Origin of the sequence: Halomonas sp. IOP_31 (assembly GCF_021151495.1) — a bacterium.
GTDB lineage: Bacteria > Pseudomonadota > Gammaproteobacteria > Pseudomonadales > Halomonadaceae > Modicisalibacter > Modicisalibacter zincidurans.
In genome coordinates, this window is sequence record NZ_JAIRBP010000005.1 from 57,672 (window position 1) to 112,920 (window position 55,249).

General features: G+C 64.7%; 52 protein-coding genes, 2 tRNA genes and 1 pseudogene (1 of these 55 running past the window's edge). 22 read left to right on the top strand and 33 right to left on the bottom strand.

Going from position 1 to position 55,249, the window contains the following annotated elements; all coding sequences use genetic code 11:
- From lpxK to murB, 5 genes and pseudogenes are all read left to right on the top strand, one after another.
- Positions 1-812, top strand: partial view of a tetraacyldisaccharide 4'-kinase gene (gene lpxK, locus K7I12_RS04490; protein WP_031383912.1) — the 3' portion only. It extends 205 nt beyond the left edge of the window; 812 of the gene's 1,017 nt are visible here — the last part of the coding sequence; its start codon lies off the left edge, out of view; its stop codon occupies positions 810-812.
- The gene (locus K7I12_RS04495) at positions 805-1,029 is read left to right on the top strand and encodes a Trm112 family protein (RefSeq protein WP_031383911.1); all 225 of its coding nucleotides are present in this window, start codon (positions 805-807) and stop codon (positions 1,027-1,029) included. The genes lpxK and K7I12_RS04495 overlap by 8 nt, the downstream gene beginning before the upstream one ends.
- A 5-nt stretch (positions 1,030-1,034) precedes the next feature.
- On the top strand, positions 1,035-1,835 hold the full coding sequence (gene kdsB / locus K7I12_RS04500; RefSeq protein WP_051907613.1) for a 3-deoxy-manno-octulosonate cytidylyltransferase: 801 nt from the start codon (positions 1,035-1,037) through the stop codon (positions 1,833-1,835).
- A gap of 52 nt (positions 1,836-1,887) precedes the next feature.
- Positions 1,888-2,061: pseudogene (locus K7I12_RS04505) on the top strand (arsenate reductase/protein-tyrosine-phosphatase family protein); the annotation flags it as partial.
- A 5-nt stretch (positions 2,062-2,066) separates the two neighbouring features.
- Positions 2,067-3,083 (top strand): UDP-N-acetylmuramate dehydrogenase, encoded by a 1,017-nt coding sequence (gene murB, locus K7I12_RS04510; protein ID WP_231663180.1) that lies wholly within the window; start codon positions 2,067-2,069, stop codon positions 3,081-3,083.
- A gap of 69 nt (positions 3,084-3,152) precedes the next feature.
- Here the strand turns inward: murB and K7I12_RS04515 are convergent.
- From K7I12_RS04515 to K7I12_RS04555, 9 genes are all read right to left on the bottom strand, one after another.
- Positions 3,153-3,229 (bottom strand) — tRNA-Met (locus K7I12_RS04515).
- Positions 3,230-3,299: 70 nt separating this feature from the next.
- Positions 3,300-4,391 carry a redox-regulated ATPase YchF gene (gene ychF, locus K7I12_RS04520; RefSeq protein ID WP_031383907.1) on the bottom strand — a complete coding sequence of 364 codons (1,092 nt, stop codon included), beginning with the start codon at positions 4,389-4,391 and terminating at the stop codon, positions 3,300-3,302.
- A 185-nt stretch (positions 4,392-4,576) separates the two neighbouring features.
- A complete protein-coding gene (gene pth / locus K7I12_RS04525) occupies positions 4,577-5,161 on the bottom strand; it encodes an aminoacyl-tRNA hydrolase (RefSeq protein ID WP_031383906.1) in 585 nt (194 codons plus the stop codon).
- A gap of 38 nt (positions 5,162-5,199) precedes the next feature.
- Positions 5,200-5,859 (bottom strand): 50S ribosomal protein L25/general stress protein Ctc, encoded by a 660-nt coding sequence (locus K7I12_RS04530; RefSeq protein ID WP_031383905.1) that lies wholly within the window; start codon positions 5,857-5,859, stop codon positions 5,200-5,202.
- Positions 5,860-5,987: 128 nt separating this feature from the next.
- Positions 5,988-6,929, bottom strand: a complete 942-nt coding sequence (locus K7I12_RS04535) for a ribose-phosphate pyrophosphokinase (protein WP_201448188.1) — start codon at positions 6,927-6,929, stop codon at positions 5,988-5,990.
- A 62-nt stretch (positions 6,930-6,991) separates the two neighbouring features.
- Positions 6,992-7,066: transfer RNA gene (locus K7I12_RS04540), tRNA-Gln, on the bottom strand.
- 70 nt (positions 7,067-7,136) lie between these two features.
- Positions 7,137-8,000, bottom strand: coding sequence for a 4-(cytidine 5'-diphospho)-2-C-methyl-D-erythritol kinase (ispE, locus tag K7I12_RS04545; protein ID WP_031383903.1), 864 nt, complete (start codon positions 7,998-8,000; stop codon positions 7,137-7,139).
- Positions 7,993-8,607 carry a lipoprotein insertase outer membrane protein LolB gene (gene lolB, locus K7I12_RS04550; protein ID WP_031383902.1) on the bottom strand — a complete coding sequence of 205 codons (615 nt, stop codon included), beginning with the start codon at positions 8,605-8,607 and terminating at the stop codon, positions 7,993-7,995. Before lolB ends, ispE begins: the two co-directional genes overlap by 8 nt.
- Before the next feature lie 4 nt (positions 8,608-8,611).
- Complete coding sequence (locus K7I12_RS04555; RefSeq protein WP_031383901.1) at positions 8,612-10,342, bottom strand: tetratricopeptide repeat protein; 1,731 nt, start codon at positions 10,340-10,342, stop codon at positions 8,612-8,614.
- A 207-nt stretch (positions 10,343-10,549) separates the two neighbouring features.
- Here K7I12_RS04555 and K7I12_RS04560 point away from each other — a divergent pair, with 207 nt between their 5' ends.
- The 3 genes from K7I12_RS04560 (at position 10,550) to K7I12_RS04570 (ending at position 12,391) form a co-directional block, all read left to right on the top strand.
- A complete protein-coding gene (locus K7I12_RS04560) occupies positions 10,550-10,879 on the top strand; it encodes a DUF1820 family protein (protein WP_031383900.1) in 330 nt (109 codons plus the stop codon).
- Positions 10,880-11,087: 208 nt separating this feature from the next.
- Entirely contained in the window at positions 11,088-11,720 is a 633-nt protein-coding gene (locus K7I12_RS04565) for a TIGR04211 family SH3 domain-containing protein (protein ID WP_031383899.1), read from the top strand.
- 35 nt (positions 11,721-11,755) lie between these two features.
- The gene (locus K7I12_RS04570; protein WP_231663181.1) at positions 11,756-12,391 is read left to right on the top strand and encodes a thiopurine S-methyltransferase; all 636 of its coding nucleotides are present in this window, start codon (positions 11,756-11,758) and stop codon (positions 12,389-12,391) included.
- Between the two features lie 66 nt (positions 12,392-12,457).
- Here K7I12_RS04570 and K7I12_RS04575 read toward each other — a convergent pair whose 3' ends face one another.
- The 7 genes from K7I12_RS04575 to ggt all read right to left on the bottom strand — a co-directional run bounded on the left by K7I12_RS04575 (position 12,458) and on the right by ggt (position 20,195).
- A complete protein-coding gene (locus K7I12_RS04575; protein WP_231663183.1) occupies positions 12,458-13,060 on the bottom strand; it encodes a YajG family lipoprotein in 603 nt (200 codons plus the stop codon).
- A gap of 139 nt (positions 13,061-13,199) precedes the next feature.
- On the bottom strand, positions 13,200-14,297 hold the full coding sequence (locus K7I12_RS04580) for a sulfate/molybdate ABC transporter ATP-binding protein (RefSeq protein WP_231663185.1): 1,098 nt from the start codon (positions 14,295-14,297) through the stop codon (positions 13,200-13,202).
- Complete coding sequence (cysW, locus tag K7I12_RS04585; protein ID WP_231663187.1) at positions 14,294-15,121, bottom strand: sulfate ABC transporter permease subunit CysW; 828 nt, start codon at positions 15,119-15,121, stop codon at positions 14,294-14,296. The genes K7I12_RS04580 and cysW overlap by 4 nt, the downstream gene beginning before the upstream one ends.
- Positions 15,121-15,978, bottom strand: a complete 858-nt coding sequence (gene cysT / locus K7I12_RS04590) for a sulfate ABC transporter permease subunit CysT (RefSeq protein WP_231663189.1) — start codon at positions 15,976-15,978, stop codon at positions 15,121-15,123. Before cysT ends, cysW begins: the two co-directional genes overlap by 1 nt.
- Positions 15,975-16,997 carry a thiosulfate ABC transporter substrate-binding protein CysP gene (cysP, locus tag K7I12_RS04595; protein ID WP_231663191.1) on the bottom strand — a complete coding sequence of 341 codons (1,023 nt, stop codon included), beginning with the start codon at positions 16,995-16,997 and terminating at the stop codon, positions 15,975-15,977. The genes cysT and cysP overlap by 4 nt, the downstream gene beginning before the upstream one ends.
- A gap of 119 nt (positions 16,998-17,116) precedes the next feature.
- The gene (locus K7I12_RS04600; RefSeq protein WP_231663193.1) at positions 17,117-18,295 is read right to left on the bottom strand and encodes an MFS transporter; all 1,179 of its coding nucleotides are present in this window, start codon (positions 18,293-18,295) and stop codon (positions 17,117-17,119) included.
- Between the two features lie 139 nt (positions 18,296-18,434).
- Positions 18,435-20,195: a gamma-glutamyltransferase gene (ggt, locus tag K7I12_RS04605; protein ID WP_231663195.1), complete on the bottom strand. Its 1,761-nt coding sequence runs from the start codon at positions 20,193-20,195 to the stop codon at positions 18,435-18,437.
- Positions 20,196-20,398: 203 nt separating this feature from the next.
- Here ggt and rpe point away from each other — a divergent pair, with 203 nt between their 5' ends.
- From rpe to trpC, 6 genes are all read left to right on the top strand, one after another.
- Entirely contained in the window at positions 20,399-21,097 is a 699-nt protein-coding gene (gene rpe, locus K7I12_RS04610; RefSeq protein WP_231663197.1) for a ribulose-phosphate 3-epimerase, read from the top strand.
- Positions 21,094-22,089 (top strand): phosphoglycolate phosphatase, encoded by a 996-nt coding sequence (locus K7I12_RS17585; RefSeq protein WP_331460574.1) that lies wholly within the window; start codon positions 21,094-21,096, stop codon positions 22,087-22,089. Before rpe ends, K7I12_RS17585 begins: the two co-directional genes overlap by 4 nt.
- Before the next feature lie 222 nt (positions 22,090-22,311).
- The gene (trpE, locus tag K7I12_RS04625; protein ID WP_231663263.1) at positions 22,312-23,808 is read left to right on the top strand and encodes an anthranilate synthase component I; all 1,497 of its coding nucleotides are present in this window, start codon (positions 22,312-22,314) and stop codon (positions 23,806-23,808) included.
- Between the two features lie 452 nt (positions 23,809-24,260).
- Positions 24,261-24,848 carry an anthranilate synthase component II gene (locus K7I12_RS04630; RefSeq protein ID WP_031383888.1) on the top strand — a complete coding sequence of 196 codons (588 nt, stop codon included), beginning with the start codon at positions 24,261-24,263 and terminating at the stop codon, positions 24,846-24,848.
- A 10-nt stretch (positions 24,849-24,858) separates the two neighbouring features.
- Entirely contained in the window at positions 24,859-25,896 is a 1,038-nt protein-coding gene (trpD, locus tag K7I12_RS04635; RefSeq protein WP_231663199.1) for an anthranilate phosphoribosyltransferase, read from the top strand.
- Positions 25,893-26,699 carry an indole-3-glycerol phosphate synthase TrpC gene (gene trpC / locus K7I12_RS04640; RefSeq protein ID WP_231663201.1) on the top strand — a complete coding sequence of 269 codons (807 nt, stop codon included), beginning with the start codon at positions 25,893-25,895 and terminating at the stop codon, positions 26,697-26,699. Before trpD ends, trpC begins: the two co-directional genes overlap by 4 nt.
- Before the next feature lie 225 nt (positions 26,700-26,924).
- Here the strand turns inward: trpC and ydiJ are convergent, their stop codons facing one another.
- A complete protein-coding gene (gene ydiJ, locus K7I12_RS04645; protein WP_031383885.1) occupies positions 26,925-30,098 on the bottom strand; it encodes a D-2-hydroxyglutarate dehydrogenase YdiJ in 3,174 nt (1,057 codons plus the stop codon).
- A gap of 198 nt (positions 30,099-30,296) precedes the next feature.
- Between ydiJ and serS the strand changes: the two genes are divergently transcribed.
- Positions 30,297-31,574 (top strand): serine--tRNA ligase, encoded by a 1,278-nt coding sequence (gene serS / locus K7I12_RS04650; RefSeq protein ID WP_031383884.1) that lies wholly within the window; start codon positions 30,297-30,299, stop codon positions 31,572-31,574.
- 104 nt (positions 31,575-31,678) lie between these two features.
- On the opposite strand, the gene K7I12_RS04655 is transcribed toward serS, so the two are convergent.
- On the bottom strand, positions 31,679-32,482 hold the full coding sequence (locus K7I12_RS04655; protein WP_231663206.1) for an SIMPL domain-containing protein: 804 nt from the start codon (positions 32,480-32,482) through the stop codon (positions 31,679-31,681).
- Between the two features lie 60 nt (positions 32,483-32,542).
- Between K7I12_RS04655 and K7I12_RS04660 the strand changes: the two genes are divergently transcribed.
- Complete coding sequence (locus K7I12_RS04660) at positions 32,543-33,430, top strand: cobalamin-binding protein (protein WP_231663212.1); 888 nt, start codon at positions 32,543-32,545, stop codon at positions 33,428-33,430.
- A 9-nt stretch (positions 33,431-33,439) separates the two neighbouring features.
- Here the strand turns inward: K7I12_RS04660 and cobO are convergent, their stop codons facing one another.
- The 5 genes from cobO to K7I12_RS04685 all read right to left on the bottom strand — a co-directional run bounded on the left by cobO (position 33,440) and on the right by K7I12_RS04685 (position 40,531).
- Entirely contained in the window at positions 33,440-34,039 is a 600-nt protein-coding gene (gene cobO, locus K7I12_RS04665) for a cob(I)yrinic acid a,c-diamide adenosyltransferase (RefSeq protein ID WP_031383881.1), read from the bottom strand.
- A gap of 86 nt (positions 34,040-34,125) precedes the next feature.
- Positions 34,126-35,199 (bottom strand): PA0069 family radical SAM protein, encoded by a 1,074-nt coding sequence (locus K7I12_RS04670; RefSeq protein WP_231663214.1) that lies wholly within the window; start codon positions 35,197-35,199, stop codon positions 34,126-34,128.
- A 66-nt stretch (positions 35,200-35,265) separates the two neighbouring features.
- Entirely contained in the window at positions 35,266-36,891 is a 1,626-nt protein-coding gene (locus K7I12_RS04675) for a glucan biosynthesis protein (RefSeq protein ID WP_031383879.1), read from the bottom strand.
- Between the two features lie 198 nt (positions 36,892-37,089).
- Positions 37,090-38,943 (bottom strand): TonB-dependent receptor domain-containing protein, encoded by a 1,854-nt coding sequence (locus tag K7I12_RS04680; protein ID WP_231663215.1) that lies wholly within the window; start codon positions 38,941-38,943, stop codon positions 37,090-37,092.
- Positions 38,944-39,745: 802 nt separating this feature from the next.
- Positions 39,746-40,531: a glycerophosphodiester phosphodiesterase family protein gene (locus K7I12_RS04685; protein ID WP_051907611.1), complete on the bottom strand. Its 786-nt coding sequence runs from the start codon at positions 40,529-40,531 to the stop codon at positions 39,746-39,748.
- A gap of 242 nt (positions 40,532-40,773) precedes the next feature.
- On the opposite strand from K7I12_RS04685, the gene K7I12_RS04690 reads away from it, so the two are divergent.
- Together K7I12_RS04690 and K7I12_RS04695 are read left to right on the top strand one after the other, a co-directional pair.
- Positions 40,774-41,346, top strand: a complete 573-nt coding sequence (locus K7I12_RS04690; RefSeq protein WP_231663218.1) for a hypothetical protein — start codon at positions 40,774-40,776, stop codon at positions 41,344-41,346.
- A gap of 88 nt (positions 41,347-41,434) precedes the next feature.
- Complete coding sequence (locus K7I12_RS04695; RefSeq protein ID WP_231663220.1) at positions 41,435-42,412, top strand: NADPH:quinone reductase; 978 nt, start codon at positions 41,435-41,437, stop codon at positions 42,410-42,412.
- A 71-nt stretch (positions 42,413-42,483) separates the two neighbouring features.
- Here K7I12_RS04695 and K7I12_RS04700 read toward each other — a convergent pair whose 3' ends face one another.
- The 4 genes from K7I12_RS04700 to K7I12_RS04715 form a co-directional block, all read right to left on the bottom strand.
- A complete protein-coding gene (locus K7I12_RS04700; protein ID WP_231663223.1) occupies positions 42,484-44,934 on the bottom strand; it encodes an acyl-CoA dehydrogenase in 2,451 nt (816 codons plus the stop codon).
- 395 nt (positions 44,935-45,329) lie between these two features.
- On the bottom strand, positions 45,330-46,970 hold the full coding sequence (groL, locus tag K7I12_RS04705) for a chaperonin GroEL (RefSeq protein WP_031383873.1): 1,641 nt from the start codon (positions 46,968-46,970) through the stop codon (positions 45,330-45,332).
- A 78-nt stretch (positions 46,971-47,048) separates the two neighbouring features.
- Positions 47,049-47,342, bottom strand: a complete 294-nt coding sequence (locus tag K7I12_RS04710; RefSeq protein ID WP_231663225.1) for a co-chaperone GroES — start codon at positions 47,340-47,342, stop codon at positions 47,049-47,051.
- Positions 47,343-47,522: 180 nt separating this feature from the next.
- Positions 47,523-48,035: an FxsA family protein gene (locus K7I12_RS04715; protein WP_231663230.1), complete on the bottom strand. Its 513-nt coding sequence runs from the start codon at positions 48,033-48,035 to the stop codon at positions 47,523-47,525.
- 158 nt (positions 48,036-48,193) lie between these two features.
- On the opposite strand from K7I12_RS04715, the gene K7I12_RS04720 reads away from it, so the two are divergent.
- Positions 48,194-48,955 (top strand): SDR family oxidoreductase, encoded by a 762-nt coding sequence (locus K7I12_RS04720; RefSeq protein ID WP_231663233.1) that lies wholly within the window; start codon positions 48,194-48,196, stop codon positions 48,953-48,955.
- Positions 48,956-49,031: 76 nt separating this feature from the next.
- On the opposite strand, the gene K7I12_RS04725 is transcribed toward K7I12_RS04720, so the two are convergent.
- A complete protein-coding gene (locus K7I12_RS04725) occupies positions 49,032-49,301 on the bottom strand; it encodes a ComEA family DNA-binding protein (RefSeq protein ID WP_031383869.1) in 270 nt (89 codons plus the stop codon).
- A gap of 228 nt (positions 49,302-49,529) precedes the next feature.
- On the opposite strand from K7I12_RS04725, the gene pyrF reads away from it, so the two are divergent.
- The gene (pyrF, locus tag K7I12_RS04730) at positions 49,530-50,225 is read left to right on the top strand and encodes an orotidine-5'-phosphate decarboxylase (protein ID WP_231663235.1); all 696 of its coding nucleotides are present in this window, start codon (positions 49,530-49,532) and stop codon (positions 50,223-50,225) included.
- 7 nt (positions 50,226-50,232) lie between these two features.
- Here pyrF and lapB read toward each other — a convergent pair whose 3' ends face one another.
- Genes lapB through K7I12_RS04745 form a run of 3 tightly spaced genes read right to left on the bottom strand, consistent with a single transcriptional unit; the run spans position 50,233 to position 52,057 of the window.
- Entirely contained in the window at positions 50,233-51,414 is a 1,182-nt protein-coding gene (lapB, locus tag K7I12_RS04735) for a lipopolysaccharide assembly protein LapB (protein WP_031383867.1), read from the bottom strand.
- Positions 51,415-51,720 (bottom strand): lipopolysaccharide assembly protein LapA domain-containing protein, encoded by a 306-nt coding sequence (locus tag K7I12_RS04740; protein ID WP_031383866.1) that lies wholly within the window; start codon positions 51,718-51,720, stop codon positions 51,415-51,417.
- A gap of 40 nt (positions 51,721-51,760) precedes the next feature.
- Positions 51,761-52,057 carry an integration host factor subunit beta gene (locus K7I12_RS04745; protein ID WP_031383865.1) on the bottom strand — a complete coding sequence of 99 codons (297 nt, stop codon included), beginning with the start codon at positions 52,055-52,057 and terminating at the stop codon, positions 51,761-51,763.
- Positions 52,058-52,243: 186 nt separating this feature from the next.
- Between K7I12_RS04745 and K7I12_RS04750 the strand changes: the two genes are divergently transcribed.
- Positions 52,244-52,525, top strand: coding sequence for an FAD assembly factor SdhE (locus tag K7I12_RS04750; RefSeq protein ID WP_035575265.1), 282 nt, complete (start codon positions 52,244-52,246; stop codon positions 52,523-52,525).
- Complete coding sequence (locus K7I12_RS04755) at positions 52,485-52,871, top strand: hypothetical protein (protein ID WP_150113102.1); 387 nt, start codon at positions 52,485-52,487, stop codon at positions 52,869-52,871. The genes K7I12_RS04750 and K7I12_RS04755 overlap by 41 nt, the downstream gene beginning before the upstream one ends.
- A gap of 32 nt (positions 52,872-52,903) precedes the next feature.
- Here the strand turns inward: K7I12_RS04755 and nadB are convergent, their stop codons facing one another.
- Together nadB and K7I12_RS04765 are read right to left on the bottom strand one after the other, a co-directional pair.
- A complete protein-coding gene (nadB, locus tag K7I12_RS04760) occupies positions 52,904-54,454 on the bottom strand; it encodes an L-aspartate oxidase (RefSeq protein WP_035575263.1) in 1,551 nt (516 codons plus the stop codon).
- A 352-nt stretch (positions 54,455-54,806) separates the two neighbouring features.
- The gene (locus K7I12_RS04765; protein WP_031383861.1) at positions 54,807-55,067 is read right to left on the bottom strand and encodes a hypothetical protein; all 261 of its coding nucleotides are present in this window, start codon (positions 55,065-55,067) and stop codon (positions 54,807-54,809) included.
- Positions 55,068-55,249: the final 182 nt, after the last annotated feature.

The window sequence follows — 55,249 nt, forward strand, 5'->3', positions numbered from 1 at the left end:
GGCTGGCGCGCTGGCTGGCGGAGCAGGGCTGGCAGCCGGGCATCGTCTCGCGCGGTTACGGCGGCGATGCGCCGCGTTATCCGCTGTACGTCAACGTCGACAGCGATGCCGCGCAGAGCGGCGACGAGCCGTTGATGCTCGCCCAGCAGACCGGGCTGGCGGTGGTGGTCGATCCCGATCGCCCGCGCGGCGCGCGCAAGCTGATCGCCGCCGGTTGCGATATCGTGATCGCCGACGACGGCCTGCAGCATCTGGCGCTGGGCCGCGATATCGAACTGGTGGTGGTCGACGGCGCGCGCGGCTTCGGCAACGGCCATTGCCTGCCGGCGGGGCCGTTGCGCGAGCCGCTGGAGCGTCTGCGCACGGTCGACGCGGTAATAATCAACGGCGCGCCGACGGTGGCGGGCTTGCCGACCGGCGGGTATGCCATGACGCTGGCGCCGGCGCGCTGGCGGCATCTCACCGACGGCGTCTGCTATCCGGTCGAGCAGCTGCCGTTCGCCGGGCGTGTGCACGCGCTGGCGGGGATCGGCCATCCGCCGCGTTTCTTCGCCACGCTCGCGGCGCTGGGCGTCGAGCACGACGCCCATCCGTTGCCCGACCATCATCGCTATAGCGCCGGCGATCTGTGCTTCGCCGACAATCGTCCGGTGGTGATGACCGCCAAGGACGCCGTCAAGTGCCGACGGTTCGCCAATCAGCGCTGCTGGGCGCTGGATGTCGAGGCCCGGCCGGAGCCGGCATTCGTCGCCTGGCTGCGCGACCGGCTCGAAACCCTACAACCCGCGACCTGCGAGGTAACTCATGGATAAGGAACTGCTGGCCATGCTGGTCTGCCCGCTTTGCCAGGGCAAGCTCAAGTACGACCGCCAGCGCGGCGAACTCAAGTGCCACTTCGATGGCCTGGCGTACCCGATCCGCGACGACATCCCGGTGATGCTCGAGGAAGAAGCGCGCGTCATGGATGTCGACGAGAAGCTCCACAAGCGCGCCGGCCCCGGCGATGCGCAACCGGGGGCAGCGTCTTGAGTCGGATCGCAAGTCAGGACGTGGGCGAAGCCGCCGAGCACTTTGTGGTGGTGATTCCGGCCCGCTACGGTTCCAGCCGCCTGCCGGGCAAGCCGCTGCTCGACATCGCCGGCCAGCCGATGGTGGTGCGTGTCTGGCAGCAGGCGATCGCCAGCGGCGCGGGGCGGGTGGTGGTGGCCACCGACGACGCGCGCATCCTGCGGGCGGTGGAGGCCGCCGGCGGCGAGGCGCTGATGACCCGCGTCGACCACCCTTCGGGCACCGACCGGCTCGCCGAGGTCGCCGAGACGCTGGGGCTTTCCGCCGAGACCATCGTGGTCAACGTGCAGGGCGACGAGCCGCTGTTGCCGCCCTCGGCCATCGCTCAGGTGGCGCTCAGGCTGGGCGACGACGCCGAAGCTTCGATCGCCACGCTGGCCGAGCCGATCAGCGACATCGAGACGCTGTTCAACCCCAATGTGGTCAAGGTGGTGCGCGACATCCACGGCCGGGCGCTGTACTTTTCCCGGGCGCCGATTCCTTGGAATCGAGAGGCCTGGGACCGCGAGCAATTCGCTGCACGCCCCGAGGCCTTGGCGACCGATGCCTGGCTGCGTCACCTCGGGCTCTACGCCTACCGTGCCGATTTTCTGGCCGCCTACGTCGACTGGCTGCCGAGCCCGCTGGAGCAGTTGGAGCAGCTCGAGCAGTTGCGCGCCCTGCATCACGGCCGGCACATCCAGGTGGGCCTGGCTCGCCAGGCCCACCCGGCGGGCGTCGACAGCGTCGAGGATCTCGAGCGCGTACGCGGCCTCTTCGCAGGCTAGCCGCCAGGCTGCAGCGTTTCTTTCGCACTAGTCGCCGAGGCTCCAGGTCATGATCCGCGTACCGTTCGTCTGTCTGGGCAATATCTGCCGTTCATCCACCATCGAAGGCGTGCTGCGCGCGCGGCTCGCCGCCGCTGGCCTGGACCGGCAGGTCGAGGTCGATTCCTGCGGGATCGGCGATTGGCATGCCGGCAAGGGCCCGGATCGTCGCGCGCTCGAGGCGGCGCCGCGATGATTCGTCACGATGTCGACCTCGGTGCGGCCAATACCCTGGGGCTGGCGTGCCGCGCCGAGCGTTTCGCCGCGCTCGCCGATCTCGACGAGGCGCGGCGGGTGCTTGGCGAGGCGCGCCGCAATGGCTGGCCGGTCAGCGTGCTGGGCGGCGGCAGCAATTTGATTCTGCGTCCCTGGCTGCCGGGGCTGGTAGTGCAGGCCGAGTTCGCCGACTGGTGGCTGGAAGCGCTCGACGCGAAGACGCTGCGCGTGCATGTCGAAGCCGGCATGAACTGGCATGCGTTGGTCCAAGCGCTGGCGGCGCACGAGCTGTGGGGAACCGAGAACCTGGCGCTGATACCCGGGCGCGTCGGCGCGGCGCCGATCCAGAACATCGGTGCCTATGGCGTCGAGCTCGCCGATCTGCTGGAGAGCGTGCACCTTATGTATCTCGACGACGGGCGCGAGGCGGTCCTGAGTCGCGACGAGTGCGCCTTCGGCTATCGCGACAGTGTCTTCAAGCACGCCCTCGACGGCCGGGTGCTGATTACCCGACTGGTGCTGCGCCTGTCCACCCGACCGGCGCCGCGGTTCGATTATGGCGATCTGGCCGCGCGGCTGAGCCCTTCGCCCAGCGCCAGCGAGGTGGTCGCCGCGGTCAGTCAGGTGCGCCGCGAGAAACTGCCCGACCCTGCGCTGCTCGGCAATGCCGGGAGCTTCTTCAAGAACCCGGTGGTCGCGGCCGAGCGCGCCCAGGCCTTGCTGGCCGAGTATCCGACGATGCCGCATTTCCCGCTCGGCGATGGGCGCGTCAAGCTGGCCGCCGGCTGGCTGATCGACCAATGCGGCCTCAAGGGGCTGCGAGAAGGGCATGTCGGCGTTCATGATCGCCAGGCGCTGGTGCTGGTGCACCACGGAGGGGGCAGCGTCGATGAGCTGCTGGCGCTGGCGAATCGCGTCGCCGCCACCATCGTCGAGCGCTTCGGGGTGACGCTGGAGCGCGAGCCGCGCCTGCTGGGCAGGGCATTGCCGTAAGCGCTGTCCATCAGGGCGGGAGGCAACGAAGACGCCTCGTCGGCGAACCGGCGAGGCGTCTGGTATAACTGGTGGCTACGCCCTGATTCGAACAGGGGACCCCATCATTATGAGTGATGTGCTCTAACCAGCTGAGCTACGTAGCCCTTCAACGGAGGCGAATATTACCCATAACACCTTGAGGTGTCAACGTTATCCGTACGAACAGCCGGGTGTTCAGACATTGAAGCGGAAGTGCACCACATCGCCGTCCTTGATCACGTACTCCTTGCCCTCGAGACGCCACTTGCCGGCCTCCTTGGCGCCGGCTTCGCCGCCCAGCGCAACGAAGTCCTTGTAGCCGACCACCTCGGCACGGATGAAGCCCTTCTGGAAATCGGTATGAATCACCCCGGCGGCCTCCGGCGCGGTGGCACCGACCTTGACCGTCCAGGCGCGCACTTCCTTGACCCCGGCGGTGAAATAGGTCTGCAGGCCGAGCAGGCTGTAGCCGGCGCGGATCACCCGGTCCAGGCCGGGCTCGCTCATGCCCATCTCGTCGAGGAACAGGCCGCGCTCCTCGGCGTCGAGTTCGGCGATCTCGGCTTCGAGCTGGTTGCACACCGGCACCACCACGGCGCCTTCCTCGGCGGCGATTTCGCGGACCACGTCGAGATAGGGATTGGTCTCGAAGCCGTCCTCGTTGACGTTGGCGATGTACATGGTCGGCTTGAGGGTCAGAAAGCCGAAACTCTTGACCTGGCGCTTGTCCTCGTCGGAAAGACCGAAGCTTCTCAGCGGCTGGCCCTCGGCGAGGTGTGGCTGGATGCGGTCGAGTACCGCCTTGGTGGCGGTGGCGTCCTTGTCGCCGCCCTTGACCGCGCGCGCCAGGCGCTGGCTGGCGCGCTCGACGGTATCCAGGTCGGCCAGCGCGAGCTCCATGTTGATGATCTCGATGTCGGCGCGGGGATCGACCTGGTTGGCGACATGGATGACGTTGTCGTTGTCGAAGCAGCGCACCACATGGGCGATCGCCTCGGTCTCGCGGATATTGGCGAGGAACTGGTTGCCGAGACCTTCGCCCTTGGAGGCGCCGGCGACCAGCCCGGCGATATCGACGAACTCCATGGTGGTCGGAATCACCTTCTCGGGCTTGACGATCTCGGCCAGCTTGTCGAGGCGCGGGTCGGGCATCGGCACGATGCCGGTATTCGGTTCGATGGTGCAGAACGGGAAATTCTCGGCGTCGATACCCGACTTGGTCAATGCATTGAAGAGCGTGGACTTGCCGACGTTGGGCAGGCCGACGATGCCGCAATTGAAACCCATGATGTGGTCCTGAAGATGCAGAAAGGCGTGAACGCAATGGCGGGTATTCTACGGGAAATGAGCTGTAAGCTGTAAGCCGTAAGAAACCCAAAACCCGGACCATTGCCTTGTATGGCGTCTCGTCCTGATTCCGTTGGTTTTTCTTCCAGCTTAAAGCTTCAAGCTTATGGCTACGCTTTTCAGCCTCAGGCGGAAAAGCTGTGCAGGCGATTCATGGCCTTGGCCCAGTCGCCGCCCAGGGCGTCGGGTAGCGTGCGAAGGCACTCGTCGAGCGCGGCATCGATGGCCTGGCGTTCGGCCTTGCCGGGCCGCCCCAGCACATAGTTGGTGACCTGCTTGGCGTCGCCGGGGTGGCCGATGCCGATGCGCAGGCGATGGAAGGCATTGCTGTTGCCCAGCGCGCTGATGGTGTCGCGCAGCCCGTTGTGGCCGCCATGACCGCCGCCGGTCTTGTAGCGAGCGGTGCCGGGATCGATGTCCAGCTCGTCATGGGCGACGAGCAACTCGTCGGGGGCGAGCTTGAAGAACTGGCAAAGCGCGGCGACAGCCGCGCCGCTGCGGTTCATGAAGGTGGTCGGATTGAGCAGGTGCAGATCGCGTCCGGCGTAGTGGATCTTGGCGTATTCGCCGAGGAACTTCTTCTCCATGCGCAGCGGCGTGTGGCTGTCGCGCGCCAGGGCTTCGACCAGCCAGGCACCCGCATTGTGCCTGGTTTCGGCGTAGTTCGCGCCTGGATTGCCCAGGCCGATGATCGCTTTGACGTGGCTCATGCAGGTGCCTTGCTGGTTGCGTCCCGGACAGGTGCCGATTACTCGGACTTGTCCTTGCTCTGTTCTTCGCCGCTCTCGTCCTGCACTGTGTCTTCTTCCTCTTCATCGGCAGCAGCGACTGTCGGACGGGTGATGCTGGCCACACCGGCATCATGCTCTTCGCCGTGAGACAGCTCGACCAGCGTCACGCCCTGCGGCAGCTTGAGATCGGACAGGTGCAGGGTGTCGCCGATAGCGAGTTCCGCAATGTCGACTTCCAGATATTCCGGAAGGTCCTTCGGCAAGCAGCTGACTTCGACTTCATTGGCCAGTACGTGCAACACGCCGGTCTTTTCCTTGATGCTCTGGTTGCTGTCTTCGCCGATCACATGCAGCGGCACGTTGAGTGTCATCTCATGCGTCGCGTCGACACGCAGGAAGTCGGCGTGAGTGACCAGTGCCTTGAAGGGATGGCGCTGCAGGTCACGGACGACGACCTGTTCCTTGGCGCCATCGACATCGATGTTGATGATCGATGAGAAGAACGCCTCTTCCTCGATCGCCTTGTAGAAGGCCGGCTTGTCGATGGTGATCGGCTGCGGTGCCTTTTCGCCGCCATAGATGATGGCAGCGACCTGCTGGTTCTCACGACGCAGGCGGCGGCTCGCACCTTTCCCCAGGTCGTGACGAACATTGGCGGTGAGTTGATAATCGGACATTGATGTAACCTCGCGGGTTTGAAATAAGGAAATCGCCATCGCCCGCGACCAGACGATGGCGTTTCCGGTAGCGCCTCGCGGCGCACGTATCCGAGGCAAATGCCTCAACGCGGTGTTCCCGAAATTGCTCAGTGGAACATCGCGCTTACGGATTCTTCGTTGCTGACTCGGCGGATCGCCTCGGCGATCAGCCCGGCAACCGACAGCTGGCGGATCTTGCCGCTGCGCCGCGCGGTTTCGGACAGCGGAATGGTATCGGCCACGACGAGTTCGTCAAGCACCGATCCGCTGATGTTGTCGACCGCGGGACCGGACAGGATCGGGTGCGTGGCGTAGGCGACGACGCGACGGGCGCCGTGATCCTTGAGCGCTTCGGCAGCCTTGCACAGCGTGCCGGCGGTATCGACCATGTCGTCGACCACCACGCAGGTGCGGTCCTCGATCTCGCCGATGATGTGCATCACCTGGGCGTGATTGGCTTGTGGACGGCGCTTGTCGATGATCGCCAGGTCGGCATTGAGCTGCTTGGCGATGGCGCGCGCGCGCACCACGCCGCCGACGTCCGGCGAGACGACGACCAGGTCGTCGTAATTCTGGCGCTCGATGTCGTCGAGCAGGATCGGCGAGCCATAGACGTTGTCGACGGGCACGTCGAAGAAACCCTGAATCTGATCGGCGTGCAGGTCCATGGTCATCACCCGGTCGACGCCGGCCTTGACCATCACGTCGGCGACCACCTTGGCCGAGATCGGCACGCGGGCCGAGCGTACCCGGCGGTCCTGACGGGCATAGCCGAAGTAGGGCACCACGGCGGTGATCCGCGCAGCGGACGCGCGGCGCAGCGCGTCCACCATGAAGATCAGTTCCATCAGATTGTCGTTGGTCGGGGCGCAAGTGGACTGCAGGATGAAGACGTCCTTGCCGCGAACGTTCTCGTTGATCTCGACCGCGATTTCGCCATCGCTGAACTGGCCGACCGTGGCATGTCCCAGCCGGTTGTCGAGTGCCTCGGCAACCTTGCGGGCGAGTTCGGGATTGGCGTTCCCGGCGAAAACCATCAATTTAGACACGCGCAGCCACCTTTGGAGTCTTCAGGGATCTCTGGAGCGGATTGAGCACTCGCGCAGGGAAATGGCTGGGGTACCAGGATTCGAACCTGGGAATGGCGGCACCAGAAGCCGCTGCCTTACCACTTGGCGATACCCCAGTAACCGTGCCCTTCACTAGCCGGCGACGCGCTGCGTCGCCGGCTTACCGCCTTGATCATGAAGCTGAGATCAGCGTCCCGATCGAGGCAGGCCCAGCGCCTGATGGAGGGGGGACGTGTTGCGACCGCGCGCCTTGAAGGCATGCCAGCCCTCGTCAACACGGGCGAGTATGCTATCGGCCTGGTCCTCGTGCGTCAATCGGCAAAAGACGCAGGCACCGGTTCCGGTCAGCAGGCTCGGGGCGAAGTCGGACAGCCAATCGAGCGCTTCGCCCACGCCCGGATAGAGCCGGCGCACGGTCGGCTGACAATCGTTGCGCCAGGCGTGCGGCCCCTCCTGCAGGGCGCGCGTCATACTAATGGGGAGGCTGTCGCGTGTCAATTGCGACGCCCCGAATACCGCGGGCGTGGCGATCTCGACCCCGGGATGAACGATCACGAACCAGGGGGTGTCGAGTTCGACCGGCGTCAGCCGCTCGCCGATGCCTTCGGCCCAGGCGGCGTGGCCGTGGACGAATACCGGCACATCGGCGCCCAGGCGCAGGCCCAGCTCGGCGAGTGCCTCCAGCGATACGGAAAGCTTCCAGAGGCGGGCCAGGCCGAGCAGGGTGGTGGCGGCGTTCGAGCTTCCCCCGCCCAATCCGCCGCCCATCGGCAGGCGCTTGGTCAGGGCGATGTCGGCGCCAAGGCGACAGCCGCTGCGCTCCTGGAGCAGCCGTGCCGCGCGCACGATCAGGTTGGTCTCATGATCGACCCCCGGCAGCGCCGGCGTCAGCGTGATCCGCTGGTCCTCGCGACGTCTCAGCTTCAGCGTATCGCCGTGATCGAGAAACTGGAACAGCGTCTGCAGCTCATGATAGCCGTCCGCGCGGCGGCCGGTGATATGCAGCAGCCGATTGAGCTTGGCCGGCGCCGGCAGGCTGAGCTCAGCCATCGCCGGGTTCCGCGGCGCCCGGTTGCCACTCGTTGACAACCAGCGTGGCGCGCCAGTCGGCGAAGCTCATCACCATGCGCCGCGGCAGCCACAAGTCATCCGCCTGGGTCCAGTCACGGTAGTCGATCACCCAGCCGGCCTGGCGCAGGCGCTGGGGGAAATTCAGCGCATCGCGGGTCAACTGGTATTCGACGATCGGCGACGGCAGTCCGCGCACCCAGTTGTCGAGCGCCGAGATCGGCAACGACCAGCCGAGCTGTTGCTCCATCAGTTGCTCGGGCGTATCGGCTGCGTAGCGACCCTCGCCGGTGGTCAACACCACGCCGTCAGGGCCGCCTTCGAGCACGCTGCGTCCGGCGCCGAACGGGCCGCTGATCAGCATGCGGTAACGCCCGGCGCGCTGCGTCCAGTCGAGGTTGGCGCTTTGCGCGTCGTTCGGCGTGCGCAGGCCCAGCTTGCCGGCCAGGCGCCAGCTGTCCAGTGCCTCGAGACGCGGCTTCTGATCGGCCCAGTCGCCCTTTTCGCGGGGTGATTCGGGAGCGGGCGACTGGCTGGCGCAGCCGGCCAGCAGCGCCAGGCCGAGAGTCATCGCGGCAAGTCGTCGCATGGCATTATTCCGTGTTGGTGATCGTCGTGGGGTCGAGTTCGGGGATGCGTTCGAGCAGCGCATCGACCCGTGGGCGCTCGGCATAGCGCTCGAGCGCCTCTTCGATCAGCGCACGCGCTTCATCGCGGCGTTCGAGTCGCCACAGCACTTCGGCCAGGTGAGCGGCGATCTCCTGGTCCGGCTGCAGACGATAAGCCTCGCGCAGGTAGGGCAACGCCTGCTGGTCGTCGCCCAGCTTGTGATAGACCCAGCCCAGGCTGTCGATGATCGCCGGGGACTCGGGTTGCAGGCGATAGGCACGCTCGATCAACTTGCGCGCTTCGTCGAGGCGCGACGTCTCGTCGGCCAGGGTATAGCCCAGCGCATTGAGTGCCATGGCATTGCGCGGCTCGCGTTCGATAATCTGACGAAGGTCGCGCTCCATGCCCGCCAGGTTGCCCTGGCGATAGCGAAACATGCTGCGGGTGAAGCGCAACGGGGTGTCGTCCGGATACCGGGTCACGGCCTGGTCGAGCAGTTGCCGGGCGGCGTCGATCCTGTCTCGCGCCTGGAGCAGATCGACTTCCAGGCCGATCAGCTCGGCGTAGGCGGTGGGATGGCGCAGGCGCTCGCTGCGCAGGAAGGTTCGCGCGTCGGCCAGGCGGCCGGTGTCGGCGAGCATCGACGCGGCGCGCTGGCGAGCCTCGATGAAGCCATCGCCGGTGGGCACCTGGCGATAGTAAAGCAGCGCATTGTCGATCTCGCCGGCCTGCTCGGCGATGCTGCCGAGCATGATGAAGGCCAGCGGCGGCGGCGTCGGCTGGCTGTCGACCAGCGCTAGCAGCAGGCGCCGGGCCGGCGCCGGATGCGCTTCCTCGAGATACAGCTGGGCCAGTGCCAGGCGCAGTTCGACGGAATCGGAATTTTTCGCGAGCAGGGTATTGATGCGCGCCTCGGCGCTTTCCACTTGATCGAGGCGCAGTTGCGCGCGGGCCAGCAGCAGGATGAAGCGGCTGTCGTCCCCGGCGTTTTCGAGTCCGCGCAGCGCGGCGTCGCGGGCATCGGTATTGCGGCCTTCCTGAAGGGCGATGCGCGCCCTTGCGAGCCACAGTCCGGCAAGTGTCGGATAGCTCTCGGCGAGCCGGTCGAGACGAGCATCGGCACGTGCGGTTTCGCCGTTGGCGGCTTCCAGCAGGGCGGTGGCGAGTGCCGCATCGGGCTGCCCATCACGGGCCTGCAGATAGCGCCGTAGGCGCTCGATCAGCGGCGCAACGTCTATTCTCTTTTTGATGGCGGCCTCGGCGAAGCCGGTCAGATCGCCCTGGCCGCCGCGCTCAGCCAGGGCCAGGCGCTGCTCGAGGCTGGCTTGCCAGTCGCCGCGCTCCAGCGCCAGGTTGGCCAGCAAGCGGGCGGGGGCTTCGGCCTGCGGCGCCAGGCGTCGCCAATGCTCGGCGGCCCGGGCCTGCAGTTGCGGGTCGTCGGTGTAGCGTGCGGCCAAGGTGGCGCGCTCGGCCAGTGCCGGCGACTCATAGCGCTCGGCGGTTTCCAGGTAGCCGCGGGCGGCGCGCTCGAAATCACCGCGCTGGCCGGCGATCTCGGCGGTCAGCAACGTCGCCAGGCTCTGGGCGTCCAGGCCCTTTTGCACCGCTGGGGCCGAGGCCAGCGGATCGGTCAGTGGCGGCGGTCGGTCGGCCAGCCCCTGGCAACCGGCCACCAGGGCCGCTGCCAGAACAGTCACAAGCAAGCGTGCGCGCATGCTTCCCTCATTCCAGAGCCGGTAGTCATCCCGTGATCATCCCTGCTGCGCGGGGTGGGGGCGTGCCGTCAGCATACCGATTCGCCGACCCCGGGCAAAGCAAAGCCTTGTGCGGGCGGCCTTCGAAGCCGCGGCGTCTGTGATATTCTTGGCGGCTTGAATGGCGCCTCGCGCCTGGCGATTTTTCATCTGCGTGACGGGAGTGGTATGGCGTCGAAATCTATCTATCGGGTGGTCTTTCACAACCAGGGGGAAATCTGGGAGCTTTATGCCCGGGAGATCTTCCAGAGCGATCTGTGGGGCTTCATCGAGCTCGAGGCGTTCGTCTTCGAGGATGTCTCGAAAGTGGTGGTCGATCCTTCGAGCGAGAAACTGCGTCGCACCTTCGATGGCGTGACCCGCAGCTATATTCCGCTGAACGCCATCGTGCGCATCGATGAAGTGGAGCGCGAGGGCACGCCCAGGGCCGTCAAAGCGGACAGCAAGGTCGCCGAATTTCCGCGACCGATGAACTTGCCACCACGGGACGATCGCTGAACGATCAAATTTTGACCGAACTGTGGCGTGGCCCGATCAGTCGCCGGGTCGATCGACAGCCATGGCGGGTTTTCCCAAGACTTATCCACAGAAAGTGTGGATGGCTGCAAAGCCCCGAAACAGGCCGGTGAAACAGGACGTGGCGGCCGCGGGGAATCGCGTGGAGTCGATGATCGAGAGCCTTCCGACAACCAGGAAGACAGTAAAAATGTACAAGATCAATAAGTTGATGGCCGGGCTGGCAGTGGGGCTGGGGCTGCTGGGAGTCGGCGAAGCTGCCTGGGCTCAGGCGGCGCAATCGACCCAGTGGGTCGCCGACGACCTGACCACGTTCGTGCGTAGTGGCCCGTCGAACGAATATCGAATCGTCGGGACCCTGTCGTCCGGTGCGGGCGTCACGGTGCTCGAGACCAACGGCGACTACAGCCGCGTGCGTGCCGGCGATGGCGACGAAGTCTGGATTCGCAGCGATCAACTGCAGGATGAACGCAGCCTGACGGAGCGCGTCCCCGAATTGCGTTCGCGAGTCGATTCGCTCAGCTCGCAGCTCGAGTCGATCAACGGCGAGTGGGAAGGGCGCGTGGCGACGATGACCGAAACGCTCGAGACGCGTCAGCAGCGTATCGCCGACCTGGAAAGCCGCAACGCCGCGCTCGACAGCCAACTGAGCCAGTCACAGGCGAGTCTGCGCCAGCTCAAGGCGCGCCTCGATACCCAGAAAGAGGACCTGTTGATGCGCTATTTCATGTATGGCGGGGGCGTGGCCGGCGCGGGGCTGGTCGTCGGCCTGCTGGTGCCCCACCTGCCGCGACGGCGGAGCAAGCGTGATCGCTGGTTCTAGTCGAAAAGCCGCCGAAGCGATGACGGGAGCGGGCGATGAGCAATGAATGGCTGGATCGCTGGAAGGAAGGCCGCATCGGTTTCCATCGCGATACCACGCACCCGGCCCTGGCGCACTACTGGCCGACACTGGGCGTCGCCCAGGCGGGCAAGGTGCTGGTGCCGCTATGCGGCAAGAGTCTCGACATGCGCTGGCTGGCCGAGCGCGGCCATCCGGTGCTGGGCATCGAGCTGGCCCGTGAAGCCGTCGAGCAGTTCGTCGCCGAAGGGCGCGGCGCTGTCTCGCGGTTTCGTCAGAATGTGTTCGATGTCTATCGTCAGGGCAGCGTCGAAGTGTGGTGCGGCGATTTCTTCCACTTTCACATCGATCAGGCGTTCGAGGTGCAGGCCTTCTACGACCGGGCCGCATTGATCGCGCTGCCGCCGGCGACGCGTCAACGTTATGCCTTTCACCTGACGCAATTGTTGCCGCCCGGGGCGCGTGGGCTGCTGGTGAGCCTGACCCAAGGTGGCGGCCCCGACCGGGGGCCGCCCTATTCGGTGGAGGCCGGCGAGGTCGAGCGGCTGCTGACGGCCAACTTCGAACTCGAACGGCTGGAGGAGACGCCAGCGGACGAGCGCGGCTGGCGCGAGCAGGTGTGGTCGCTGGTGCGTCGTGGCCCGGGCCGTTGACGCGCCGCGCGGACCGTCAGGCAGGCCCCGGTGAAGACCGGGGCGTGACTGGGTCGCCCGTGCCGGCTATTGGGCCAGCAACTGACCGATCTGCGGATCGCCGAAGGTGCGATCCAGGGCGTTGCTGAGCAGCTCGGTGACCATCTGGTTGTTCTCTTCGTAATTCGGGGTCAGGGCATAGCTCTGCTCGCGCTTGGCGGTGTAGATCCCGGTGTAGACGCTGCCCTGGTTCTCGACCACGGCCTTGAGCTTGGCGACCAGCACCGCCTTGTCGAGCATCGCCTGGGCCTCGCCTTTCTCATAGCTCAGCTGGGTCAGCGTCAGGGTCAGGCTGGGCCGGCCCTCGGCCGCCTGCGAGGTGGGCTCGAAGCCCATCCGGCGTAGCGCCGCCTCGGCCTGTTGCTGAAGCTTGGGCACCAGGGTGTAGGCGGGCACGCTGATGGTGTCGGTGGACATCCGCTTGCCGCTGCGCGTTCCGAGCACGTCGGATTCGCGACCGTCGACGGTGGCCAGCGTCACCGCCTGGCCGCTACCCACCTGAGGCAGGTTGCTGGAAACCGTCGGGCTGACGTTCAGGTATTGCGGGCTCTGCGCGCAGCCGGCCAGGAACAGCGCCGCCCCTAGCGCGGCGAGCCCGCTGGCTTGCTTGAAGATCTTGGCAATACGCATCTCGATTCATCTCCTGTTGTCGACCAATCCGGATAGCCGGCGCGCGCGTGGCGACGTTGCCCGCATCATTGCCCGCATCGTGTGGCAGTATAACCTTCGCGGCAACGACGGCGAGCGTGGCCGATCGAAGCATGCCCGATCAGGAGGAGACGAGGCTCCGGTCAGCCGGATGCAGGCCACGGCCGGTGGCGAAACGTCGCCAGCGACGCGGCTCCACGAATAGCCGTTGCCCGCGGCTGATCATCAGGCGTTCGAAATCGGCATGCCGCACGGTCGCCAGCCAGGGCTCGGCGAGCCAGTCGGCCTCGAGTTCGATGCGCACCTCGGCGCCTACCGGGGACACGGCAGTGACGCAGACCGGCAGATGAGCATGCTCGGTGGAGGCTTCGATCAGCCTGAGCTCGTGGGGTCGCATCAGCAACTCCTCACGGCCCTCGTCGAGTTCGACGGCGAGCCGCGCGGCGCCGCAGGTCAGCACGCCGTCGCGTACCTCGCCCTCGAGGCGATTGACGTCGCCGAGAAACTCGAACACGAAGCGATTGGCCGGGTTGCGGTAGAGCCTATCGGGCTCATCGATCTGCTCGATGCGGCCATTGCTCATCACCACCACGCGATCCGAGAGCTCCAGGGCTTCTTCCTGGTCGTGGGTGACGAACACGCTGGTGAAATTCAGTTCGTCGTGCAGATGACGCAGCCAGCGGCGCAGATCCTGGCGCACCTTGGCGTCAAGTGCGCCGAACGGCTCGTCGAGCAGCAGCACGTCGGGTTGCAGGGCCAGCGCCCGGGCCAGCGACACGCGCTGCTGCTGGCCGCCGGAGAGTTGCGCCGGATAGCGCTTTGCAAAATCCTCGAGCTGGACCATTTCCAGCAGCCGGTGGACCCGTGAACGGATCTCGCCGCCCGACGGACGTGTGCGGCGCGGCATGGCGGTCAGCCCGAAGGCGACGTTGTCGAACACGCTCATGTGCCGGAACAGCGCATAGTGCTGAAAGACGAAGCCGATGCGCCGATCCCGGACGTGCACCTGGGTGACGTCACGATCGCCGAAGTGAATCGACCCTGCCGGGTGGCGGTCGGGCTGCTCGAGCCCGGCGATGATCCGCAACAGGGTGGTCTTGCCCGAGCCCGAAGGGCCCAGCAGGCCGACCAGCTCGCCGTCGCCGATGTCCAGGTCGAGCGGTTCCAGCGCGGCGTTGCGATCGAAGGTCTTGGCGATGTTCTTCAGGCGGATGCTCATGCGGCAGTCTCCCGGCGCGTGGCGCGCCATTCCAGAAGGGCCTTGGCGGCCAGCGTGAACAGGGCGATCAGGGCCAGCAGCGCCGCGGCGGTGAAGGCACCGACGGTGTTGTAGTCCTGATAGAGCAGTTCGACATGCAGCGGCAGGGTATTGGTTTCGCCACGAATCGAGCCCGACACCACCGACACCGCACCAAACTCGCCCACCGCCCGGGCATTGGTCAGGATCACCCCATACAATAGCGCCCACTTGATGTTGGGCAGCGTCACGCGACGAAACAGCGTCCAGCCGGAGGCGCCCAGCGTCACCGCGGCCTCCTCCTCGCGCGAGCCCTGCGCCTGCATCAGCGGAATCAGCTCGCGGGCGACGAACGGGCTGGTGACGAAGATCGTCACCAGCACGATGCCCGGCCAGGCGAACATGATCTGGATGTCGTGACTGTCGAGCCAGCCGCCGACCCAACCGTTACGGCCATAGAGCAGCAGGTAGACCAGCCCGGCGACCACCGGCGACACCGCGAAGGGGATGTCGATGAGTGTCTGCAATAGCCGCCTTCCGGGAAAGTTGAAACGCGTCACCAGCCAGGCCAGGAACACCCCGAACATCAGGTTGACGGGAATCGTCAGCAACGTGACGAACAGCGTCAGGCCGATCGCCGCCAGGGTGTACTCGTCGCTGAGGTTGGCCCAGAACATTGCCAGCCCCGCGGCAAAGGCCTGGGCGAAGATCGCCACCAGCGGCAGCAGCAGGAACAGCGCCGCCAGGACCAGCGCCAAACCGGTCAGCAGCCGGCGGATATGCGGTGCGTCACCGATACGTTGCATCAGCCCTTGCCTCCGTGCAGCCGGCGAATGAAGCGGCCCTGCCACAGGTTCAACGCCAGCAACAGTGCCAGCGACACCGCCAGTACCACCGAGGCGATCGCCGAGGCACCCACGTAGTCGTATTCCTGCAGCTTGACGAAGATCATCAGCGAAGTGATCTCGGTCTCGTAGGGCATGTTGCCGGCAATGAAGATCACCGCGCCGAATTCGCCCAGCGAGCGCACGAAGGCCAGCCCGGTGCCGGTGACCAGCGCCGGCCACAGGTTGGGCAGGATCACCCGGCGAAACCCGCTGGCATCGCTGGCGCCCAGCGTCAGCGCGGCCTCGTCGATCTCGCTCGGCAGGTCTTCGAGGACCGGCTGCACGGTGCGCACGACGAAGGGGATGCTGGTGAAAGCCATTGCCAGGGCGATGCCCACCCAGGTGTAGGCCACCTCGATACCCAGCGGTTCGAGCAGTTGCCCCATCCAGCCGCTCGACGAATACAGCGTCGCCAGGGTGATGCCGGCGACCGCGGTGGGCAGCGCGAAGGGCAGGTCCATCAGCGCGTCCAGCAACCGTCTGCCGGGGAATTCATAGCGCACCAGCACCCAGGCCATCAGCAGCCCGAACAGCGCGTTGACCAGCGAGGCCGCCGCCGCGCCGCCGATGGTCACCAGATAACTGGCAACGACTCGCGGCTCGCTGATGATTGCCCAGTACTCGGCCAGGCTGAGACCGGCGAGCTGCCCGACCAGGCTGGTCAGCGGCAGCAGCAGGATCAACGAGACGAACGTCAGGGTAATGCCCAGCGACAGGCTGAAGCCGGGCAGCACCCGCTTGGGTGTCGACCGGCCGAGCAGTGCGGAAGCGCTCATCGGCGCTGTAGCTGGTCCAACATGCCGCCGCCAGCGAAGTGGGTGGCCATGACCTCGTCCCAGCCACCGAACACGTCTTCGACGCGCAGCAGTTCGGTCTCGGGGAACTGATCGGCGAATTCGGCCTGAACGTTCTGGTCATTGACGCGGTAGTTGAAACCGGCCAGCAGGCGCTGGGCCTCCTCGGTGTAAAGATAGTCCAGGTAGTCTCGGGCCAGCTCGAGGTTGTCGTTGCGCTCGGCATACTCCTCGACCACCGCCACCGGGAACTCGGCAAGGATGCTCACCGGCGGCACCACCACGTCGTAATCGTCCTGGCCGTATTCCTTGCGGATGTTGTTGACCTCGGACTCGAAGCTGATCAGCACGTCGCCGATGCCGCGCTCGACGAAGGTGGTGGTGGCGCCGCGGCCGCCGGTGTCGAACACCTTGACGTTGCCCAGGAACTGCTTCATGAACTCGCGGATCCTGGTCTCGTCGCCGGCGAAGGCTTGGTCGGCGTAGGCCCAGGCCGCCAGGTAGGTGTAACGGCCGTTGCCTGAGGTCTTGGGGTTGGGGAAGACGATCTCGACGTCATCGGCGACCAGGTCGTCCCAGCTGTCGATACCCTTGGGGTTGCCCTCGCGGACCAGGAACGCGGTGGTCGAATAGTAGGGCGAGGCGTTGTTGGGATACTGCTGCTGCCAGTCCTTGGCCACCAGGCCGGCGTCGGCCAGCACGTTGACGTCGGTGACCTGGTTGTAGGTCACCACGTCGGCCTTGAGCCCCTGCATGATCGCCCGGGCCTGCTTCGAGGAGCCGCCGTGAGACTGCTTGATCTCGACGCTCGCGTCGTGCTTTTGCTGCCACCAGTCGACGAACTCGGGATTGAGCGTGGCGAACAGCTCGCGGGCGATATCGTAGGAGGAGTTGAGTAACTCACGATCGGCGGCCATGGCCGGGGAAGCGATGCTGCCGGCCAGGGCGGCGGTCGCTGCCGAGGCGATGGCACCGCGGCGTAGTGCGCTCAGGAATGTCATGAAAGCTCCGGTAATAGCGGGAATGGCTGAAGGCTAATCCAGCTATTATGGAATGACAATCCTTCTGCTTATTCTTTTTTGAGATAACTTCCGAATACGGGGCTGTCTTCCGGGGCGCTTCAGGCGTTCTGGGTGGTATTGGGCAGAGCGCGACCGATCAGCCACAGGCCGACGACGGGGCCGGGCAGCAACAGCCAGGCCAGCCACTCGCCCAGTAGCGGCCACAGGGGCACCAGCACGATCAGCGACACCACCGAGACGCCATAGCCGATGGCATTCTGCAGGGTCAGCCCGGTGCCCAGCAGGTGGCTCGGGCAGGCCCGCGCCGACAGCGCCGAGAAATGCGCCGAGTCGATCACCGCCAATGCGCTCCATAGGCCCAGGAAGATCACCAGCACGGAGGGCGGCGCGCCGATGAGCCAGGGGTAGAGCAGGCAACAGCCGCCCGAGCCGGTCAGGCCGAGCATGGCGACGCGCCGGCTGCCGAGTCTCTGGCTCAGCCAGCCACCCAGCCAGCAACCCGGCCCGCCGATGGCGATCAGCGCGAAGCTGCCCAGTGCCAGGCCGACCGGCGAGGCCCCGGGCCAAGCCTGAGCCAGCAGCAGCGGGATCAGCGCCCAGAGTGTATAAAGCTCCCACATGTGGCCGAAATAGCCGCCGGCGGCGCGCCGGTAGCCGGCGATCGCGAATACGCTGAGATCGAACGTCGGGCGTTTGCCTTGCGCCTTGCCCTTGGCGACAGCCACCTCGGGTGCTTCGCCCAGCCGAGCGATCATCAGCGCGGCGATCAGCGCCAGCACCGAGGCGCCCCACACACCGCTCGCCCAGGGCAGGCGAAAGGCGTCGAGTAGACTCAGCCCATACAGGGCGTGCGGCAGCGCGGTGCCGATCACCAGCATGCCGACCAGCCAGGCCAGCCCCAGCCCGGTGCGCCCGGGCGTCCAACCGACCATCAGTTTCATGCCGATCGGGTAGATGCCGGCCAGTGCCAGGCCGGTAATCAGGCGCAATCCCACTGCCGGCCACAGCCCGCCGGCCAGCGGCAGCAAGGCGTTGGCGCCGGCGCCGAGCAGGCAGGCGGCGACGAACAGCCGGCTGGCATCGCGACGGTCGGCCAGGCCGCTCAGTCCGATCGCCAGGGTGGCTAACAGAAAGCCCACCTGAACCGCCCCGGTCAGCCAGCCGAGATCGGTGGCGGCCAGCGACCAGGCCTGTTGCAGGTCGCCGATCACCGCATTGGGGGTAAACCACAATGCGGTGCCGAACAGCTGGGCGATGGCGATGACAACGATAGGCATGGCGATGGCCGGAGATGCGTGAATCGTCATTAGCGCATGTGGCGTCGCTCGCGTCGATGGCAGCAAGGCGCTCGGCGGCTATCGACAAAAACGCCCCGCAGTCGCCGGGGCGTAATCGAGGCATGGACAGGCCGTGTCGCTAAAGCCCCATCGCCGAGGATGTCGAGCGCCGCGGGTCGGCGCCGCCGTAGAACACTCCGTCTTCGATCACGATCGACTGCGCGGCGCCCATCGCGTCCTGCTGGCTGACGGTATGCCCGAGCGCCTCGAGCAGGGCGATGGTGTCGGGGCTGATGCCCTGTTCGATGCGGATCTCGTCGGGCAGCCATTGGTGATGGATGCGCGGCACGCTGACCGCGGTCTGGATGTTCATGTCGTGATCGATCACGTTCATCAGCACCTGCAGCGTGGTGGTGATGATCCGCGAGCCGCCGGGGCTGCCGGTGATCAGGAAGTTCTTGCCGTCCTTCTTGACGATGGTCGGGGTCATCGACGAGAGCATCCGCTTGTTGGGCTCGACCTTGTTGGCCTCGCCGCCGATCAGGCCGTAGGCGTTGGGTACCCCGGGCTTGGCCGAAAAGTCGTCCATCTCGTTGTTGAGCAGAAAGCCCGCGCCGTCGACGACGATCCCCGAACCGTAGCTGAAGTTGATGGTGTAGGTATTGGAAACCGCCAGGCCGTTATCGTCGGCGATCGAGAAGTGGGTGGTCTCGTTGGACTCATAAGGTAGCGGATTGCCCGGCCCCAGGGTGTCGCTCGGCGTGGCGCTATCCATCGAGATCTGCTCGCGCAACTCATCAGCATAGCCCTTGGAGGTCAGGCCCTCGAGCGGCACCTCGACGAAGTCGGTATCGCCCAGGTACTTGGAGCGGTCGGCGTAGGCGCGCTTCATCGCTTCGGCCATCACGTGGATGGTGCGGGCCGAGTTGAAGCCCATCGCGCCGATGTCGTAGCCCTCGAGGATATTGAGCATCTGCACGATGTGCACGCCGCCGGAGGAGGGCGGGCTCATGGCGTAGACATCGTAGCCGCGGTAGTTGCCATAGATGGGTTCGCGGATCGTCGGCTGGTAGTTGGCCAGATCCTCGAGCGCCATCAGCCCGCCGTTGCGCTGCATCTCGGCGGCGATCAGTTCAGCGGTCTCGCCTTCGTAGAATTCGCGCGGGCCCTGCGCGGCGATGCGCTTGAGCGTGGCGGCCAGATCCGGCTGGCGGAAGATCTCGCCGACCTGGTAGGCGCTGTCGTCGGCTTTGAAGAACTTGGCGCGGGTGGCATCCCACTTGGTCAGCCGCTCGCCGGCATCGCGCACGCCGTCGACGAAGCGTTGTGGCACCGGGAAGCCCTGCTCGGCGAGTTCGATCGCCGGAGCCAGTGCCTCGGCCAGGCTCAGCGTGCCGTACTTGTCGAGCGCCAACGCCAGGCCGGCCACCGTGCCCGGCACGCCGGAGGCGTTGTGAGTGAAGCGGGACAAACGGGGAACCGCCTCGCCCGCCTCGTTCTGGAACATCGTTTCAAACGCCGCCGACGGCGCCTTCTCGCGGTAGTCGATGGCGATCACCTCACCGCTCTTTTCGTCGGAAATCAGCATGAATCCGCCACCGCCGATATTGCCCGAGCGCGGCTGGGTGACGGCCAGCGCGAAGCCCGCCGTCACCGCGGCGTCGACGGCATTGCCGCCCTGCGCGAGCACGTCCCGGGAGACCTGCGAGGCCAGGAGGTTACTGGTGGCGACCATGCCTCGAGTGCCGACTTGGGGATTGAAGCGCTCGCCTTCGAGAATCGCCTCGGACTGGGCGCTGGCCGTCAGCGGCAGGCTGAGCAGGGCGCCGGTGACCAGCAGCGCTAGGCTACAACGAAGCCCTTTTGTTCGTGCTTGCGGACATTGCGATGTTCCCGCCATCGTGTCGATCTCCTTGCTGTGATTGTTGTTGGTGCCTGATCACTATTGCCGGCGATCGCCCGCAGCGCAAATCGTCGCCCTGCCAGGGCTCGGTATACGCTAGAATGACGGCCTTTCGGCGCGCCTATTTCGCTACGCAGCACTTCGCCAGGCTGTTCCCCTATTTTTCGTGAACCAGATTTCGTGAACCGGATCGACGAGCCATGCCCGACGTGAAACCCGACTTCAAGATCGCCCCCTCGATTCTCTCCGCCAACTTCGCTTGCCTCGGCCAGGAGGTCGACGATGTGCTGGCCGCCGGCGCGGACATCGTCCACTTCGACGTCATGGACAACCATTACGTGCCCAACCTGACCATCGGCCCGATGGTCTGCGAGGCGCTGCGCAAGCATGGCGTGACCGCGCCGATCGACGCCCACCTGATGGTCAAGCCGGTGGATCGGCTGATCGGCGATTTCATCGACGCCGGCGCGAGCTATGTCACCTTTCATCCCGAGGCCAGCGAGCACATCGACCGCTCGCTGCAGTTGATCCGCGATGGCGGCGCCAAGGCCGGCCTGGTATTCAATCCGGCGACGCCGCTGTCCTATCTCGACTACGTGATGGACAAGCTCGACATGATCCTGCTGATGAGCGTCAATCCCGGCTTCGGCGGCCAATCGTTCATTCCCAGTACCCTCGACAAGCTGCGCGAGGCCCGCGCGCGCATCGAGGCCAGCGGTCGGCCGATCCGCCTGGAGATCGACGGCGGGGTCAAGGTCGACAACATTGCCGAGATTGCCCGTGCCGGCGCGGATACCTTCGTCGCCGGTTCGGCGATCTTCAAGGGGCGGCGCGAGGAGGATCCACACCGCTACGACAGCGTGATCCGAGCCTTGCGCGACGAACTGACCCGGGCATGAGCGAAGCGGGTCGTGGCGATGCATCGCCGTGGTATCTCTACGTCATCGAGACCGCCGGCGGGGCGCTGTATACCGGCATCACCACCGATGTCGAGCGGCGCTTTGGCGAGCATTGCCACGGCAAGCGTGGCGCGCGGGCGTTGCGCGGCAAGGGGCCATTGACGCTGCGTCATTGCCAGGCGGTCGGCACGCGCGGCGAGGCGCTCAGGCTCGAGGCATGGTTGAAGAAGCAATCGGTGGCGAACAAGCACGCCTGGCTGAAGAATTCATCGCAAGCGCTGAGTCACAGGGCGCCTGCTTGTCCTGAGAAACGCCAAGGAGGCGACGTGACGACGCAGCTTGAAGGCATACGCCTGGTGGTATTCGATCTCGACGGCACCTTAATCGATTCGGTTCCCGATCTGGCGCGGGCCGTGGATGCCGTGCTTGCCGCTCGGCAGCTGCCCAGCGCCGGCGAGGCCAAGGTGTGCGACTGGGTGGGCAACGGCGCGCGCGTGCTGGTCGAGCGCGCGCTGACCGATGCCTTGGGTGACACCGAGGCGGCGCGTCAACTGGACGGCGCCCACCGCGAGTTCCTGGCCGCTTACGCCCAGGCGCCGTGCGTCGATACCACGCTGTATCCCGGCGCGCGCGAGGCGCTCGAAGGGCTCAAGTCGCGCGGCATGCGCCTGGCACTGGTCACCAACAAGCCCCACGCCTTCATTGCGCCGATTCTCGCGGCGCTGGCACTCGACGGCCTGTTCGACGTGACGCTGGGCGGCGACTCGCTGCCCGCGAAGAAGCCCGACCCGGCTCCCTTGCTGCATGTGGCCGAGACGCTGGGCGTGGCACCCCAGGCGGCACTGATGGTCGGCGACTCGCGTCACGACATCGAGGCCGGCCGTCGCGCCGGGTTTCGCACCCTGGCGGTTCCCTACGGCTACAATCATGGGGAACCGGTGGCCGACGCCGGGCCGGATGGGCTGGTTGAATCGCTCATCGAACTCGTTTAGGGTGAAATCCGGCTGCGCTATAAGCATCGCCAAATCAATGAGATTCGGCAATCAACGGACCCCACCATGCTGAATGTCCATCCTGTTTCCAGGCGGATCGAGGCGCGTTGGCGCATACCGGCCAAGGGCTTGCGCCGCTGGCGATGGTGACGCCCCGCGGTGACCCACCGCCGACACCGTAACGCCAATCCGATCAACGCCTTGAAGGACATGCTGGGTATGATGACCGCCGCACGTTTCGACGAACTGGTCCAGGCCGGTTATAACCGCATTCCGGTGACACGCGAGGTGCTCGCCGACCTCGATACGCCGCTTTCCACCTATCTCAAGCTCGCCGACGCGCCCTGGACGTTTTTGCTCGAATCGGTGCAGGGCGGCGAGAAGTGGGGCCGCTACTCGATCATCGGCCTGCCGTGCCGCGAGCGCATCGAGGTGCGTGGCCACCAGGTCCGGCACATCGCCGACGGCGAGCAGCTGGGGATCAGCGAGGTCGACGATCCGCTGGCCTGGATCGAACAGTTCCAGGCCCGCTTCAAGGTGCCGCGGCTCGACGACCAGCCGCGTTTCGACGGCGGCCTGGTGGGCTATTTCGGTTACGACACCATCCGCTACATCGAGCCGCGGCTGCGCGGTCCGCATGTCGCCGCCAAGCCCGACCCGATCGGCGTGCCCGATATCCTGCTGATGGTCTGCGACGAGCTGGTGGTGTTCGACAACCTGTCGGGCCGCCTGACGCTGTGGACGCATGCCGATCCGGCCGCAGACGATGCCCATGAGCGGGCCGTGCGGCGCCTGGAGGCGCTGGAGACCCAGTTGCGCAACGCGACGCTGAACAGCGTCAGCCCGGGCAGCGGGCGCCCGGCGGTGGAGGAGGGCGATTTCACCTCGGGCTTCACCGAGGCGGGCTTCAAGGCCGCGGTGGAGAGGATCAAGGAGTACGTGCTGGCCGGCGACATCATGCAGTGCGTGCCCTCGCAGCGCATGTCGATTCCCTATCAGGCGCCGCCGCTGGATCTGTACCGCGCCTTGCGCAGCCTCAATCCGTCGCCCTACATGTTCTTCCTCAACCTCGACGATCACCAGGTGGTCGGCTCGTCGCCGGAGATCCTCACCCGGCTGGAAGACGGCGAGGTCACCGTGCGGCCGATCGCCGGCACGCGCAAGCGCGGACGCACCGAGGAGGAGGACCGCGCGCTCGAGGCCGAGCTGCTGGCCGATCCCAAGGAGATCGCCGAGCATGTCATGCTCATCGATCTGGGCCGCAACGACATCGGCCGCATCAGCCAGACCGGCTCGGTGACGGTGACCGACAACATGGCGGTGGAGCGCTATTCCCACGTCATGCACATCGTCTCGCAGGTCACCGGGCGGCTGAAGCCGGGGATGAGCGCCATGGACGTGCTGCGCGCGACCTTTCCGGCGGGCACGCTGTCCGGCGCGCCGAAGATCCGCGCGCTGGAGATCATCGACGAGCTCGAGCCGGTCAAGCGCGGCGTCTACTCGGGCGCGGTGGGTTATCTGTCCTGGCACGGCAACATGGACACCGCGATCGCCATCCGCACCGCGGTGATCAAGGATGGCCAGCTACACGTCCAGGCCGGCGCCGGCATCGTCGCCGATTCCGTGCCCGAGCTCGAATGGCAGGAAACTCTCAACAAGGGCCGCGCGCTGTTCCGCGCCGTGGCGATGGCCGAGCGCGGGCTCGACAACCTGGAATGAGTGCCGAGCCGCTGGGTGAGGTGCAGGGCAATCGCAGTTGAATTGACAAGAGGCCCCGGGGATAAGCCGAAGAGGAGGTCCGACGCCATGGATGGCGTCGGTAGCGTACATGGAGGTATTCACAGCGCCTCCTCGCAGGCTTGTCGACGGATCGGCCCCGAGCGACAACGCTATCTGCGATAGCCCTGGGGTGTGGCGTGGGCGTCTTGACACGTTTGGCCCCCGACCGCAGTATTGCGATATGAATATTGCACAGACACACAGGCCGATTCAGTGGTGGCCCTCCTGAGCGAGGGCGGCACGCTGACGACTGAAGAAAATGCCGCCTGCGGGGCGGCATTTTTGTGTCTATCGAATCCCGCACGGCTGACACCCTGACCGATCCGGGTACGATCCCGGGTAACAAGAGAGGCGAAATCAGCCTTATGCAACACAATCAGAGCGTTGAACCCATGTTCGTGCTGATGATCGACAACTACGACAGCTTCACCTTCAACGTGGTGCAGTACCTGACCGAGCTGGGGGCGGATGTCGTGACCTATCGCAACGACGCGATCACCCTGGCCGATATCGAGCACATGTCGCTCAGTCACATCGTCATCTCGCCGGGGCCCTGCACGCCCAACGAGGCGGGCATCTCGATGGACGTGATTCGCCACTTCGCCGGCAAGCTGCCGATTCTCGGGATCTGCCTGGGGCATCAGGCGATCGGCCAGGTGTATGGCGGCCAGGTCGTCCGCGCCCCTCAGGTGATGCACGGCAAGACCTCGCGCATCCGCCACCGCGGCGAGAGCGTGTTCGCCGGCCTCGACGATCCGCTGGAGGTCACCCGCTATCATTCGCTGGTGGTCGAGGCCGAAAGCCTGCCCGAATGTCTCGAGGTGACCGCGTGGGTCGATGACGACGACATTACCCCCGGGTTGATCATGGGGCTGCGTCACAGGACGCTGGCCATCGAGGGCGTGCAGTTTCACCCCGAATCGATTCTTACCCGCCAGGGCCACGAATTGCTGGCGAACTTTCTCGAACGCCGCGCCTAAGGAGAATCACATGCAGATGCGAGAGGCGATCGACGCGGTCATGCGCGGTCGGGACCTGAGTTATGCCGACACCCACGCGGTGATGCGCACGATCATGACCGGCGAGGCCAGTGATGCCCAGATCGGCGGTTTGTTGATCGGCCTGTCGATGAAGGGCGAGTCGATCGACGAGGTCACCGCCGCCGCGCAGGTCATGCGCGAACTGATGACCCCGGTCAGCGTGAGCTGTGACGACCTGGTGGACATCGTCGGTACCGGCGGCGACGGCGCCAACCTGTTCAACGTCTCCACCGCCTCGAGCTTCGTGGTCGCCGCTGCCGGCGGGCATGTCGCCAAGCACGGCAACCGCAGCGTGTCGTCATCGTCGGGCAGCGCCGACCTGTTCGACGTCGCGGGGATCAAGCTCGATCTCGAGCCGGCCCAGGTGGCGCGCTGCATCGAGCAGGTCGGCGTCGGCTTCATGTTCGCGCCGATGCACCACAAGGCGATGCGCCACGCCATCGGCCCGCGTCGCGAGATGGGGGTACGCACGATTTTCAATATCCTCGGCCCGCTGACCAACCCGGCCGGCGCCCAGCATCAACTATTGGGCGTCTACCAGGCCGAGCTGGTGCCGCTGATGGCCGAGGTGCTCAAGCGTCTGGGCAGCCGGCACGTGTTGGTGGTGCACGCCGAGGATGGCCTCGACGAGGTGTCGCTGGCGACGCCGACGCGGGTCGCCGAGCTGCGCGAGGGGACGGTCGCGCAATACACCATCGCCCCGGAGGATTTCGGCATCGAACGCCGCTCGCTGGCGCCGCTCAAGGTGGTCACCGCCGAGGATAGCCTGCGGCTGGTTCGTGAAGCGCTGGCCGGCGAGGGCGAGGCGGCGGATATCGTTGCGCTCAATGCCGGCGCGGCGCTGTATGCCTGCGACATCGCCACCAGCATCAAGGAGGGCGTGGCACTCGCCCAGGACGCCATGGACAGCGGCCTGGCCCGCGAGAAGATGAAGGAACTCGCCGATTTCGCGCGGGTCTTCGCCGAACACAACGGGGCACTTCGATGAGCCAGAACAGCGCACTACCGACCATCCTCGCCAGGATCCTCGCTCGCAAGGACGAGGAGATCGCCGCGCGGCGGGCGCGGGTCGCCGAGGCGACGCTGCTCGAGCGGGCCCGCGGGCAGAGCGCGCCGCGCGGCTTCGTCAAGGCCCTCGACCGGACCATCGCCGACGGCGACCCGGCGGTGATCGCCGAGGTCAAGAAGGCCTCGCCGTCGAAAGGCGTGATCCGCGATGACTTCGATCCCGAGGCGATCGCCAAGGCCTACGCCGAGGCCGGGGCGAGCTGCCTGTCGGTGCTCACCGATGCGGATTTCTTTCAGGGTCACGAGGATTTCCTGATCGCCGCGCGCAACGCCTGCGAATTGCCGGTGATTCGCAAGGATTTCATCGTCGATGGCTACCAGGTCAGCGAGGCACGAGCGATCGGCGCCGACTGCATCCTGCTGATCGTCGCCGCGCTCGACGATGCCCGTCTCAAGGATCTGCATCAGCAGGCCGTGGCGCTGGGCATGGACGTGCTGGTCGAGGTTCACGACGCTCTCGAGCTGGAGCGTGCGCTGGCGCTGGAACTGACGCTGGTGGGCATCAACAATCGCGACCTGCACAGCTTCGAGACCAGCCTCGGCACCACCTTTCAGCTGCTTTCGCGCATTCCCGAGCAGGTGACGGTGATCACCGAGTCGGGCATCCATACCCGCGGCGATGTCGAACACATGCGCGAATACGGCGTCAACGGCTTCCTGGTCGGCGAGGCGTTCATGCGCGAGGCCGATCCGGGCTCGGCGCTGCGCCGGCTGTTCTTCTAATTTTGAGCACTTTCCAGCCGCGTTCAGCCTCGCTGCGCGCCGACTTGCGGGTATGCGAGATGGTGCCCTGAGCCAGGCCGAAGGCGACGAATTCATAGACCATCACCGCGCCGATCGCGCCCACCGGATCGATGAGGATGGCTTCCCGGCGCAGGTTCTGGGTAAGATGCTAACGCGCGCAGCGTCTGGACCAGCGGCGATACCACGGACGGTCCCGATTGCCGATCAGGCGCGCTTGATGGCCGCCAGCAGGCCCTGCAGCGGATGCGCCAGCGCCGTGTCCGAGAGCCGCCTGGCCTGGCTGCGACAGGAGTAGCCGGTGGCCAGCAGCGTGCCGGCATTGGCCGGGTCCTCGACCGGGGCGCGCCACGAGAGATCGTAGATCGCCTCGGAGGTCTCGCGGTTGCGCGCTTCGTGGCCGTAGGTGCCGGACATGCCGCAACAGCCGGTGGCGACCAGTTCGAGCCCGAGCCCGGCGTTGGCGAACACCTGCTGCCAGGCCTTGGGCGAGCCCGGCGCGTTGGTGCGCTCGGTGCAGTGCGAGAGCAGCTTGTAACCGGGATCGTCGGGGCTTATACCCGGGGGCAGCAGGCGTGCACCCAGTGACACCAGCCATTCCTGCAGCAGCAGCACCTCGGGCGCGTTATCCGCGCCCAGCGCCTGGGCGTATTCCTGGCGATAGGTCAGGGTCATCGCCGGGTCGATGCCCACCAGCGGCACGCCGCTTTCGGCCAGCGCCCCGAGGCGCCTTGCCTGCCTGGCGGCGGTGCGCTCGAAGGCGCCGAGAAAGCCCTGCACGTGGAGCGGCTTGCCGTTGGCTGCAAACGGCGGTATGAACACGCGGATGTCGAGCCGCGTCAGCAGCTCGACGATATCCATCACCAGTTTGGACTCGAAATAACTGGTGAAGGCGTCCTGGACCAGAATCACGCTGCGTGCCTTCTGGCGCTCGCTGAGCAGGCCGAGCGCGGTCGGCGTGGCCTCGCCGATGCCCCAGGCACGCAGCTGCCTGGCGAGACTCGCCCGCGACAGCCGCGGGCTGTCGACCATGCCGATGGGGCCGGCCAGCAAGCGCTCGACTCGGCGGTTGCCGAGCAGGGCGTTGTACGCCGGCGCCACCGGCTGCAGATAGGGCACCAAGAACTCCAGGCCGCCGATCAGATAGTCGCGCAGCGGGCGCAGGTAGCGGCCGTGATAGACCTCCAGGAACTGGGCGCGGAATTCGGGCACGTTGACCTTGACCGGGCACTGGCCGGCGCAGGACTTGCAGGCCAGGCAGCCGGCCATCGCCTCATGGACTTCGTGCGAGAAATCGCTTTCACCGCGACGCTTGGCCAGGGTGTTGCGCAGGCGCAGCGGGACGTCGCGAACGAAGCCCCAGGCGCCTTCGGTCTTCTTCCTGCGTGACTCTTCGAGTACGTCGATGCCGGCGTTGCCCTGCAGGCGCAGCCACTCGCGCATCAGGCTGGCGCGACCCTTGGGCGAATGGATGCGCTGCCGGGTAGCCTTCCATGACGGGCACATGGCATCGTCGGGGTCGTAGTTGTAGCAGGCACCGTTGCCGTTGCAGTACACCGCACTGGCATGTGCGCGCCACACCCGCTCGTCGATCTGGCGATCGAGTTCGCCGCGGGTCGGCACGCCATCGACGGTCAACAGCCCGGCATCGACCCACTTGACAGGCGTCTCGGCAACGTCAGGACTGGCGCCCGCCGGTGTGGCGATCTTGCCCGGGTTCAATTGATTATGCGGGTCGAACGCCGCCTTGAGGCGTTGCAGGCTGGGGTAGAGCTCGCCGAAGAACGTCGGCGCGTATTCCGAGCGCACCCCCTTGCCATGCTCGCCCCACAGCAGGCCATGGTACTTGTGGGTCAGTGCCGCGACCGCGTCGGACAGCTCGCGGATCAATGCCGCCTGTACCGGATCCTTCATGTCGATCGCCGGGCGCACGTGAAGCACGCCGGCGTCGACGTGGCCGAACATCCCGTAACTGAGTCCGCGGCCGTCCAGCAGCGCGCGGAACTCGGCGATGTAATCGGCGAGGTGCTCGGGCGGCACCGCGGTGTCCTCGACGAACGGAATCGGGCGTTTCTCGCCCTTGGCGTTGCCGAGCAGGCCCACGGCGCGCTTGCGCATGGCGTAGACGCGGCCGATCTGCTCGCGGCCCTCGGCGAGGGTGTAGCCCAGCCGCTCGACGCTGGTGTCCTGCTCGAGATGGCGACAGAAGGCAGCGACCCGCGCGTTCAGCGCCGCCGGGTCGTCGTCGTTGAATTCGACCAGGTTGATGCCGCGAATCGCCGGCATCTCGGCACGGCGCGTGGCCGGTGAAGTGACGACGTCGACACCCTCGCTGAGCGGCTCCGGGCGGTTGTTGTCCGGTGCGGGGAAGAACTCGGCGACGCTGTCCCAGACGAAATCCTCCATCGCCAGGGCCAGCACGCTGTCGTCGATGGTCTCGATCGAGGTCGGTTTGGCATGACTCGCCATCAGTGCCTTGGCGTCGCGCAGCGCATCCATGAAGCCGCTGTAGCGGATATTGACCAGCAGCGAATGGCGCGGGATGGGCAGCACGTTGAGCGTCGCCTCGGCGACGAAACCCAGCGAACCCTCCGCGCCGCACAGCACGCTGTTGAGATCGAAAAGCCCCTCGGCGGTGCGCAGGTGCGCCAGGTCGTAGCCGGTCAGGCAGCGGTTGAGCGGCGGAAACACCGCCTCGATCCGCTCGCGCTGGCTATCGATGATGTCGCGTGCAACACGATGGATCTCACCGACGATATCGTCGCGCGCGCAGAGCGCGGCGAGCTCGTCGTCGCTCACCGGCCGGCTCTCGAAACGCTCGCCGCCCAGCAGGATCGTATCCAGCGCCAGCACGTGATCGCGGGTCTTGCCGTATTCGCGACTGCCCTGGCCGCTGGCGTCGGTGGCGATCATGCCGCCGAGGGTCGCGCGGTTGGAGGTCGACAGCTCCGGGGCGAAGAACAGCCCGTGGGGCTTGAGCGCGGCGTTGAGCTGGTCCTTGACCACCCCGGCCTGGACCCGTACGCGGCGACGCTCGACGTCGATCTCGAGGATCTCGTTCATGTAGCGCGAGACGTCGACCATCAGGCCGTCGGTCAGCGACTGGCCGTTGGTGCCGGTGCCGCCGCCGCGCGGGGCGAGCACGATGTCGCGGTACGCGCCGTCCCCGGCCAGCCGCGCGAGGCGTTGCAGGTCGTCGGCGTCGCGTGGATAGAGCACCGCCTGGGGCAGGCGCTGATAGATCGAGTTGTCGGTGGCCAGCACGGCGCGGTTGGCGTAGTCCGGGGCGATATCGCCGCGAAAGCCGGCCTGACGCAGGGCCTCGAGGAACGCCAGGTAGCGGGCGTCGACGCGGGAGAGAGAGTCGAGTCGTGCGATCATGATCTCGGGAGTGTTGGCTGGCGATCGGTGACCGTCTACCTTAACCGAGATCGGCGATTGCCGCACGATGTCCGGCGGCGCTCGTTCCCTCGGCGTGGCCCATGGCCACGGTTTTTCTTACAATGGTCCGACACTCGCGTCGTGGGTTCGACGCCGATCACGCTTTTCTTCGCCTGTCACGTTAACGGAAAGGATCCCATGCTCGATCCCAAACTGCTTCGCAGCGAGCTCGATTACGTTGCGCAACGCCTGGCCCTGCGCGGCTTCACCCTGGATACGGCCGCGTTCGAGGCGCTCGAACGCCGGCGCCGCGACCTGCAGACCGAGACCGAGCAATTGCAGAGCGAGCGCAACACACGCTCCAAGGCGATCGGCCAGGCCAAGGCCGCCGGCGAGGACATCGAGCCGTTGCTTGCCGAAGTCAGCGATCTGGGCGAGCGGCTCGACGCGGCCAAGGCGCAGTTGAACGAGGTCGCGGGAGAGCTCGATGCGTTGCTGGCCAGCCTGCCCAACCTGCCCCACGAGAGCGTGCCCGCGGGCGCCGACGAGGCCGACAACGTCGAACTGCACCGCTGGGGCACGCCGCGGACGTTCGATTTCACGGTCCAGGATCATGTCGACCTGGGCGCCAAACTGGGCTATCTGGACTTCGAGCTGGCCGCCAAGCTGACCGGCTCGCGCTTCGCCGTGATGCGTGGCCCGATCGCTCGACTGCACCGCGCGCTGGTGCAGTTCATGCTCGACCGCCAGACCCTCGAGCATGGCTACGAAGAGTGCTACGTGCCCTACATCGTCAATAGCGACTCGCTGACCGGCACCGGCCAATTGCCCAAGTTCGGCGAGGATCTGTTTCGTCTCGAGGGCGACAGCGACTACTACCTGATCCCCACCGCCGAGGTGCCGCTGACCAACTTCGCCCGCGACACCATCGTCGAGGCGGCGGCGTTGCCGATCCGTCTCACCGCGCATACCCCGTGCTTTCGCAGCGAGGCCGGCGCCTACGGCAAGGACACCCGCGGAATGATTCGCCAGCATCAGTTCGACAAGGTCGAGATGGTGCAGATGGTCGAGCCCGGGACCAGCTACGCCGCACTGGAAGAGATGCGCGGGCACGCCGAGTCGATCCTCAAGGCGCTCGAGCTACCCTACCGGGTGGTCACGCTGTGCGCCGGCGACATGGGCTTCGGGGCCAGCAAGACCTACGACATCGAGGTCTGGCTGCCCAGCCAGCAGACCTATCGCGAGATCTCGTCGGTTTCCAACTGCGAGGATTTCCAGGCGCGGCGCATGCAGGCGCGCTATCGCAGCCCGGCGGCCAAGAAGCCGCAATTGCTGCATACCCTCAACGGCTCGGGGCTGGCGGTGGGGCGCTGCCTGCTGGCGGTGCTCGAGAACTACCAGCAGGCCGACGGCTCGATCACGGTGCCCGAGGCGCTGCGCGGTTACCTGGGCGGTATTGAAACCATTAACACCTGAGTTTCGAGCTGTAAGCTATAAGCTGTAAGTAGATATAAACCATATTGCTTACGGCTTACGGCTTACGGCTTACGGCTTACGGCTTACGGCTTACGGCTTACGGCTTACGGCTCGATCTCCCAGGCGACACTGACGCTGGCGTCGAGGGTGATCTCGCCGGGGCGATATTCGGGCGCGGCCTTGCTTTCCATGGCATCGCTGCGCATCGACATCATCTGCGGCGAGTAGCGTGGCGCCCCGGTTTCCTCGATCTGGATGACCTGGCCGAGTCCGATATCCAGGGCCTTGGCCATCAATCGGGCCTTGCGACGGGCCTTGTCCAGCGCCTGGCTCAAAGCCTTGTCGGTGGCTGCATCGCGATCCTTGAGGTCATAGGTGACGCCATCGAGGGCATCGACACCGGCCTGGGTCAGCGCATCGAGGATCGCCGGCAGTCGCGCCAGGTCGTCGATACGCAGGCTGATCGGACGTTCGAGCTGGGTGCGCACCAGGGCCTGACCGGGCTCGCCGTTGTCTCCCGGCTGCTGGATGTAGTCCGGACGCACGATTAGCGAGCCGGCGCTGATCGCCGCGCTGTCGATGCCTTGGCTTTCCAGTCGGCGAATCAATTCACCGGTGCGTGACTCCAGCCTGTCGCGGGCCTTGGCCAACGCGCCGGGATCGGCCCGTTCGCTGCCATCCCGGGCGACGCTCGGGGTGCGCTCCCACAGCCGGGCCTCGAGCGTCGCCATGTCGGGCGCCACGCTCAGCTCGGAGCGTGCCTGGACCTGCAGGCGATGCTCGGAGGGCGTGCCGGGGAGGCTCTGCGCCTGGGACGTGCCAGCGGCGCCGAGCAGCCCCCCGAGTAGCAGGGCGACAAGCAGCGAGCGGGGCTGGAGTCGTGAAGCGAGGGCGTGACGTGACGGCATGAAGCCTCCTTGCAGTTCGGCTATGAATGAACAGAACATGAAGAGAGTAGCGCGGTGGCTATGAGTTTCATACGCAGAGTGGCCGGAATAGTCGCGCTGTCGCTGGGGCTGGCCGCCGAGGCGCCGGCGGCCGTCACGGCCGTCGACGACAACGGCGATCGGGTGAGCCTGGATAGGCCGGCAACGCGCATCGTGGCGTTGGCGCCCCACGCGGTCGAGATGCTCTACAAGGTCGGGGCGGGCGATGCGCTGGTCGGGGCGATCGACGGCAGCGACTACCCGGCGGCGGCGCTCCGCCTACCGAGGGTGGGCAACTATCGTGGCATCCCGCTCGAAGCGGTACTGGCCCGGGAGCCGGATCTGGTGGTGGCCTGGGCGAGCGGCACGCCGGGTGCACTGATCGAACGCCTGCGCGAGCTAGGCATTGCCGTCTACGCCAGCGAACCGCGTGCCTTGTCCGATGTGGCCGAGAATCTGCGCGATCTAGGCCGGCTCGCCGGGCGTGGCCAACGTGGTCAATACCAGTCGGCGGTCTATCTGGCGCGCCTGGCGGCCTTGAAACAGACCTTCGACGAGCCGCCGTGGGTCTTTTATCAATTGGGGGCCAGTCCGCTGACGACGTTGGCCGGCGGGCACATCGTCAGCCAGGTGATTCGCGCCTGCGGGGGGGTGCCGCTATTTGCCGAGCAGCCGGTGCTGGTGCCGCAGATCGGCCGCGAGGCGCTGATCGCCGCGCGACCGACGGTGATTCTCAGAGCCGCGCGCGACGATGATTGGCAGGCGGCGTGGCAGCGCTGGTCGCTGGTGCCGGCGGTGGCGAACGGTCAGCTGTATACCCTCGAGCCGGACTGGATCAGTCGGCCGGGCCCGCGCCTGCTCGATGCCATGGCCCAGGCGTGTGCCGCGCTGCGTCGTTCGGCAGATGAGGGGGCAACGCCCGCTCAATAAAAGCCCCGCTCAATAATCGATACCGCGGCGTGCCTGGAGGCCGTCGTTGAACGCGTGACGAATCTCCTGCATTTCGGTCACCGTATCGGCCATGGCCAGCAGGTCGCGATGGGCATTGCGCCCGGTGACGATCACCGTCTGTTCGGCGGGACGCTTGGCGAGTGCCTGCTCGAGCGTCGCGAAGTCCAGATAGCCGAACTTGAGCATGTAGGTGAGCTCGTCGAGCACCACCAGATAGACCCCGGGATCGGCGAGCATGCGCTCGGCTTCGCGCCAGACATTCTGGCAGGCGGCGATGTCGCTGTCGCGGTTCTGGGTTTCCCAGGTGAAGCCGGTGGCCATCACCGCGACCTCCAGGTTGGCGTCCTCGGCCAGGCGCTCGCGCTCGCCGCATTCCCACAGTCCCTTGATGAATTGGACCACGCCGACCCGGTAGCCGTAGCCGAGCGCGCGAGTGACGGTGCCCCAGGCGGCGGTCGTCTTGCCCTTGCCGTTGCCGGTAAAGACCATGAGCAGGCCGCGTTGCTCGGTCGCGGCGGCGACGCGCCCATCGACATGGGTCTTGAGTTTCTGCATCGACTGCTGATGGCGTGCGTTTCGGTCTGTCATGCGTTCGTCCTGTTGCTCTTGAGGTAATCCGGCATTCATGAATAGCCCAGCTGCGTGCGGAGTCGGTTCGGATGTGAGCGTCCATGTTACCCGAACAGATCGCCCTGCCGTCGGGGCGGGCGAAAGTGCTTGCAATCCAGTAGGCTATCGCCCCGTTGCGCGAACCCCAGCCGGCGGCTGGCACGCCGGAAGCGCTGCGCCAGCATCTCGGCAAACACGCCTTCGCCGCGCATGCGCTGACCGAAGCGCGAATCGTAGTCGGCGCCGCCCCGCGACTGGCGAATCAGGCTCATGACCTTGGCGGCCCGTTCCGGGTAGTGCTGCTCGAGCCAGTCCTCGAACAGCGGCGCCACCTCGTGGGGCAATCGCAGCAGCGTCCAGCCGGCCGAGCTTGCGCCGGCTTCATGCGCGGCTTCCAGCAACCGCTCGAGTTCATGGTCGTTGAGCCCGGGAATCATCGGTGACAGCAAGGCGCCCACGGGAATCCCGGCGGCATTCAATTCACGCATGACCTTGAGGCGCGCTGCCGGAGAGGCAGCGCGCGGTTCCAGGCTGCGCTTGAGTTCGGCGTCGAGGCTGGTGAGGCTGACGAAGACCCGCACCAGGCGCTTGGCGGCCATCGCGGCGAGCAGCTCGCGATCGCGCAGGATCAGCGCGCCCTTGGTCACCAGGATTACCGGGTGGCGACACGCCAGGAGCAACTCGAGAATTGCTCGGGTCGTGCCGCGCTCGGCTTCCAATGGTTGGTAGCAGTCGGTATTGCCGGACAGGTTGATCGGCCGGCAGACATAGCCGGGCTTGCAGAGCTCTTCGCGCAGCCGGTCGACGAGGCCGGTGCGGGCGATCAGCCGGGTCTCGAAATCGATGCCCGGCGACAGATCCCAGTAAGCGTGGCTGGGCCTTGCATAGCAATAGATGCAGCCGTGCTCGCAACCCCGGTAAGGGTTCAGCGAGCGATCGAAGGGCAGATCGGGGGAGCGATTCCACGACAGGGCGCTCTTGCTCGTCTCGTCTGTGACATGAGTGGCGATATGCTCGGGCACGGCGTCCTGCCACCAGCCGTCGTCGACGGCTTCGCTGACGGTCGGGGCGAAGCGGTTGGGAGGGTCATAGGTGGCGCCGCGGCCCTTGCGGGCGCGCGGCGGTTGGCGGGCGGTCATGAGAAGATCCTTTATACTGTATTTATATACAGTATAAGGAATGCTGTGAAAGCAACAAGCCTATCGCTACGACTGCTTCTCTGACAGCAGGTGGCCGGGATTGTGCAGATCGCGGTCGTCGGCCGGCGGCGGCGTCCACTGGTAGATCCAGGTTTCGGTGAGCGGCTTGTCGCCGGCCTTGAGATAGACCCGCAGGTTGATCGGCTCGGTGCCGTCGCCGGGGGGCACCACATCGAACATTGCCCGGTAGCCCTGGATTTCGTTCAGCGGCCGGGCCGAGGTGATCTCGACGCGGCCGGCGGAATTCTCGATGACCGGTACGACCTCGACGTCCTGGTCGGCGTCGAAGGGGAAGGGGCCGCCCTGGAAGTCGATCACGAAGCGCCAGCTGAAGTATTCGCGGATCTTGCCGACCTCGCCGCCGATACCGGTGCGGGTCGCCACGCATCGGGCCAGCTCCGGCTGGGCGGGTGGGCGGTCACGCCAGTAGATGCGGTAGCCGAACAGCATCTCGCTGCCGGGCTTGATCGGCTCGTCGGGATTCCAGAAGGCGACGATATTGTCGAAGGTTTCATCGAGGGTGGGGATCTCGATCAACTGGATCGAGCCCTTGCCCCAGCCGGACTTGGGTTCGATCCATACCGAGGGGCGGCGCTCATAGAAGACTCCATCGTCCTGATAGTGGTCGAAATTGCGGTCTCGCTGGAGCAGGCCGAAGCCTCGCGGATTCTCGTCGGCATAGGCGTTGAAGCGTAACTGCGGCGGGTTGACCAGCGGCCGCCATAGCCACTCGCCATTGCCGGTATACATCGACAGACCATCCGAGTCATGAATCTCGGTGCGCCAGTCCCAGTTGGCCTGCTGGTCGTTCTCGCCGACCATGTACATGCTGGTCAGCGGGGCCACGCCCAGGCGCTCGATCGGCTTGCGCGGATAGAGTGCCGAGTCGACCTCCATGACCACCCCATCGTTGACGGTGATCGCGAAACGGTAGGCGCCGGCGACGCTGTCGGATTCCAGCAGCGCATAGACGTTGACGACATCGCTCTGGTCGGCGGGCTGCTCGAGCCAGAATCGCGTGAAATCGGGAAACTCCTCCGGCTTGCCGAGCCCGGTGTCGATCGCCAGGCCGCGGGCCGACATGCCGTACTGCATGGACTCGCTGACCGCGCGAAAGTAGCTGGCGCCGAGGAAGGCCACCATGTCGCGTTGCCAGTCACTTTTATAGAACAGCCGAAAGCCGGCAAAGCCCAGATCCTCGGGCAGTTTCTCGCCGTCGATACCTGAATTGCCATAGTCGAACATCGCCGGGTCGTAGGCGATTTCCCGAGCCTGGCCATTGACGATCTCGTAGATCTTGACCGGCTTCTTGAAATACAGCCCCAGGTGAAAAAGCTCTGCACGGAAGCTGGATTGCGCGTTATCCGCCCAGATATCCTGATCCTTGCTGAAGCTGATCGCCTGATATTCGTCCCAGCTCAAGTCCTGAAGCTCGGGCGGCAGATTGGGCTTGGCGCCCTCGCTGGCCTGGTTGGAGATATATCGGGCCAGGCCCTTGAGCCAGGCAAAGCTGAACGATTCGCTGGGGCCGATGGTCTTGGTGGAGCCGTCGACCGCGGCGAGGACCGTGGAGATAGGCAGGAAGGCGCTGCCCAGGACACTGGTGGCCTTCAGGAAATCACGTCGGTTCATCGTGCTCTTCCCTGGAACGAGATGGGTCATGCACCGCGTCTACGGCGCGCGTATAACCAGTCCGAAGCTAGGATTTTCAATAGGGGCGATGGTGCCCGGGAGCATCCCGCTAACGAACTCCTGTTAACGACCAACGTATAATGCCGGTAATGCATGGCGCGGGCTACCCATGCCATGCATACCGACACCACCGTGACTTTACAGGCGCAGGGTGATGCCTCCCTCGATATAGCGATCCTGGGTAGTGTAGCCATCGACCAGTTGATAGCGCTTGTCGAGTGCGTTCTCGAGCTTGGCGGAAAGCTCGATCATCGGCGTCACCTGCCAGGCGGTGCGCAGGTCGACTACACCGTAGCCGGCAGTGGTGGTATCACCGTAAGGGAAGGAGAACTGCGTATCGCGACGGTCACCAGCGGCGCGCAGGGTGGTTCCAAGGGACCAGGCAGCGAATCTGTAGTCGGCATCGAGACGAGCGAAGATCCGGGCGCGACGCTTGAGGCGATCGCCGGTGTCTCGGTTCTCGGGATCCTGGTAGGTCAGGCTGGCGCGCAGGCTGAGGCCTGCCTGCTGCCAGCCGCCGCTCAACTCGACGCCCCGAATGCGCGATTCATCCACGTTATAGGGAATATAAGTCGCCGCATCGTAGCTGATTAGATCGTCGATTCGGCTCTCGAAGGCGGTGACTCGTGCGTCCCACGGGCCGCGATTCAAGGCCCAGAAGGCTTCCAGTGTCTTCGAGGTTTCGGCATCGAGATCCGGGTTGGTGCCGTAAGGGCCATAGAGATCGATCAGGTTGGGTGCCTTGAAGGCGGTGCCATAACTGACGCCGATCCGCTGAAACTGGGTCAGCCGATAGGCATAACCCAGATTGCCGGTGGTTTCGTCACCGAAACGCGAATCGTCGTCGTAGCGCAGCGATGCCGACAGCTCATGGGCGCCGTACTGGCGTTGAACCATGGCGTATAGGCCATAGTTTTCGCGACTGTCCTTCTGATATTGCGAGCCGTAGGCGTAATCGTCGTAATCGAGCCGTTCCTCGCGGTAGTCGAGACCTAGAACATCGACGCCATTGGTTCGCGTGAAGCGATGCTGCACTCCCAACTCGTTGCGGTGCGACGCCGTGCGGCTGTTGCGGTCGCCGGCATAACGCTCTTCTCGTTGCTCGTCGAAATGACCGGCGGTGAGAATCATGTTCCAGTCGGGCTCGAGAGCGACGTCAAGTTGTCCGCCAAAGGTCTGCAGATAACCTTTGGTTCGGCAGTCCTGTGAAGCTCCCGGGGCCCCGGCGGGGTAGCAGTCGTCATACTCGGTATCGATGTTCTGGCGCAGGGCGTTGAAGCTGAAATCAAGCCGATCGTTGAAACGCTGGGATAGACCCAGTTGGCCGCCTTCGCGCTCGAAGCCGTCACGTTCGCCGCTGGTGTCGGCCCGGGTCGCATTGAAGCCGTCGCCGTCGCGGCGAAACAGCGTGGCATCGAGGCGTGTGTCGGCGTCGCCGATGGCGAATCGCGCATTCTGACGGTAGCTGTCGTCGCTGCCGGCACGCGCGCTCAAACTGGCCTGAGTGCCGGTGGCCCGGGCATCGCGGGTGAATATCTGGATGACGCCGCCGATGGCATCGGCGCCATAGGCTGCGGCGCGGGGTCCGCGCACGATCTCGATGCGTTCGATGGCCGCTGGCGGCAGGAACTCCAGGCTGGCGCCGCCGCTGGCCGCCGAGTTGATGCGCACGCCATCGACGAGAATCAGGGTTTGATCGGATTCGCTGCCGCGCAGGAACAGGCTCGACTGGGCGCCCGGTGCGCCGTTCTGGGTCAGCTCGATGCCGGCGCGGCCCTGCAGCAGTTCGACCACCGAGCTGGCCTGCAGCCGTTCGATCTCCGCGCGTTCGATGACGGTGGTGCTGGCCATCACGTCGGCTTGCGATTGCGGCAGGCGGTTGGCCGTCACCTGGACGGTGTTCAGACGTTGCTCGGCCTGTGCCGTGTTGAGCAACGGAGCGGCGGTTGCCAGGCCGACAGCCAGCCAGAGCGAATGGTTCTGATAGTGCATGGAATGATCCTCAAGCGCGCAGAGTTATACGCGATGAGGAGGACACAGGGTGACGACAGCCCGGAAGGGTCGCGACGCGATCGCTCGCAAGAGGGAGAAGGACCACGCACGCCGGTCGTCACTGGCGAAGCCCTCCGCATCAGCCAGTGAAGAGACGCAGGCCGGTCTCCGGACTAACGCGCGCGAGGCGATTGACAGACGAATTGCATCTGTCGCCTCGCATCGATGACGCCTTCCCACCCGGCGGGCAGTGGCTTGATCGTTCGGGCTAGCCGGCGTTGCCGGTCATTTTGCGAGGCTTGGTCCGAAAAGTGCCTGCGCTCGACCATGCGGCGTTAAAAATTGGCTCAAAGTACTCATTTACAACCCGTAAACTCCGTCTTTTCGCCAATTTTTGCCTTGCCTGGCCATCGCTCGTCGACTTTTCAGACGAAGCCGAGATCGGTCATCGATGGAACGCGAACACCGTTGCGGGGGCAGTGCGGGGGTCTCACCCGCTTCCCGAGCACCCGTGTCTCGACGGTGGGGGATTCTGCGGGCGAGAGGCGGGCAAGTCAACGTGGCTGGCGTCTGGCAGCGCTCGCATGTCGCAAAAGCCCGGTCGTCCCTGACCGGGCATCGCGCTGTGCATCCTTGCTGTCCCGTTGGGCTTGTCCATGCTCAACGCAATAACAATGGCACAGCCGATAAAGATTGCTTTAACGTGGGTTAATTAGCCGCAAAAAAGTCGATGCCTGCTAAGCCAAGCAGCACTCGGCCGGCCTGCTATGCCTGGATGCTGGCCGGCGGCGTTGCATGCCCGTCAATCGGCGCTGGCAAGCCGCGCATATTCCGGGTCGAGACGCAGCGGATCGTCGCTGATCGCGCCGTCGACACCCCAGGCGCGCAACCGCTGATAGACGTTGCGCTCGTTGACGGTGTAGCACAGCAACCGATAGGGGCTGGCGGCGATGCTTCGCGCAAGCGCCGGCTTCAGGCGATGCCAGTCGACGTGCAGGCTGTAGGCGTCGAGCGCTTCGGCCTGCGCCAGCCAGGTGCGGGGCGCTCTGTCGTAGAGCAGGCCCAGGCGCAGTCGCCGTGCATCCGGCTGCATGCCCCGCAAGGCGCGCAGCGCGCGGATATCGAATGACGAGACGATCAACCGTTCGCTGGGCAGGCGTTGCAGCGTGGGGGGCAGGGCGGCGGCGACCAGCGCCTCTGCATCGCGACCGCGCCCGACCTTGATCTCCAGGTTGAGGCCCATTCCGAGACGCTCGATCAGCGCCAGCATTTCGTCGAGCGTCGCCATGCCCTCGCCGGCAAACGCCGGCGAGAACCAGCGGCCGGCGTCGAGTCGTCGGGCCGCCGCCAGATCGAGCCGGCTCAGGCGTCCGCCGACCCCGGCGCAGCGTTTCAATCCGCTGTCGTGCCAGATCACCGGAGTACCGTCGCCGAGCAACTGGACGTCGAGCTCGACCCAGCCGCAGCCGGCCTCGTGGGCCGCCTGCACCGCGGCCAGAGTGTTCTCGGGCGCGTGCGCCGATAGCCCGCGATGGGCGATCAGCGCCGGTGGGGCGTGGTCATCCGCTTCGGCTTCGGTGTGCGTCATAGGCTTAATGTGCAGGCTGGCGGTCATGGCGGGCGTTCTCTCGGGTGGCATCATTCGGCCTGCCCGTACCGCTTGATTCGAATTCAGGCAGTCGGGCAGCGCTAGCGTATCATTTATTCTGAAACGCGCATCTTGCCGTTGCATGACCATGGCGCGCGCAAGCGAGAAAGCGGCGAAAGCAGTGGCGGCGATGTGCTAGGCTGCGACGCCGATATCTCAAGGCCGTGATGAGCGGAGAATTCATGAGAGTAGTCAATGTGAAGGACAAGGCCCAGTGCGAAGCTTGCCTGGCGCGGTTGTGCGTCGAGGTCTTCGGCCGCGAGGCGGGCATCGTGCCGCTGGCGAGCTTCGCCGGTACGCTGGGTATTCTGATGCGCCAGGAAGCCGCCCAGGTGCTGGCGCTGACCGATCGCGACAGCCGGCCGGTGGCGCTGGCCCTGCTGGTGCTCGATGCCGAGGGCCGCAGCATGGAGCTGGCGATGCTGCAAGGCCTGCCCAGCGACAGCGTCATCCAGCCCGGCGAGGCGCTGGTCAGCGAGCTGGCCCACAAGGCCCCGTTGCGGGTCAACGCCGGCGACGCCGATCAGCAGGCGATGTTCACGCGCTGCGGGATCGAACGCTGGTTCGACGAGCCACGCGGGCTACGCGTCGGTCTCGGCCCCAGGCACCCGGCCTCGGGGCTCGACGATCTGCCGCAGAGCCTGGGCTTCGATCAGGATGCGATCATCCAGTCGTTCAAGCAGGATCGCGAGGTGTTCGAGGGCTACAAGCGGCGCTTCGTCACCGGGCTCGAGAACTTTCCCGAGAGGCTGTAGTGCCTGTCCATGCCGCGATTCTGGCCTTGCCCGTCGCGCGCTTGTAAGGTGAGACGATCCCATCGAGCGATAAAGGAAGCATTGCGTCATGGCCAAGCGAATCCAGTTTTCCCGCACCGGCGGCCCCGAGGTCCTGGAATACGTCGATAGCGAGCCCGGCGAGCCCGCGGCCGGCCAGGTACGGGTCAAGAATCATGCAGTGGGCCTGAACTTCATCGACATCTATTTCCGCACCGGACTCTACCCGGCGCCGGGCCTGCCTTCCGGCCTGGGTACCGAGGGTGCGGGCGTCGTCGACGCCGTCGGCGAGGGCGTCGCTCACTTGAAGCCCGGCGACCGCGTCGCCTATGCCCAGGGCCCGCTGGGCGCCTACGCCGAACTGCATGTGCTGCCGGCCGACAAGGTCGTGGTGCTGCCCGACGGCATCGATTTCGAGACCGCGGCGGCGTCGATGCTCAAGGGTCTGACGACCCAGTATCTGCTGCGCCAGACCCATCGCGTCGAGCAGGGCGAGACGATTCTGTTCCATGCCGCCGCCGGCGGGGTCGGGTCGATCGCCTGCCAGTGGGCACGAGCGCTGGGCGTCAAGCTGATCGGCACCGTCAGTTCGGCGGAAAAGGCCGAGCTGGCGATCAGCAACGGCGCCTGGGCGACCATCGACTACACCCGCGAGAACGTCGCTGAACGGGTGCGCGAGCTGACCGGCGGGGCGATGGTACCGGTGGTCTACGATTCGGTGGGCAAGGATACCTGGGAAACCTCACTCGATTGCCTGCAAAAGCGCGGCCTGATGGTCAGTTTCGGCAACTCCTCGGGGGCGGTCGAGGGTGTCAATATCGGCATCCTCAATCAGAAGGGTTCGCTGTTCGCCACGCGGCCGAGCCTCAACGGCTATGCCGACACCCGCGAGCGCTTCGAGGCGATGTGCCAGGACCTGTTCGGGGTACTGGCAAGCGGCCAGGTGAAGGTCGACATCGCCCAGCGCTTTGCGCTGGAGAAGGCCGGCGAGGCCCAGCAGGCCCTGGCCTCGCGCCGGACCACCGGTTCGACCGTGCTGCTGCCGTAATATCGAGCGCTCAAAACTCAACGCCCGGCCATTTGGCCGGGCGTTGAGTTGGTCGATGCCGACGTGCATACCTAACCGGCCGCGTGCCAGACCACCTTGTCCTTCTGCGTGGCGAAGGCGTCGAAGGCGAAATCGTCGACGCTGAGCATCTCCAGCACCTCCCGTTCGTAGGCGCGCATGAAGGCAGCGTCTGCGTCGTCGATCAGGCCCGCTTCCACGGCCGCTTCGAGGCGTTGTTCGGGATGCAGCGCCTCGGCGGGCAGGTCGCCCTTGGCGTAGGCCTTGCCGATCGCCCGGTACAGCGGCTCGGCACGCGGATAGTCGGCGAGCAGGGCGTTGTAGCGGGCCAGTGGATTGTCCTGCTCCTCCTCCTGCTGGGTGCTCCAGGTATAGGCGATCAGCTTGGCGCGCAGCGGCGTGGCGGTGGAGATCGCCTGGGCGATTTCTCGGGTCAGGGTGTCGTCGGGCTTGCGCCACTTGCGCCCCAGCGGCAGCACGATCACCGCCAAGGTGCGCGCCAGGCCCCGGGTGGGCAGGTTATCGAAGAGTTCGACGAAGGCCTGCTCGGCACGGTAGAGCAGCGTGCGACAGCTGTAGTGGAACAGCGCCGCCTCGTGCTCGACGTTGTCGCCCTCGTGCCACTGCTTGATCAGCATCGACGCCAGGTACAGATTCGAGAGCACGTCGGCGAGGCGTGCCGAGAGCATCTCGCGTTTCTTGAGGCTCGAGCCCAGGCTGGCCATGGCGGCGTCGGCGCACAGCCCGAAGCCGGCCGACAGACGCATGATGTCGCGGGCATAGGGCGTGGCGATCTCGTCGAAGGGCACGCTCGGCCGCGACAGGCCCAGCCCCTGGGTCAGGGCGCGGGCGGCGTTGCCGAAGATCAGCCCGACGTGGCGGAAGAACGCGCGGTCGAAGGCCTGCCGGTCGTCGCTGTCCTTGGCCGCCAGTTCCTCGAGCACGTAGGGATGGCAGCGAATCGCCCCCTGGCCGAAGATCATCAGGTTGCGGGTCATGATGTTGGCGCCCTCGACGGTAATCGATACCGGCACCGCGCTCCAGCCCAGGCCCAGATAGTTGCGCGGCCCGAGAGTCACCGCCTTGCCGCCGTGCACGTCCATGGCGTCGCCGAGGATGCTGCGCTGGAACTCGGTGAGCTGACTCTTGAGGATCGCCGAGGGCACCGAGGGCTTGACGCCGTGATCGATCAGGTTGGCGGTCTGCATCACCGCGGCCTGGGCGATGTAGGCGTGCGCGGTGAGCCGCGCCAGCGGTTCCTGCACGCCCTCCATCTCGGCGACGGGCATATTGAACTGGCGGCGGATGCGGGTGAAACCGCCCGACCAGCCGGCGGCATAGCGACCCACGCCGGCCGCCCCCGAGGGCAGCGTGATGCAGCGCCCCACCGACAGGCACTCGACCAGCATGCGCCAGCCGTGGCCGGCCATCTCGGGGCCGCCGATGATGGTGTCCAGCGGAATGAACACGTCGCGGCCAACGATCGGGCCGTTCATGAACGGACTGCCGATCGGATGGTGGCGGCGGCCGATCTCCATTCCCGGCGTGTCGCGGGGAATCAGCGCGCAGGTGATGCCCAGGTCGCTCTCGTCGCCGAGCAGCTTGTCGGGGTCGAACATCCGGAACGCCAGGCCGACCACGGTGGCGATCGGGGCAAGCGTGATCCAGCGCTTCTCGAAGGTCAGCTTGAGACCCAGCACCTCTTCGCCGTTATGCATGCCGCGGCACACCACGCCGACATCGGGCAGCGAGGTGGCGTCCGAGCCGGCGCGCGGCCCGGTCAGGCCGAAGCAAGGAATGTCACGACCGTCGGCGAGCCGCGGTAGATAATGGTTCTTCTGCTCCTCGGTGCCGTACTTGAGCAGCAGCTCGCCCGGCCCCAGTGAATTGGGCACGCCGACCGAGATCATCAACGTCTCGTTGACCACCAGCTTCTGCAGCACCGCCGATTGCGCCTTGGCCGAGAAGCCCAGGCCACCGTACCGCTTGGGGATGATCATGCCGAAGAAGCCTTCCCGGCGCAGGTAGTTCCATAGCGCCTCGGGCAGGTCGGCGCGCTCGCGGGCGATCTCCCAACTGTTGCACATCCCCGCCGCCACCGAGCATTGGTGTTCGAGGAAGTCGCGTTCCTCGTCGCTCAGGCCGTCGTTGCGGTAGTCGAGCAGGCGCTGCCACTGCGGGCGCCCCGAGAACAGCTCGCCGTCCCAGGAGACGGTGCCGGCCTCGAGCGCCGAGCGTTCGGTGTCGGAGACCCTGGGCGCGACTTTCTTGAAGGCCGCGAAGATGCGTGGCGTGAGCCAGGCCCGGCGCAATGCCGGCAGCCCGCAGGCGGCGACTGCGCCAGCGACGATCAGCAGCAGGATGCCGGTCACCGGCGCGCCGGTCAGCAGGCCGGCCAGGCCGAGTATGCCGGGCACGGCGACGGCGGCCAGCGCACCGGCTTCGCGTTGCATGACGATGATCAGGCCGACGGCGGCCAGGACGATGAGCAGGGTTTCGATCATGGAGGCTCTCCGGAGCGTGCAGCGATGAGCTGGCGGAACCGATTCGAACAGATGTTTGAATCCACTCAGCCTAGAGTATTTGCCGCGTCCTGCCTAGACCGGATGTTGCATCAGGTGCCGTGATGATCGCGCAGATAATGGGTTTCACAGAAGTTTTTCCGATCGAGCGCCGTACCGGGGTGTACGCTCGAGTGAGGAAAAATTGGGTTCTTCGCAGATCAGCGTGAAACAGGCAGGAGATCCTGCCGGGGCGCCGCGAGCGATCGTATTCGACCGGTCAGCCCCAGGCCACACAAGTACTGCGCCAAGAAAATGCCAGTCAGCGTTAGCTGACTGGCATTGTGCCTAAAGGCGGTCTTAAGTGTCACCGCAAGCAGTGACAGAAAGCGGACAGCTTACATCATGCCGCCCATACCGCCCATGCCGCCCATATCGGGGGCACCACCGGCTTCCTTCTCGTCCGGATCTTCGGCGATCATGGCTTCGGTGGTGATCATCAGGCCTGCCACGGAACCGGCGGACTGCAGCGCAGAGCGAGTCACCTTGGCCGGGTCGAGGACACCCATCTCGAACAGATCGCCGTATTCGCCGGTCTGCGCGTTATAACCGAAGTTGCCTTCGCCGTCCTTGATGCGATTGACGATGACCGAAGCTTCTTCGCCAGCGTTGGTCACGATCTGGCGTAGCGGAGCTTCCATCGCGCGCAGCGCGATAGAGATACCGTGAGTCTGGTCTTCGTTGTCGCCCTTGAGTCCCTGAATCTTGGTCAGGATACGGATCAGCGCGGTACCACCGCCAGGCACCACGCCTTCTTCGACGGCCGCGCGAGTAGAGTGCAGCGCGTCTTCGACGCGGGCCTTCTTCTCTTTCATCTCGACTTCGGTAGCGGCACCGACGCGAATGACGGCTACGCCACCGGCCAGCTTGGCGACGCGTTCCTGAAGCTTCTCGCGGTCATAATCGGAAGAGGTTTCTTCGATCTGGGCGCGAATCTGGCCGACACGCGCTTCGATGTCCCCCTCGGAACCGGAACCATCAATGATGGTGGTGTTTTCCTTGGACATGGTGATGCGCTTGGCGCTGCCCAGGTGATCCAGGTTGGCCTGCTCGAGGGTCAGACCCACTTCCTCGGAGATCACGGTGCCGCCGGTAAGGATGGCGATATCCTGGAGCATGGACTTGCGACGATCGCCGAAGCCGGGCGCTTTGGCAGCCGCAACCTTGACGATGCCGCGCATGTTGTTGACGACCAGTGTCGCCAAGGCTTCGCCTTCGATGTCTTCGGAGATGATCACCAACGGCTTGCCGGCCTTGGCAACGCTCTCGAGCACGGGAAGAAGCTCGCGGATGTTGGAGATCTTCTTGTCGACCAGCAGCAGGAGCGGGTCTTCCAGCTCGACCGCCATGGTTTCCTGGTTGGTGACGAAGTAGGGCGAGAGATAACCGCGGTCGAACTGCATGCCTTCGACGACTTCCAGCTCGTCTTCGAAACCACGGCCTTCGTCGACGGTAATGACACCTTCCTTGCCGACTTTCTCCATTGCCTCGGCGATGATCTGACCGATGCGCGCATCACCATTGGCGGAAATGGTGCCGACCTGGGCGATCGCCTTGGAATCGGTACAAGGCACGGCGAGCTGCTCGATCTCCTTGACGGCAGCAACCACGGCCTGATCGATGCCGCGCTTGAGATCCATCGGGTTCATGCCGGCAGTGACGCCCTTGAGCCCTTCGTTGACGATGGACTGTGCCAGGACGGTAGCCGTCGTGGTGCCGTCGCCAGCGACGTCGGACGTCTTGGAAGCGACTTCCTTGACCATCTGGGCGCCCATGTTCTCGAAGCGATCCTTGAGCTCGATCTCCTTGGCGACGGAAACGCCGTCCTTGGTGACGGTCGGAGCGCCGAAGGATTTCTCGAGCACTACGTTGCGGCCCTTCGGACCCAGCGTGGCCTTGACGGCGTCAGCCAGTACGTTAACGCCGCGCGCCATGCGCTTGCGTGCATCATCTGAGAACTTGATCTGTTTCGCTGCCATTTTCGTAACTTCCTGAAATTAGTGCGATGAACGAAATAGTGATAACCCTACGGGAACGAGTACGAGCCCGCCCGTTGATCAGCCTTCAACGACGGCGAGAATGTCTGTCTCGCTCATGATCAGAACTTCTTCACCCTCGATCTTCTGTTTCTCGACGCCGAAGCCTTCCTTGAAGATGACGGTGTCACCGACCTTGACGTCCAGCGGGCGTACCTCTCCGCTATCGAGAATCCGGCCATTACCGATGGCGAGGACTTCGCCCCGAGTCGGCTTTTCCTGGGCGTTGCCCGGAAGCACGATACCGCCAGCGGTTTTCTGTTCTTCTTCGACGCGACGGACAACGACGCGATCGTGCAAGGGACGGATGTTCATTGCTCACGTTCTCCTGATGGTTACATGACTCAAACGCATTTCCCTGATGAGCAAGGCTCACGGGCGGCGAGCGATCCTCGCCGGTGTTGATGGTCTGCGGCCTGGCCGCCTACCGAAGCTTATCGCTGATCACTTGATGGGGCCTCGCCATGGCCTTTCAAGGCCTCCGATGAAAAAAATTCACCGCCGCGTTTCATCGCGTCCCAGGAAGTCTCCTTCCAGGGGGTCGTTGCTACGGGAGGTCTTTTCCTCTGAAGCATCGCTGCGGTCAGATGTGGGGTTGACATCCTCGCTCCACCCCGTATTCCCGGGGCGATAACGCGAGTGCATCGAGTAAATGCTCATACGTCCAGGTAGCTTCTTCAATAGCCTGCCGAGCAAACGGCGCGAATTCGGCAACAGGCACATGAAGCCCAAGGCGTCGGAAAGAAAGCCGGGCGCCATGAGCAGGGCGCCGCCGAAAATCAATGCAGCACCGGTCATTAGCTCGTCGGAAGGAATTTCGCCTTGCGCGAACCGCTGTTGCGCACGCTGGAGCGTGGAGACGCCTTCCCGCTTGACTAGATGTAGTCCCAGGAAACCAGTGCTTATGACAAGCACCAAGGTAGTCAGTAGCCCGATCTGCGAGCCGACCGAAAACAGGATGACGAAGTCCAGCAAGGCAAATAACGTGAAGAACAATAAGATCGGCATAGGCTCTCCCATGAATTCATACAACCGAGATGGAGGCGCTTGCGCAAAAAGCAAGTTTGCTGGCCTTGCTCAGTCGCAATGATGGCAGGTGGACGGGATGGCGTGCTACCTTTCCTTATATTGCGCCGCACAACACAACCTGCTCGAAGGAGAATGTCATGGAACTCAATGGTGCCGTCATTGTGATAACCGGCGGGGCTCAGGGACTGGGGCTTGCCATGGCCAAGTTGCTAGGTGAGTGCGGCGCGCGACTGGCACTCGTGGACCGGGAGGAGGAAAGCCTGGTTCAGGCCACGGGGCAACTTGCCGAGTTGGGCATCGTTGCTGAAGCGTTCGTGGCGGATATCGCCCAAGAGGATGCTGTAGAGCGCTGCTTCGCAAGGATACAAGATCGACTGGGACTGCTATCGGGGCTGGTCAATAATGCGGGCATCACCCGTGACGGCCTTCTGGTCAAGGCCAAGGACGGCCGGGTCGAGAAAACCATGTCCCTTTCCCAGTGGCAGCAGGTTCTCGATGTCAACCTGACCGGCGTCTTTCTCTGTGGGCGTGAGGCGGCTCGCCAGATGATCGACAACGGCCTGCAGGGGGTCATTGTCAATATCTCCAGTATCTCTCGTGCCGGTAACATGGGGCAGAGCAACTACGCCGCGGCCAAGGCTGGCGTCGCCTCGTTGACCGTGACCTGGGCAAAGGAGTTGGCTCCCCACGGCATTCGCGTCGGCGCCGTGGCGCCGGGATTCATCGAGACTGAAATGACATCATCGATGCGTTCCGACGTGCTGGAGAAAATAACCAAAGGCATTCCGTTGGGGCGACTTGGCCAGCCCGAGGATATCGCTCAAAGCGTTCGCTATATTTTCGAGAATACTTATTTCAGCGGGCGCGTTATCGAATGCGATGGTGGGTTGCGCATCTAGCACCAAACCCGGCCATGCCGGCGGGCATAACGGGCATGCTTGCCGGCATGCTCGTTATGCACGGATGGCATAGAAGTTAGAAAGTTATCTGTTCACGCAGGTTGTCGATGGTGCCTTCGCCGATTCCGTCGACGCGAGCGAGATCGTCAGCGGTTTGGTAACTGCCGTTGTTCTTGCGATCCATGACGATGGCGCGCGCCTTCACCTCACCGATGCCGGGGAGTTGAGCCAAGGTCACTTCGTCAGCGGTATTGACGTTGATCTGAGTCGTTTCCTGAGCCGCCACTGACGAGGATGCCATGGCAATGGCCAGCGAGATGAGCACAGCCTTGAGCAGTTGGGACATCTTTCCTCCTTTCTTGTCGTTCTGATGCTGATTTTATTGATTTCGGCGAGTTACCGTTCTCACCCTAAAGCAATCGGTACCGCGGCGATGTTGGCGTATTCGTCATTTCATGTAAGCTATTGACGATAGATGGTGTCAGTCTTTTGCCATTTGTTGCTTGTCGTCAGGCTGCAGTTCGCTCGGGCGGGGCTGATATACTAGCGGTCATTTGTCGCTATTGGAGCCGCCATGCCTAGTCAAACCCCACCGCTGATCATCGCTCTCGACTATTCGTCGCTGGATGCGGCTCTGTGCATGGCGGATCAGTTGGATCCTGCACGCTGCCGACTCAAGGTCGGCAAGGAGCTGTTCACTCGTAGCGGACCCGCCGTTCTCGAAGCGCTGCATGGGCGGGGCTTCGAAGTATTTCTCGACCTCAAGTTCCATGACATACCCAATACCGTGGCCGGGGCCGTTCAGGCGGCCGCCGAGCAGGGCGTATGGATGGTCAACGTTCATGCTTCGGGAGGGCGACGCATGATGCTGGCGGCTCGGGAGCGTCTCGATGCACAGCGCTTCAAGACACAACTCATCGCAGTGACGGTCTTGACCAGTCTCGAGCGACAGGACCTGGCCGAGGTCGGCCTAGACACAACGCCCGAGTCGCAGGTCGAGCGGCTGGCGCAACTGGCTCAGCAGACGGGGCTGGATGGGGTGGTGTGTTCGGCGCAGGAGGCCAGCCGGCTCGAGGATCTGTACGGCAAGGCCTTTCTCAAGGTCACGCCCGGCATCCGCCCTTCGTTTGCCCGGCAAGCAGACCAGCGGCGTATACTGACCCCGGCCCAGGCGCTAGCCGCGGGAAGCACTCATCTGGTGATTGGGCGCCCGGTAACCGAGGCCACCGATCCCATGGCGGCGCTGGAGGCGATCGAGCGCGAGCTGTGAGAGCGAATCATTCACCTTCCAGTCCGGTAATTGGCTTGGTTACGCCCCAGCTACGGCACCGAGGGCACTGCCAATGCAGGTGGGCGCCTTCAAAGCCGCAACGATGGCAACGAAAACGAGGCCGGGATTCGAGCAGCTTTCCGGTGTGCCGTTTGAGCAGCGAAAAATGCTGTTGTTCGGGACCTGCTTCGGCAATGTAGAGGTCCATCAGGTAGTCGACCCCGCGCAAGCTGGGCGTGGCAGCGAGCTGGTTGCTAATGACATTGGCGGCCGCGTTGATGCCTTCATGCTGTTCGGTCAGGCGGGCCAGCATGATCACTGTACTGATATGCGGGGCTTCGCTCACCCATTGATTCAGGCAACGTACCAGGCCTTTTTCGTCTTCGAGTTTAAGGTAGGCGTCTCGCAACGGTTCCAGAACGATAGGTGTGAAGTCATGGTCCTGGCGAGCGAGGCGTTGGAGCGTTCGGATCTCCGCCTTGTAATTGCCGGCTTCACGCTCCAGCTCGGCGATCAGCCAATTGGCGCGTACACAGCGATCATCGATGCTCAAAGCTTGGCGCAGACGCTTGCGAGCCAGTGCCGGGCTGGCGGTATGCCTGTCTTGCTGGGCCAGCTCGCATAGCCAGTGAGCGGCTGCACGGCGAATGTCGGCCTCCTCATGGATCAGTTGCGGCTGCGCTACTTCCAGGGCCTTGGCCCACTCACGTTCACGCTCGTACAGATCCACCAGCAGGAGCTTGGCGGGTTTCAGGCGGGCGGAATCGGGGCTGGCCCGCAAGAGTCCTAGAAGCAATCTTTCGGCGCGATCCAGAAGCCCCAGGTGCAGGAAGTCACGCGATAGTTCGAGCTGGACCTGGTCGCTTTGCAGAGCGGTCAACGAGGGCCGAGCCAGCAGGTTCTGGTGAATCTTGACTGCGCGATCGGCTTCGCCGCGTGAGCGGAACAAGTTGCCCAGGGCGATATGGGTCTCGATGGTGTCGCTGTTGACCTCGAGCGCCTGGACAAAAGTTTCGATCGCCCGGTCGGGCTGCTCGTTGAGTAGGTAGTTGAGGCCGACGAAGTAGTCACGCGACAACGGCGATGAGCGGTGTTGATGTCTTGCGTGTCGGCGGCTCTCGAGTCGGCCCAGCCACCAGCCAATGGCGATTGCCGCCAGTAACAGGACCAGCAGCTTTAGATCAAGCATCTAGGGGGTGTCCTTGAACTCCTGGATGCGCAGCCGATCGAGCTCCTTGCGTTGCTGCTGGTTATGGCGCTGGGCGCGGGTGAGCAGGGTGCGCAGGCGCAGATACACGCCGGTCATGGCGAGCATGCCAAGGATCACGCCAAGAGCGAGGGCGATGAGTAGCCAGAGCGACAGCGATGCCGGTGGCAACTCGACCCAGATCAAGTTCAAAGGCAACGCCTGCTGGTTATTGACGGCGAAGAGAATTCCCAGCAGCAGCACCACCAGCAGGATGATGGCGAGGAGCAGACCTTTGAGCCAGCGCATAGCGGTTTCCTTATGACAAAGCTGTATCGGGCATCAGTAATCAGTAACCCAGTGCGCGACTGGCGTTGACCTGTTCGCGCAACTCCTTGCCCGGCTTGAAGTGTGGCACGAATTTACCCGTCAGATCGACCGGGTCGCCGGTCTTCGGGTTTCGCCCGACGCGGGGCTCGCGATAATGCAGCGAGAAACTACCGAAGCCGCGAATCTCTACTCGGCCACCATCGGCCAATTCACCGGTGATGTCATCGAGGATGATGCGGACGGCGGCTTCGACTTCCTTGATTGACAGCTCGGGCTGTCGCATGGCGATTTGTTCGATCAACTCGGACTTGGTCATCACTTTCACTCCACACGGATGGCCTGCCTAAGGCAGGGCACGTCTTGTTGTTTTCGTCAGCATACTGCGCGAACTGTGAGAAAACAACGCATTAGAGTCCGGCGGGTGCGGTCGCAGTCATGTGGATGTCGCGCTGTACGGCTCGGTGCGTATAATCGCGGTCAGTTCCATCTTGAAAAGAGGCTAATGGTGACCGAAGACACCACATTGAAGCGCCTTTACTGGCATTCCCGCCGTGGCATGTGGGAGCTGGACCTACTCCTGATCCCCTTTCTCGAACATCGCTATGGCGATCTCGACGACACGGACCAGGCCGCCTATCAGGCATTGATCGAGCAGGAGGATCAGGATCTCTTTATCTGGCTGATGCGTCGCGATTGGCCGCAGGACGATACGCTACGGCGGATCGTCAAGATGATCGTCGAATATGCTGAAACGTCCGGTAACGATCAATATCGCACCCTCTAGGCTGGGATTGGCATGCTCGGCGCTGTTGGCATTGGCCGTGTGTGTCTTGATTGCCCGCTATGGCCCGCTATGGCTGGCAGCCGCTTCGGCTGCAAGCATGGCCGCGGGGCTCTGCTGGGAGTGGCGGCAGGCGCGTGGTCTGACGCTTCGCTGGGTGCCGGGGCAGGGTAACGGTTGGCAGCGCAGGCGGGAGCGAGGCTGGCAGCCGGTCGTCGTGTCCTGTATCTATCTCGGTCCGTTCTTGGCGGGTCTGAACGTGGCGGGCCAGCGTCACTGGCTGTGGGTGGATAGCGTCGAGCAGAGGCAGCGCTGGCATCTGCGTCGCCTGTTGCTCTGGAACGAATGAGCGCCATTCACGGCTGAGTGCCCACTGGGTATTCAAGGCTTGGCTGGTGGGCAATCGCGGTTGTAGTGCAGGCCACGCGATTCGCGGCGCTGTAAGGCAGAGTCGACTAATGCAGAAGCCACCATTAGTGCATGACTCAGCCGACGAGTGGCGATCGTCGCTCTATAACGTTCATTCAATTTATCGCTGTCGTCTTGCAGGGCCTGCAATAGGGTCCGAGCCGTCATCAGGCCGGCATCGCTGCGAACGATGGCGGCATGTTCGCTCATCACTGCGCGTAGCCGCTCGAGCAGGGCGTCCGCTTTGCCCCGAGAGGGGAGCGGTGCCTGCTCATTGAGCGGGATTGCGCCCCCCCCCTGGGTCGGCAATCGATACTGGCCATGATTCTCGCCATGGCGCAACGCCTCGGCGGCGGCACGTGCGAATACCAGGCATTCCAGCAATGAGTTGCTGGCCATGCGATTGGCCCCGTGTAGCCCCGTGCGGGCAACCTCGCCGATCGCGTAGAGGTGGGCTATGTCGCTGGCGCCGTGGAGATCCGTCATGACACCGCCACAGCTGTAGTGTGCCGCCGGCACGACCGGGATCGACTCATGACGAATGTCGATGCCGCGGGCCCGGCAATGGGCGACGATGGTCGGAAAGTGATGTTCGATCGTCTGCGCAGGCAGATGAGTGACGTCCAGCGCAACATGTTGACCATGCGCACGTTGCATTTCTGCCTGAATCGCGCGTGCGACGATGTCTCGCGGCGCCAGTTCGCCGCGCTCGTCATAGTCCGGCATGAAGCGTCGCCCCTGCGCATTGCGCAGGATGCCACCTTCGCCGCGTACCGCTTCGCTGATCAGAAACGCCGGTCCGTCGGGATCGAAGAGGCAGGTGGGATGAAACTGCTGGAACTCCAGGTCGGCCAGGCGCGCACCCAGCGCGGCGGCCATGGCCATGCCCTCGCCGCATGCCGGGCTGGGGCTCGTGGTGTGCCGATAGAGACCGCTGGCGCCACCGGTGGCCAGCACGGTATCTCGCGCCGATAGGCGTTGAAGGCGGCCTTCGCTGTCGAGACTCGATGCCCCACAGCAGCCCTGGCTGTCGGCACGGAGTTCGATGACCTGCAGCTCGGTGACCAGGCGCACCCGTGGATGGGCAGCCGCCCGCGCGAGCAACGTGTCGATAACGACTCGTCCCGTGGCATCGGCTGCATGAATGATGCGCCGCGTGCCGTGGCCGCCTTCGCGGGTCAAGTGATAGGGGTAGGGGGCCTCGGGGGAGGGATCGCGTGTAAAGGGTACGCCCTGGCCGATCAACCACTCGATGGCGGCGGGACCATTCTCGATGGTAAAGCGAACGGCTCGCTCGTCACACAGACCATCGCCGGCGACCAGGGTATCCTGGACGTGCGCTTCAAGCGTATCGTGCGGTGCCAGAACGGCGGCGATGCCTCCCTGAGCCCAAGCACTCGCGCCGATTTCATCACGCCCCGGGCGCAGTAGCGTGACGCGGCGATGATCGGCGAGCTCCAGCGCCAGCGTCAGTCCGGCAACGCCTCCGCCGATGATCAGCACATCGTGTTCACTTTCGGTCATCACAGCGGCTGCCTTAAGAAGAGAAAATCCGACGGGCCGGTTTTATCTGCCCCAGGGAACCTGCATTTTGCCTGATCTTCCTCCCAAACCTCAATTACAAGCTAGCCTGATCAGCCACTTACCGGTTTCCCGGGATGCCTGAGCAGATGGCTGATCGCCTAGGAGTCTGTCGGGCTTGGCCGATCGTCACGAGAAGCACGGGTTTCGAGTCAAATTTATCGATCGATTGAGGCGAATAGCGCGCTATTTAACGAAATGGATCGATGGAATTGGCCGAAAGGCCGGGATTCGCAGTAGGTCAGTGTCAAGTCCGACGCGCTCCTAGCGCAAGACTGCTCTGAGTCAGGGTTCATCAACGATTAACGTGGCGCCGACGCGGGTGGGCCAGCACCTCTCGCAACATCATCAAGTCTTGCTCGGAGTCGGCCTCGATGAATCTGGCAAGCGTTTGAGCCGCCTCGTTGCGGATGCGGTCATGTATGTAATTATCGTAGGTGGTGACGAATGCCTTGCAATAGCGGCAGTGAAGCTCGTCGGTCGGCTTTGGGTCGCCTTTCCAAAAATTGCTTCCACTGCATTGCGGGCAATCGACCCTTCTTGAGCGATTAAGCATACGATGAGACCTCCTGTCTCGTTGCCGATGTGCGCAGCCTAGCAATGTCGGGTGACGTTTTTATTAATCCAAGTTGATGATTAGGCAAACAGAAGAACCTGTTACGATATGCTCCTTTGAACCAATCGATACCGAGTGGTTCATTGCGAATATCGATAAAGACGGCGAGCGGCCGATGGCTC

Excerpts from the sequence above, each read along its gene's own strand:
- K7I12_RS04715 (WP_231663230.1), bottom strand. The coding sequence starts at position 48,035 with ATGCCGATCTTATTGTTCTTCACGTTATTTGCCTTGCTGGACTTCGTC.
- cysP (WP_231663191.1), bottom strand. The coding sequence starts at position 16,997 with ATGACATTCCTGAGCGCACTACGCCGCGGTGCCATCGCCTCGGCAGCG.
- K7I12_RS04745 (WP_031383865.1), bottom strand. The coding sequence starts at position 52,057 with ATGACCAAGTCCGAGTTGATCGAACAAATCGCCATGCGACAGCCCGAG.
- ychF (WP_031383907.1), bottom strand. The coding sequence starts at position 4,391 with ATGGGTTTCAATTGCGGCATCGTCGGCCTGCCCAACGTCGGCAAGTCC.
- cysW (WP_231663187.1), bottom strand. The coding sequence starts at position 15,121 with ATGCAACGTATCGGTGACGCACCGCATATCCGCCGGCTGCTGACCGGT.
- K7I12_RS04555 (WP_031383901.1), bottom strand. The coding sequence starts at position 10,342 with ATGCGCGCACGCTTGCTTGTGACTGTTCTGGCAGCGGCCCTGGTGGCC.
- K7I12_RS04575 (WP_231663183.1), bottom strand. The coding sequence starts at position 13,060 with ATGCGTATTGCCAAGATCTTCAAGCAAGCCAGCGGGCTCGCCGCGCTA.
- K7I12_RS04655 (WP_231663206.1), bottom strand. The coding sequence starts at position 32,482 with ATGCCGTCACGTCACGCCCTCGCTTCACGACTCCAGCCCCGCTCGCTG.
- K7I12_RS04720 (WP_231663233.1), top strand. The coding sequence starts at position 48,194 with ATGGAACTCAATGGTGCCGTCATTGTGATAACCGGCGGGGCTCAGGGA.
- K7I12_RS04600 (WP_231663193.1), bottom strand. The coding sequence starts at position 18,295 with ATGCCTATCGTTGTCATCGCCATCGCCCAGCTGTTCGGCACCGCATTG.
- K7I12_RS04695 (WP_231663220.1), top strand. The coding sequence starts at position 41,435 with ATGGCCAAGCGAATCCAGTTTTCCCGCACCGGCGGCCCCGAGGTCCTG.
- K7I12_RS04680 (WP_231663215.1), bottom strand. The coding sequence starts at position 38,943 with ATGCACTATCAGAACCATTCGCTCTGGCTGGCTGTCGGCCTGGCAACC.
- K7I12_RS04630 (WP_031383888.1), top strand. The coding sequence starts at position 24,261 with ATGTTCGTGCTGATGATCGACAACTACGACAGCTTCACCTTCAACGTG.
- pyrF (WP_231663235.1), top strand. The coding sequence starts at position 49,530 with ATGCCTAGTCAAACCCCACCGCTGATCATCGCTCTCGACTATTCGTCG.
- K7I12_RS04670 (WP_231663214.1), bottom strand. The coding sequence starts at position 35,199 with ATGACCGCCCGCCAACCGCCGCGCGCCCGCAAGGGCCGCGGCGCCACC.
- K7I12_RS17585 (WP_331460574.1), top strand. The coding sequence starts at position 21,094 with ATGAGCGAAGCGGGTCGTGGCGATGCATCGCCGTGGTATCTCTACGTC.
- trpD (WP_231663199.1), top strand. The coding sequence starts at position 24,859 with ATGCAGATGCGAGAGGCGATCGACGCGGTCATGCGCGGTCGGGACCTG.
- cobO (WP_031383881.1), bottom strand. The coding sequence starts at position 34,039 with ATGACAGACCGAAACGCACGCCATCAGCAGTCGATGCAGAAACTCAAG.
- rpe (WP_231663197.1), top strand. The coding sequence starts at position 20,399 with ATGCCCGACGTGAAACCCGACTTCAAGATCGCCCCCTCGATTCTCTCC.
- K7I12_RS04740 (WP_031383866.1), bottom strand. The coding sequence starts at position 51,720 with ATGCGCTGGCTCAAAGGTCTGCTCCTCGCCATCATCCTGCTGGTGGTG.
- ydiJ (WP_031383885.1), bottom strand. The coding sequence starts at position 30,098 with ATGATCGCACGACTCGACTCTCTCTCCCGCGTCGACGCCCGCTACCTG.
- lolB (WP_031383902.1), bottom strand. The coding sequence starts at position 8,607 with ATGCGACGACTTGCCGCGATGACTCTCGGCCTGGCGCTGCTGGCCGGC.
- K7I12_RS04725 (WP_031383869.1), bottom strand. The coding sequence starts at position 49,301 with ATGTCCCAACTGCTCAAGGCTGTGCTCATCTCGCTGGCCATTGCCATG.
- trpC (WP_231663201.1), top strand. The coding sequence starts at position 25,893 with ATGAGCCAGAACAGCGCACTACCGACCATCCTCGCCAGGATCCTCGCT.
- K7I12_RS04660 (WP_231663212.1), top strand. The coding sequence starts at position 32,543 with ATGAGTTTCATACGCAGAGTGGCCGGAATAGTCGCGCTGTCGCTGGGG.
- K7I12_RS04565 (WP_031383899.1), top strand. The coding sequence starts at position 11,088 with ATGTACAAGATCAATAAGTTGATGGCCGGGCTGGCAGTGGGGCTGGGG.
- ggt (WP_231663195.1), bottom strand. The coding sequence starts at position 20,195 with ATGGCGGGAACATCGCAATGTCCGCAAGCACGAACAAAAGGGCTTCGT.
- K7I12_RS04765 (WP_031383861.1), bottom strand. The coding sequence starts at position 55,067 with ATGCTTAATCGCTCAAGAAGGGTCGATTGCCCGCAATGCAGTGGAAGC.
- K7I12_RS04560 (WP_031383900.1), top strand. The coding sequence starts at position 10,550 with ATGGCGTCGAAATCTATCTATCGGGTGGTCTTTCACAACCAGGGGGAA.
- K7I12_RS04570 (WP_231663181.1), top strand. The coding sequence starts at position 11,756 with ATGAGCAATGAATGGCTGGATCGCTGGAAGGAAGGCCGCATCGGTTTC.
- lapB (WP_031383867.1), bottom strand. The coding sequence starts at position 51,414 with ATGCTTGATCTAAAGCTGCTGGTCCTGTTACTGGCGGCAATCGCCATT.
- cysT (WP_231663189.1), bottom strand. The coding sequence starts at position 15,978 with ATGAGCGCTTCCGCACTGCTCGGCCGGTCGACACCCAAGCGGGTGCTG.
- K7I12_RS04675 (WP_031383879.1), bottom strand. The coding sequence starts at position 36,891 with ATGAACCGACGTGATTTCCTGAAGGCCACCAGTGTCCTGGGCAGCGCC.
- K7I12_RS04690 (WP_231663218.1), top strand. The coding sequence starts at position 40,774 with ATGAGAGTAGTCAATGTGAAGGACAAGGCCCAGTGCGAAGCTTGCCTG.
- nadB (WP_035575263.1), bottom strand. The coding sequence starts at position 54,454 with ATGACCGAAAGTGAACACGATGTGCTGATCATCGGCGGAGGCGTTGCC.
- K7I12_RS04685 (WP_051907611.1), bottom strand. The coding sequence starts at position 40,531 with ATGACGCACACCGAAGCCGAAGCGGATGACCACGCCCCACCGGCGCTG.
- serS (WP_031383884.1), top strand. The coding sequence starts at position 30,297 with ATGCTCGATCCCAAACTGCTTCGCAGCGAGCTCGATTACGTTGCGCAA.
- murB (WP_231663180.1), top strand. The coding sequence starts at position 2,067 with ATGATTCGTCACGATGTCGACCTCGGTGCGGCCAATACCCTGGGGCTG.
- ispE (WP_031383903.1), bottom strand. The coding sequence starts at position 8,000 with ATGGCTGAGCTCAGCCTGCCGGCGCCGGCCAAGCTCAATCGGCTGCTG.
- K7I12_RS04580 (WP_231663185.1), bottom strand. The coding sequence starts at position 14,297 with ATGAGCATCCGCCTGAAGAACATCGCCAAGACCTTCGATCGCAACGCC.
- K7I12_RS04750 (WP_035575265.1), top strand. The coding sequence starts at position 52,244 with ATGGTGACCGAAGACACCACATTGAAGCGCCTTTACTGGCATTCCCGC.
- K7I12_RS04495 (WP_031383911.1), top strand. The coding sequence starts at position 805 with ATGGATAAGGAACTGCTGGCCATGCTGGTCTGCCCGCTTTGCCAGGGC.
- groL (WP_031383873.1), bottom strand. The coding sequence starts at position 46,970 with ATGGCAGCGAAACAGATCAAGTTCTCAGATGATGCACGCAAGCGCATG.
- K7I12_RS04710 (WP_231663225.1), bottom strand. The coding sequence starts at position 47,342 with ATGAACATCCGTCCCTTGCACGATCGCGTCGTTGTCCGTCGCGTCGAA.
- K7I12_RS04755 (WP_150113102.1), top strand. The coding sequence starts at position 52,485 with ATGCTGAAACGTCCGGTAACGATCAATATCGCACCCTCTAGGCTGGGA.
- K7I12_RS04700 (WP_231663223.1), bottom strand. The coding sequence starts at position 44,934 with ATGATCGAAACCCTGCTCATCGTCCTGGCCGCCGTCGGCCTGATCATC.
- trpE (WP_231663263.1), top strand. The coding sequence starts at position 22,312 with ATGACCGCCGCACGTTTCGACGAACTGGTCCAGGCCGGTTATAACCGC.
- pth (WP_031383906.1), bottom strand. The coding sequence starts at position 5,161 with ATGAGCCACGTCAAAGCGATCATCGGCCTGGGCAATCCAGGCGCGAAC.
- K7I12_RS04530 (WP_031383905.1), bottom strand. The coding sequence starts at position 5,859 with ATGTCCGATTATCAACTCACCGCCAATGTTCGTCACGACCTGGGGAAA.